The organism is Gilliamella apicola (genome assembly GCF_003202915.1).
Lineage (GTDB): Bacteria > Pseudomonadota > Gammaproteobacteria > Enterobacterales > Orbaceae > Gilliamella > Gilliamella apicola_Q.
In genome coordinates this window covers 57,672-107,354 of record NZ_QGLP01000009.1, presented here as the reverse complement: position 1 = coordinate 107,354, position 49,683 = coordinate 57,672, and the positions used below count along the sequence as shown (strand labels likewise).

45 protein-coding genes and 5 tRNA genes (1 of these 50 cut by a window edge) are annotated in these 49,683 nt (G+C 35.6%); 22 read left to right on the top strand and 28 right to left on the bottom strand.

Annotated features, from left to right (window positions below):
- The 7 genes from DKK79_RS13190 to tcdA form a co-directional block, all read right to left on the bottom strand.
- Positions 1 to 174: GTP-binding protein (locus tag DKK79_RS13190; protein WP_258363467.1), on the bottom strand; the 174-nt coding region annotated here is incomplete at its 3' end.
- A gap of 182 nt (positions 175 to 356) precedes the next feature.
- Positions 357 to 432 (bottom strand) — tRNA-Thr (locus tag DKK79_RS13185).
- A 3-nt stretch (positions 433 to 435) separates the two neighbouring features.
- A tRNA-Gly gene (locus tag DKK79_RS13180) sits at positions 436 to 510 on the bottom strand.
- Between the two features lie 55 nt (positions 511 to 565).
- A tRNA-Tyr gene (locus DKK79_RS13175) sits at positions 566 to 650 on the bottom strand.
- Positions 651 to 682: 32 nt separating this feature from the next.
- Positions 683 to 758, bottom strand: a tRNA-Thr gene (locus tag DKK79_RS13170).
- A 783-nt stretch (positions 759 to 1,541) separates the two neighbouring features.
- The gene (gene adhE, locus DKK79_RS13165; RefSeq protein WP_110424471.1) at positions 1,542 to 4,235 is read right to left on the bottom strand and encodes a bifunctional acetaldehyde-CoA/alcohol dehydrogenase; all 2,694 of its coding nucleotides are present in this window, start codon (positions 4,233 to 4,235) and stop codon (positions 1,542 to 1,544) included.
- A 245-nt stretch (positions 4,236 to 4,480) separates the two neighbouring features.
- Positions 4,481 to 5,275 carry a tRNA cyclic N6-threonylcarbamoyladenosine(37) synthase TcdA gene (tcdA, locus tag DKK79_RS13160; protein WP_220019286.1) on the bottom strand — a complete coding sequence of 265 codons (795 nt, stop codon included), beginning with the start codon at positions 5,273 to 5,275 and terminating at the stop codon, positions 4,481 to 4,483.
- Between the two features lie 284 nt (positions 5,276 to 5,559).
- Here tcdA and DKK79_RS13155 point away from each other — a divergent pair, with 284 nt between their 5' ends.
- Complete coding sequence (locus tag DKK79_RS13155; protein ID WP_110424469.1) at positions 5,560 to 6,564, top strand: dihydroxyacetone kinase subunit DhaK; 1,005 nt, start codon at positions 5,560 to 5,562, stop codon at positions 6,562 to 6,564.
- Position 6,565: 1 nt separating this feature from the next.
- Entirely contained in the window at positions 6,566 to 7,189 is a 624-nt protein-coding gene (dhaL, locus tag DKK79_RS13150) for a dihydroxyacetone kinase subunit DhaL (protein ID WP_110424468.1), read from the top strand.
- Between the two features lie 62 nt (positions 7,190 to 7,251).
- On the opposite strand, the gene DKK79_RS13145 is transcribed toward dhaL, so the two are convergent.
- The 7 genes from DKK79_RS13145 to DKK79_RS13115 all read right to left on the bottom strand — a co-directional run bounded on the left by DKK79_RS13145 (position 7,252) and on the right by DKK79_RS13115 (position 14,194).
- Positions 7,252 to 7,914, bottom strand: a complete 663-nt coding sequence (locus DKK79_RS13145) for a class II aldolase/adducin family protein (protein WP_034884447.1) — start codon at positions 7,912 to 7,914, stop codon at positions 7,252 to 7,254.
- Positions 7,915 to 7,942: 28 nt separating this feature from the next.
- Positions 7,943 to 10,006 (bottom strand): BglG family transcription antiterminator, encoded by a 2,064-nt coding sequence (locus DKK79_RS13140; protein ID WP_110424467.1) that lies wholly within the window; start codon positions 10,004 to 10,006, stop codon positions 7,943 to 7,945.
- A gap of 87 nt (positions 10,007 to 10,093) precedes the next feature.
- Positions 10,094 to 11,470, bottom strand: a complete 1,377-nt coding sequence (locus DKK79_RS13135) for a PTS galactitol transporter subunit IIC (protein ID WP_110424466.1) — start codon at positions 11,468 to 11,470, stop codon at positions 10,094 to 10,096.
- Positions 11,471 to 11,480: 10 nt separating this feature from the next.
- Entirely contained in the window at positions 11,481 to 11,759 is a 279-nt protein-coding gene (locus tag DKK79_RS13130; protein ID WP_110424465.1) for a PTS sugar transporter subunit IIB, read from the bottom strand.
- Positions 11,760 to 11,768: 9 nt separating this feature from the next.
- The gene (locus tag DKK79_RS13125; RefSeq protein ID WP_181415324.1) at positions 11,769 to 12,245 is read right to left on the bottom strand and encodes a PTS sugar transporter subunit IIA; all 477 of its coding nucleotides are present in this window, start codon (positions 12,243 to 12,245) and stop codon (positions 11,769 to 11,771) included.
- Positions 12,246 to 12,533: 288 nt separating this feature from the next.
- Positions 12,534 to 13,889 (bottom strand): PFL family protein, encoded by a 1,356-nt coding sequence (locus DKK79_RS13120; RefSeq protein WP_110424463.1) that lies wholly within the window; start codon positions 13,887 to 13,889, stop codon positions 12,534 to 12,536.
- Between the two features lie 35 nt (positions 13,890 to 13,924).
- A complete protein-coding gene (locus DKK79_RS13115) occupies positions 13,925 to 14,194 on the bottom strand; it encodes an ACT domain-containing protein (protein WP_110424462.1) in 270 nt (89 codons plus the stop codon).
- Positions 14,195 to 14,337: 143 nt separating this feature from the next.
- Here DKK79_RS13115 and DKK79_RS13110 point away from each other — a divergent pair, with 143 nt between their 5' ends.
- Positions 14,338 to 15,552: a pyridoxal phosphate-dependent aminotransferase gene (locus DKK79_RS13110; RefSeq protein WP_110424461.1), complete on the top strand. Its 1,215-nt coding sequence runs from the start codon at positions 14,338 to 14,340 to the stop codon at positions 15,550 to 15,552.
- 68 nt (positions 15,553 to 15,620) lie between these two features.
- Here DKK79_RS13110 and loiP read toward each other — a convergent pair whose 3' ends face one another.
- A complete protein-coding gene (loiP, locus tag DKK79_RS13105) occupies positions 15,621 to 16,379 on the bottom strand; it encodes a metalloprotease LoiP (protein WP_110424460.1) in 759 nt (252 codons plus the stop codon).
- Positions 16,380 to 16,534: 155 nt separating this feature from the next.
- Between loiP and queA the strand changes: the two genes are divergently transcribed.
- The gene (queA, locus tag DKK79_RS13100; protein WP_110424459.1) at positions 16,535 to 17,563 is read left to right on the top strand and encodes a tRNA preQ1(34) S-adenosylmethionine ribosyltransferase-isomerase QueA; all 1,029 of its coding nucleotides are present in this window, start codon (positions 16,535 to 16,537) and stop codon (positions 17,561 to 17,563) included.
- A 52-nt stretch (positions 17,564 to 17,615) separates the two neighbouring features.
- On the opposite strand, the gene DKK79_RS13095 is transcribed toward queA, so the two are convergent.
- The gene (locus DKK79_RS13095; protein ID WP_110424458.1) at positions 17,616 to 18,296 is read right to left on the bottom strand and encodes a M48 family metalloprotease; all 681 of its coding nucleotides are present in this window, start codon (positions 18,294 to 18,296) and stop codon (positions 17,616 to 17,618) included.
- Positions 18,297 to 18,436: 140 nt separating this feature from the next.
- Here DKK79_RS13095 and tgt point away from each other — a divergent pair, with 140 nt between their 5' ends.
- Both tgt and DKK79_RS13085 read left to right on the top strand, forming a co-directional pair.
- Positions 18,437 to 19,573 (top strand): tRNA guanosine(34) transglycosylase Tgt, encoded by a 1,137-nt coding sequence (gene tgt, locus DKK79_RS13090; protein ID WP_110424457.1) that lies wholly within the window; start codon positions 18,437 to 18,439, stop codon positions 19,571 to 19,573.
- A 71-nt stretch (positions 19,574 to 19,644) separates the two neighbouring features.
- Positions 19,645 to 19,721: transfer RNA gene (locus DKK79_RS13085), tRNA-Pro, on the top strand.
- A gap of 132 nt (positions 19,722 to 19,853) precedes the next feature.
- Here the strand turns inward: DKK79_RS13085 and DKK79_RS13080 are convergent.
- From DKK79_RS13080 to DKK79_RS13055, 5 genes are all read right to left on the bottom strand, one after another.
- On the bottom strand, positions 19,854 to 20,441 hold the full coding sequence (locus DKK79_RS13080; protein WP_110424456.1) for a hypothetical protein: 588 nt from the start codon (positions 20,439 to 20,441) through the stop codon (positions 19,854 to 19,856).
- Between the two features lie 189 nt (positions 20,442 to 20,630).
- Positions 20,631 to 21,221: a hypothetical protein gene (locus tag DKK79_RS13075; RefSeq protein ID WP_110424455.1), complete on the bottom strand. Its 591-nt coding sequence runs from the start codon at positions 21,219 to 21,221 to the stop codon at positions 20,631 to 20,633.
- 188 nt (positions 21,222 to 21,409) lie between these two features.
- A complete protein-coding gene (locus DKK79_RS13070; RefSeq protein ID WP_110424454.1) occupies positions 21,410 to 21,997 on the bottom strand; it encodes a hypothetical protein in 588 nt (195 codons plus the stop codon).
- Between the two features lie 365 nt (positions 21,998 to 22,362).
- Complete coding sequence (locus tag DKK79_RS13060; RefSeq protein ID WP_110424452.1) at positions 22,363 to 22,761, bottom strand: hypothetical protein; 399 nt, start codon at positions 22,759 to 22,761, stop codon at positions 22,363 to 22,365.
- Between the two features lie 145 nt (positions 22,762 to 22,906).
- Complete coding sequence (locus DKK79_RS13055; protein ID WP_110424451.1) at positions 22,907 to 23,938, bottom strand: LacI family DNA-binding transcriptional regulator; 1,032 nt, start codon at positions 23,936 to 23,938, stop codon at positions 22,907 to 22,909.
- Between the two features lie 314 nt (positions 23,939 to 24,252).
- On the opposite strand from DKK79_RS13055, the gene DKK79_RS13050 reads away from it, so the two are divergent.
- From DKK79_RS13050 to rimL, 4 genes are all read left to right on the top strand, one after another.
- Positions 24,253 to 24,696 (top strand): PTS sugar transporter subunit IIA, encoded by a 444-nt coding sequence (locus DKK79_RS13050; protein ID WP_110424450.1) that lies wholly within the window; start codon positions 24,253 to 24,255, stop codon positions 24,694 to 24,696.
- Positions 24,697 to 24,727: 31 nt separating this feature from the next.
- Positions 24,728 to 25,000, top strand: a complete 273-nt coding sequence (locus DKK79_RS13045) for a PTS sugar transporter subunit IIB (RefSeq protein ID WP_110424449.1) — start codon at positions 24,728 to 24,730, stop codon at positions 24,998 to 25,000.
- Positions 25,001 to 25,015: 15 nt separating this feature from the next.
- On the top strand, positions 25,016 to 26,377 hold the full coding sequence (locus DKK79_RS13040; protein WP_110424448.1) for a PTS ascorbate transporter subunit IIC: 1,362 nt from the start codon (positions 25,016 to 25,018) through the stop codon (positions 26,375 to 26,377).
- Positions 26,378 to 26,550: 173 nt separating this feature from the next.
- A complete protein-coding gene (gene rimL, locus DKK79_RS13035) occupies positions 26,551 to 27,096 on the top strand; it encodes a 50S ribosomal protein L7/L12-serine acetyltransferase (protein ID WP_110424447.1) in 546 nt (181 codons plus the stop codon).
- A 76-nt stretch (positions 27,097 to 27,172) separates the two neighbouring features.
- Here rimL and DKK79_RS13030 read toward each other — a convergent pair whose 3' ends face one another.
- Together DKK79_RS13030 and adhP are read right to left on the bottom strand one after the other, a co-directional pair.
- Positions 27,173 to 28,621 carry an APC family permease gene (locus tag DKK79_RS13030; RefSeq protein ID WP_110424446.1) on the bottom strand — a complete coding sequence of 483 codons (1,449 nt, stop codon included), beginning with the start codon at positions 28,619 to 28,621 and terminating at the stop codon, positions 27,173 to 27,175.
- A 172-nt stretch (positions 28,622 to 28,793) separates the two neighbouring features.
- A complete protein-coding gene (adhP, locus tag DKK79_RS13025) occupies positions 28,794 to 29,825 on the bottom strand; it encodes an alcohol dehydrogenase AdhP (protein ID WP_034884452.1) in 1,032 nt (343 codons plus the stop codon).
- A gap of 344 nt (positions 29,826 to 30,169) precedes the next feature.
- On the opposite strand from adhP, the gene DKK79_RS13020 reads away from it, so the two are divergent.
- From DKK79_RS13020 to DKK79_RS12995, 6 genes are read left to right on the top strand one after another with little or no spacing between them, the layout of a single operon-like run.
- Positions 30,170 to 31,765, top strand: coding sequence for an ABC transporter substrate-binding protein (locus DKK79_RS13020; RefSeq protein ID WP_110424445.1), 1,596 nt, complete (start codon positions 30,170 to 30,172; stop codon positions 31,763 to 31,765).
- Positions 31,766 to 31,782: 17 nt separating this feature from the next.
- Positions 31,783 to 32,757, top strand: coding sequence for an ABC transporter permease (locus tag DKK79_RS13015; protein ID WP_110424475.1), 975 nt, complete (start codon positions 31,783 to 31,785; stop codon positions 32,755 to 32,757).
- A 2-nt stretch (positions 32,758 to 32,759) separates the two neighbouring features.
- A complete protein-coding gene (locus DKK79_RS13010; protein WP_110424444.1) occupies positions 32,760 to 33,590 on the top strand; it encodes an ABC transporter permease in 831 nt (276 codons plus the stop codon).
- Positions 33,587 to 35,227, top strand: coding sequence for an ABC transporter ATP-binding protein (locus DKK79_RS13005; RefSeq protein WP_110424443.1), 1,641 nt, complete (start codon positions 33,587 to 33,589; stop codon positions 35,225 to 35,227). The genes DKK79_RS13010 and DKK79_RS13005 overlap by 4 nt, the downstream gene beginning before the upstream one ends.
- A 12-nt stretch (positions 35,228 to 35,239) precedes the next feature.
- Positions 35,240 to 36,091 carry a VOC family protein gene (locus tag DKK79_RS13000; RefSeq protein WP_110424442.1) on the top strand — a complete coding sequence of 284 codons (852 nt, stop codon included), beginning with the start codon at positions 35,240 to 35,242 and terminating at the stop codon, positions 36,089 to 36,091.
- 15 nt (positions 36,092 to 36,106) lie between these two features.
- A complete protein-coding gene (locus tag DKK79_RS12995; RefSeq protein WP_110424441.1) occupies positions 36,107 to 36,901 on the top strand; it encodes a pyrroline-5-carboxylate reductase family protein in 795 nt (264 codons plus the stop codon).
- 71 nt (positions 36,902 to 36,972) lie between these two features.
- Here DKK79_RS12995 and DKK79_RS12990 read toward each other — a convergent pair whose 3' ends face one another.
- A complete protein-coding gene (locus DKK79_RS12990; RefSeq protein WP_220019284.1) occupies positions 36,973 to 38,292 on the bottom strand; it encodes an MFS transporter in 1,320 nt (439 codons plus the stop codon).
- A 182-nt stretch (positions 38,293 to 38,474) separates the two neighbouring features.
- On the opposite strand from DKK79_RS12990, the gene DKK79_RS12985 reads away from it, so the two are divergent.
- Complete coding sequence (locus DKK79_RS12985) at positions 38,475 to 39,515, top strand: tagatose 1,6-diphosphate aldolase (RefSeq protein ID WP_110424439.1); 1,041 nt, start codon at positions 38,475 to 38,477, stop codon at positions 39,513 to 39,515.
- Positions 39,516 to 39,668: 153 nt separating this feature from the next.
- Here DKK79_RS12985 and grxB read toward each other — a convergent pair whose 3' ends face one another.
- Together grxB and DKK79_RS12975 are read right to left on the bottom strand one after the other, a co-directional pair.
- Positions 39,669 to 40,319: a glutaredoxin 2 gene (grxB, locus tag DKK79_RS12980; RefSeq protein ID WP_110424438.1), complete on the bottom strand. Its 651-nt coding sequence runs from the start codon at positions 40,317 to 40,319 to the stop codon at positions 39,669 to 39,671.
- Entirely contained in the window at positions 40,316 to 40,942 is a 627-nt protein-coding gene (locus DKK79_RS12975; protein WP_110424437.1) for a Pr6Pr family membrane protein, read from the bottom strand. Before DKK79_RS12975 ends, grxB begins: the two co-directional genes overlap by 4 nt.
- 221 nt (positions 40,943 to 41,163) lie before the next feature.
- On the opposite strand from DKK79_RS12975, the gene xerD reads away from it, so the two are divergent.
- The 5 genes from xerD (at position 41,164) to DKK79_RS12950 (ending at position 47,683) form a co-directional block, all read left to right on the top strand.
- Entirely contained in the window at positions 41,164 to 42,078 is a 915-nt protein-coding gene (xerD, locus tag DKK79_RS12970; RefSeq protein WP_220019283.1) for a site-specific tyrosine recombinase XerD, read from the top strand.
- A gap of 26 nt (positions 42,079 to 42,104) precedes the next feature.
- The gene (gene dsbC / locus DKK79_RS12965; protein ID WP_110424436.1) at positions 42,105 to 42,809 is read left to right on the top strand and encodes a bifunctional protein-disulfide isomerase/oxidoreductase DsbC; all 705 of its coding nucleotides are present in this window, start codon (positions 42,105 to 42,107) and stop codon (positions 42,807 to 42,809) included.
- Positions 42,810 to 42,875: 66 nt separating this feature from the next.
- The gene (recJ, locus tag DKK79_RS12960; RefSeq protein ID WP_110424435.1) at positions 42,876 to 44,612 is read left to right on the top strand and encodes a single-stranded-DNA-specific exonuclease RecJ; all 1,737 of its coding nucleotides are present in this window, start codon (positions 42,876 to 42,878) and stop codon (positions 44,610 to 44,612) included.
- Positions 44,613 to 44,733: 121 nt separating this feature from the next.
- On the top strand, positions 44,734 to 46,128 hold the full coding sequence (gene mpl / locus DKK79_RS12955) for a UDP-N-acetylmuramate:L-alanyl-gamma-D-glutamyl-meso-diaminopimelate ligase (RefSeq protein ID WP_110424434.1): 1,395 nt from the start codon (positions 44,734 to 44,736) through the stop codon (positions 46,126 to 46,128).
- Positions 46,129 to 46,198: 70 nt separating this feature from the next.
- The gene (locus tag DKK79_RS12950) at positions 46,199 to 47,683 is read left to right on the top strand and encodes an NAD(P)H-hydrate dehydratase (protein ID WP_110424433.1); all 1,485 of its coding nucleotides are present in this window, start codon (positions 46,199 to 46,201) and stop codon (positions 47,681 to 47,683) included.
- Positions 47,684 to 47,799: 116 nt separating this feature from the next.
- On the opposite strand, the gene DKK79_RS12945 is transcribed toward DKK79_RS12950, so the two are convergent.
- Both DKK79_RS12945 and DKK79_RS12940 read right to left on the bottom strand, forming a co-directional pair.
- The gene (locus DKK79_RS12945) at positions 47,800 to 49,158 is read right to left on the bottom strand and encodes an L-serine ammonia-lyase (protein WP_110424432.1); all 1,359 of its coding nucleotides are present in this window, start codon (positions 49,156 to 49,158) and stop codon (positions 47,800 to 47,802) included.
- Positions 49,159 to 49,421: 263 nt separating this feature from the next.
- On the bottom strand, positions 49,422 to 49,683 hold the 3' portion of the coding sequence (locus DKK79_RS12940; protein WP_110424431.1) for a hypothetical protein. Its footprint extends 164 nt past the window's final position; the window shows 262 of its 426 coding nt (coding positions 165-426); the start codon falls outside the window, past its right edge — the gene reads right to left on this strand; the stop codon is at positions 49,422 to 49,424.

The window sequence follows — 49,683 nt, the reverse complement described above, 5'->3', positions numbered from 1 at the left end:
AGCTTTTTCTTCTGGTGCATTATCGATTTGATCGAATGCACGAGCTTGACCACCGTATTTTTTAGATAGTACAGAAGTAATAGCTGCAGTTAAAGTTGTTTTACCATGGTCAACGTGGCCGATTGTACCAACGTTAACGTGGGGTTTTGTACGTTCAAATTTTTCTTTAGACATTTATCGTCCCTCAATGTAATACAAATCGGTGGTGAATCACCACATTAACCAAGTATCATATTTAGTTTTAAAATAATACTAACTTAAAATTAGCTATGCATGATAACAGATAAAGCCATCTAGTGACAAGCTTTAAAGCAGTCAAATCTGATTTTTTTAGAAGTTTAGGAAAGTAACAAGAATGGTGCTGATAGGCAGATTTGAACTGCCGACCTCACCCTTACCAAGGGTGCGCTCTACCAACTGAGCTATATCAGCAATTGGAGCGGGCAGCGGGAATCGAACCCGCATCATCAGCTTGGAAGGCTGAGGTAATAGCCATTATACGATGCCCGCATGTTCAAACTCGGCTACCTAAATGCTTCAATTAGCAATTGCTAATGTTAGATAATGGTGGTGGGGGAAGGATTCGAACCTTCGAAGTGTGACACGGCAGATTTACAGTCTGCTCCCTTTGGCCGCTCGGGAACCCCACCCCGAATCATTATAAACTGTTTACTTAGGAAAATGGTGCCGGCTGCCGGAATCGAACTGGCGACCTACTGATTACAAGTCAGTTGCTCTACCTACTGAGCTAAGCCGGCCTAAGTGCTGCGCATTATGGACTAGAACATTTAACGTTGCAAGCGAAAAAAACATTTTTTTTATTGTTTGCTTAAAAAAAAATCAAAAACCCCCAAAAAAACTAAAATATAGACTGTTTTAGGCTTTTTTTTAATCAATAATAATATTTAAATTATTTCTTTTTAGTTGCCTTTTCCTTAGTTGAAGTAACGCCTTTAGCCACTACATATTCAGCAATATCTTCATTGATATTGATATTGATATTGATATTGATATTGTCATTATTTTGATAAACATGATTATGATAAGGATCAAGCCAAATTTACGCGTTTAATAAAATTAAAAAAGACTGATAGATAAACTTTTCTAGGATTTTGTAAATCAAGAATACTGTTTTAACTTATCTCTTTTGTTTTTTCTTAGTTGTGATTGCGGTACCCTCTTTAGCAGCCTAGTAATCAACTATATCTTAACTAATTAATCCTTTATCTGAACGGGTTCGACCATAGCAAATATCAAGCAGGTTGCATTAACTTAAAAAATTAAAAAAACTAGAAAATAAAATATCCCTGTTTTTTGCTAATCAAGAATACTGTTTTAGCTTATTTCTTTGGGTGGTTTCTATAATTACTTTAGCAACCTAGTGATCAGCTATTTCTTGGCTAATTAACTTATTATCTGGTTAGATACAACCATAGTAGGGATCAAACAAAACTTATTCATTCAATATAATTAAAAAATAAAAAAACCTGAGATATAGACTATCTCAGGCTTTTGCTAATCAAAAATAATATTTTGACTTATTACTTTTTAGTTGCTTTTTTGTCAGTTGAACTAGCACCTTTTGCCGCTGTATGTACAGCCACATCTTCACTGATGTCGCCTGTATCTTGATACGCACGACCATAATAAGTATCAAGTAGAATTTGTTTTAATTCTGCAATTAAAGGATAACGTGGGTTAGCACCTGTACATTGGTCATCAAAGGCATCCACAGCAAGTTGGTCAACTTGAGCTAAGAAAGCTTGTTCATCTACACCAAACTCTTTGATAGAGAATGGAATATCAAGATCTTTTCTTAATTGATCTAACCAACCAATTAGTTTCTCAACTTTCTTCTCATCTTTGTCGGCTGCAGCTGTTAAACCTAAATGGTCAGCGATTTCAGCATAACGTCTAACTGCTTGCGGATAACCATATTGGCTAAATGTACCTTGTTTAGTTGGTTTATCAGTTGCATTGAAGCGAACAACATTACTAATCAGCATCGCATTTGCCACACCATGAGGGATATGGAATGCCGCACCAATTTTATGCGCCATAGAGTGACAAACACCTAAAAATGCTTGCGCAAAAGCAACACCAGCTAATGTTGCCGCACTGTGCACTTTTTCGCGTGCTATCGGGTTTTTAGACCCTTCTTTATAGCTTGCTGGTAGATATGCTTTCAATATGCTTAATGCTTGTAATGCTTGCCCATCAGAGAAGTCATTTGCCATAATTGACACATAAGCTTCTAAAGCGTGCGTTACCGCATCATAACCACCTGCAGCACAAAGTGATTTAGGCATATTCATAACCAAATTAGCATCAACAATTGCCATATTTGGAGTAATTGCATAATCCGCTAATGGATATTTTTGACCAGTTGCATCATCAGTCACCACCGCAAATGGTGTAACTTCAGAACCAGTACCAGATGTAGTTGTCACACAAATTAATTTAGCTTTTTTGCCCATGTTAGGGAAGTGACAAGTACGTTTACGAATATCCATAAAACGCAATGCTAATTCATCAAATTTTGTTTCTGGATGTTCATAAAGAACCCACATAATTTTCGCGGCATCCATTGGTGAACCACCACCTAAAGCAATAACAGTATCTGGTTGGAAAGCTATCATTGCATCAGTACCTTTACGCACAACACTTAATGTTGGGTCTGCTTCAACATCAAAGAAGGTTTCACAAATTACGCCTTGTGATTCAAGTTGATCAGTAATTTGTTTAGAATAACCGTTATTGAATAAAAATTTATCGGTTACTAAGAAGACTCGTTTGGCACCTTGCTCAATCACTTCATTTAAAGCAACTGGAAGTGAGCCACGTTTAAAATAGATAGAACTTGGTAATTTGTGCCATAACATGTTTTCTGCTCTCTTAGCGATTGTTTTCTTGTTGATTAAGTGTTTCGGACCGACATTTTCTGAGACCGAGTTACCCCCCCAAGAACCACATCCTAATGTTAAAGATGGCGCTAAATCAAAGTTATACAAATCACCAATACCACCGTGAGCAGCTGGTTGGTTGATTAAAATACGACAGGTTTTCATTTTACTGCCAAAATAAGCAACACGATCACGATTGCTATCTTGGTCAGTATAAAGCACAGAGGTATGACCCATACCACCCATTTCAACTAGTTTTTCAGCTTTATCTACCGCTTCATTAAAGTCTTTAGCTTTAAACATCGCTAAAGTTGGAGAAAGTTTTTCATGAGCAAATGGTTCAGATAAATCAACTTTACTTACTTCACCAACAAGTACTTTTGCTCCGGCTGGCGCTTTAAATCCAGCTAATTCAGCAATTTTAGTCGCTGGCTGACCAACAATATTAGCATTTAAGGCACCTTTATCATTTAAGATAATACCTTGAACAGCTTTAGTTTCTTTATCATTTAAAACATATGCGCCATATTGCGTTAATAAACGACGTACTTCATCATAAACAGAATCAACCACAACAATGGCTTGCTCTGACGCACAAATCATACCGTTATCAAATGTTTTAGACATCAATACTGATGCAACGGCACGTTTTAAGTCAGCAGTTTCATCAATAATTACAGGTGTATTACCTGCACCAACACCTAATGCTGGTTTACCAGAACTGTAAGCTGCTTTAACCATACCTGGACCACCAGTAGCCAAGATAGCTGATACATCATCATGATGCATTAATGCATTAGATAATTCGATAGACGGCTCATCAATCCAGCCAATAATATCTTTTGGAGCACCGGCTTTAATTGCTGCATCAAGCACAATTCGAGCGGCTTCAATAGTTGATTTTTTAGCTCGTGGATGTGGTGAAAAGACGATCGCGTTACGAGTTTTTAAACTGATAAGTGATTTAAAAATCGCCGTTGATGTAGGGTTTGTTGTTGGCACAATACCACAAATAATCCCTAATGGTTCTGCTAGAGTAATAGTGCCGTATGGCTCATTCTCAGCAACAACACCACAAGTCTTATCATTGCGATATTTATTAAGAATATACTCAGCAGCGAATAGATTTTTGATAACTTTATCTTCTACAATTCCCATTCCTGATTCAGCAACAGCTTGCTGTGCAAGAGGGATTCGCGCTGCGGCTGCAGCAGTAGCTGCGGCTACGAAGATTTTATCAACTTGCTCTTGAGTATAAGTAGAATAAGTTTCTTGAGCTTTTTTTACTCGTTTCATTAACTCATTTAACTCATTCATATTGGTTACTGCCATAGATTTCTCCTTGAAAATTAAAAAATAAACTGGGATCGTTTGGCGTCTTCCTTGAACATATTTAAAGCATATTTATCATAGCAAAACGAAATTGTCGGATATCGTAAATCAGTTTTTTACTTTATACAATAAGATATTTCATAAAACGAAAGTTTATTCGAAAGAACAAATATTTTTATTGGTTTTAGCTATTAAAATTTAAGATTTTGCTATTCAAATTGCCAATAATTTAAAAAAGTAATAACTCATAAATTAGATAACTTATTTAACACATAACTTACTGCCACAAAACCAAATGTTGCCGTGACAGTGGTAATTGCGCCAAATCCTGACTCACAATCCATTTTTTTAGGGCCATCGGCCTGACTTTTCATCATGCAAATTTGTCCGTTAGATGTTGGATAAGTCAATTGTTCAGTTGAAAAAACACAAGGAATAGCAAATTTGCCTTTGCTATCTTTATTTAGTTTATAATCATTTTTTAATCGTTCACGCAATTTGGCTGCTAAAGGATCTTGTATGGTTTTTGCCAAATCTGCGATCTTGATTTGTGTTGGGTCTTTTTGACCGCCCGCTCCGCCTATAGTAATGACTTTTAATTTTTGCCGTTTGCAATAAGCTAATACCGCAGCTTTATCTCTGACACTGTCGATCGCATCAATGATATAGTCATAACGGGGATTTTGCTTAGTTCCTAAATAATCACTAACATTATCGACATTAATAAAATCATCGATTTGATTGACAATGCACTCAGGGTTAATCGCTAAAATACGCTCCGCCATCACCGCCGTTTTGGCTTTACCAATATTGGACTTTAATGCATGAATTTGGCGATTAGTATTGGTAATACAGACATCATCCATATCAATTAAGGTAATTTGCCCAATACCACTACGCGCAAGTGATTCAGCTACCCAAGAACCCACTCCACCAATACCAATGACACAGATATGGGCTTGGGAAAACCGCCGTAATGCTTGCTCACCATATAGTCTAGCAATACCGCTAAAACGTTGAAAATAAAATTCAGTTTTCATCATTATTTATTAATAGTGTTTAAACTAAAACAGTATACACTCCTAGATCTTTTTTACAGATTATATTTTAGTTATCTTTTATCGATCACTTATCCATTAATAATGTCCTTATTATCACTTTTCAAGTATCGCAAAGTAAATTTGTTTAACAATATTGATATTGCACCTCATCCCTTTGATGCACCATAAGTTGGTCACTATTTGTCATTAATTCTGTTCGTTTGCATTTTGGCTTTTTTCTACAATAAAGGTTGTTAACCATATTGAATAAAGAGGACAAACGAATGCGCAAACCCAAAAAATTACTTAACGATCCTAATAATGTTCGGCAAGAAGTCATGCAAGGATTGATATATGCCTATAATGGCAAATTAACCGCCATTGAAGATTATTGTGCGGTCTATGGAAATCATATTATCACCGATCAAGTAGTCGTTGTTTCTGGCGGTGGCAGTGGTCATGAACCCACCTTTGCAGGTTTTATCGGTCATGGAGGTATTGATGGTTGCGCGCTAGGCGAAGTATTTACTTCCCCTTCTCCTGATCAGATTATTGCCGTAACTAAAGCGATAGAAAAAGGTAAAGGGGTACTATTTTTATATGGAAATTACTCGGGTGACGGCATGAATTTCGATATTTCAGCAGAGATCTTAGCTGAAGACAATATCATCAGCAAAACCATTCGAGCGACTGATGATATCGCATCAGCACCTCTTGCAAAACTTTCAGATCGTCGTGGTGTCGCTGGCATTATGTTGTTATATAAAATCGCCGGAGCCGCGGCGCAGATCGAAAAATATGATCTTGATAAGCTTTATCAGGTAGTCAGCAAAGCCAATGCTAATGTTCGCACTATTGGTGTTGCGCTTGATGGTTGCGCCTTACCACAATCAACCAATTTTAACTTTGAATTAGCAGATGATGAGATAGAAATTGGAATCGGTATTCATGGTGAAGCGGGATTACGTCGACAGACAATGACATCAAGTGATGATGTCGTTAAACAGATGATAGACCATTTATGTGATGATTTACCCTTTGTTGCAGGTGATCGTGTCTGTGTTTTAATAAACAATTTAGGGGCGTTGAGTAATACGGAGCTGATGATTATTACCCGAAAAGTGGGCATTGAGCTTAAAGCTCGAAAAATAGATAGCCATGATATTGTTGTTGGTCATTTCTGTACATCTCTTGAGATGTCGGGTTTTTCCATCACGCTAATGAAATTGGATGACGAATTACAGCATCTTTATGATTTACCATGTCAAACACTAGGATGGAGAAAATAGAATGAACTTATTACAAGTACGTAAAATGATGTTATTTACCGCCGAACAAATGGTCGCAAGCGAACCAACATTAACCGCCTTAGATCAAGTAGTCGGTGATGGCGATCACGGTATTGGTATGAAGCGTGGATTTTCAGCTATTAATCAACTTTTACAAGATGAAAAGTTTCAACCTAATGATATTGGTGACTTATTTAAGCAAATTGGTACCAAATTAATGACTAGCATGGGCGGAGCATCAGGCGCGATTTTTGGGACATTATTTAGGGCTGGTGGCAAAAGTCTTAGTGGAGTAACAGATTTTAATTCGCCAGTTTTAGCTAAATGGCTTAATGAGGGGTGGCAAGCAGTTTATCAACGTGGCAATGCAAAACCTGGCGATAAAACCATGGTAGATGCTTTAGCTGCTGCCGTGACAACCGCAAATCAATTAACTACTCTACCTTTGGCCGATGCATTACCTAAAATAGCGGATTCTGCGATGCAAGGGGCTGAAAAAACCAAACAGATGATAGCGGTGTTTGGAAGAGCAAAAAATTTAGGTGATCGCACTATAGGTCATATGGATCCGGGCGCCGTTTCAATGGCCTATATTTTAAAATATATGAATGAATATCTTCAGTAATCAAAAAATTTATCGCCGACGATGTCGGCGAAAATAATCATGCAAATTAGCCCCAATAACCCCTATTTTTTAAATTTAATCTGTGCCGGATAAGCCCAGCTCTGAAGCTCTTCTGCCGGAAAACCACCAGGATCTTTACCACCATTAATCAACAGTGCGTGGTAGTAGATTTCCGCCATTTCTTCAATATATGCAGCCTTTAATACGGCTTCATAAGGATCTTTATCAACCGCCACCGCCCCATGTTTTTCCATTAAAATTGCATCTGCTCTCTTAATAGGCTCTATCACGCTATTGGATAGTTCCGGTGTTCCCGGTCGACCATATGGTGCGACAGGTATTACCCCATCTTTTAAATTTAGAATAGCACACTCATAAACTACCGCAGGAATTGGTTTAGCTAAGACAGCAAAAGAAGTGGCAAAAATGGAATGCGTATGTGAAATAGCCAAAACATCCGGGCGAGCTTTATAAATCTCAAGATGCATCAAACATTCGCTAGTTGGCCTCAACCCTGACTCGGCTTCAATAACATTCGCATCTAGATCCATCACTACAATATCACGAGCTGTTAATAATTGTTTATCAATGGTGGTAGGTGTAACTAACACATAGCCCGTCTGCTTATCACGTACACTTGAATTTCCAGCTTTGTGTTTACAAAGTCCCCATTCACTTGATTTTTTAGCCATATCGACAACATATTGTTTTTGAATCTCTAACATTTTATTACTCCTATTCTAGGCAAACTACTCATTGATAATTAGCAAATAATTGCCAAAGTTCTTGGTTATTTTTAGCATGACGGATGCGCATCGCTCCCTCGTGAAATTCCAATAATTCATTTAATTGGGCGAGGGCTTTAAGATGTTTTTGCGGATTATTAGTGGCTAAAATCACAATTAAATCGACTTGCATATAACCGCAAATATCAATTTTTTCCGGTAATCTTAGCAGTGACATGGCCACTTGGTTCACGCCATCATCAATCCCAGCGTGAGCAATAATTAAGCCTTCAACTAACATAATGTAAGGTTGTTCAAATTGAATTTTATTAATCATTTTTTCAAGATAACAATATTCGATAAACTGATTGTTTAGTAATGGTTGAGCAGCTAATTGAATGGCCTCTTGCCAAGAGATATCAGATGTGTCTGCAATATTGATATGATCTTGTTGCATAAGATCAGCAAGAGCTGGTATCTCTTTTTGGGTTATACGCAATGGATTTTCAGTCAACTCATCATTATAAAGATAAGCAGTTAGCTCTTTTTGTAATGCCTTTCGATCATTAATCTTGCTAAATTTTTCAACAATTAACATCAGTTCTTCAATTTGAATAATACTTGGATCGATGCCTTGTAATGTACCCATTACCTGATTACGAAACGCATTTTTATGTAGATTATTCAACGAAGGATTGACAATAAATAACAGTTTATCAGTTGCTAAATGGGAAGTTGAAAAAACAATATCATAGTAATGATTATATTTTTCGAACTCTCGTTTCGACATTGCATCGGAAAAATGGAGTTCCGGAAATAAAACTTGTAAGGTCAAATAAAGATAAGTTGACACCGTTGCACTATTTTCACAAACGACGATCGCTATTTTTTTCGTTTTAATCAGGTTGATTAAACCTTCACGAGTTAACCATCCACCAAATAACACCGTGATAAAAGCAATTTCTTCATCCGGCATACTACAATGTAGAATTTTTTCAAAAGGAATAATGGCTTTTCGTACCATTTCGTGTAAATGACCAAATTCTTGCAATACGATGTCATAAACACTATTAATATTGGTGATGTGATAACGAATACGATAATAAGCCGGTTTCCAATGTTGATAAATACGTTCAATTAATTCATTTTTATCTTTAAATGTAATACAACTAATCTGCTGAAAATTATCAATGACTTCAATGGCACTTTCCAGTAATACCGCATCTAAATGAAAATATTTATCTGATAAAGTTTGGATATTTGAGCTTTGTACCAAAACCGTTAAAAAAACCTGTTCATTAATATCGATAATTCCAAATCGTTCAATCAATTTTTTCATCAATTGAAAATCTCGGCTATTAGCCACATCGAGATAATTTTCAGGTAAAATTTCAATTTTTTTATTGGTTTCAATGCGTTGTAATATAAAACAGATAAAATAAGTTAACTCTTGTAATTGTTCATCGGTAAAAATGATTTTTAATTTTTTTTCAATTTCGCTAAACACGATGCCAATATGTTCTAAACGACCTTGAGTGATAATATCGTTATATCTAAAGATTTTGTCTGCTATCGGTATATGAATAATTCGACGAATTAAATTCAATAATAAATAACGTTTGTTAATTTCATTACCAACAATACGATAACCATTTTCCCGATCATAAGTAATTTGTAAACAGTGTTGATCTATTACCGTTTGTGCTTTTTTTAAATCATTAACTACAGTATTTTGGCTAACGGTTAGTGATGAAGAGAGATGAATTAAAGATAATCGTTCAATACGAGTTAACAAAAAAAATAGCAATAAATGAATTCTTTCATCTTCTGAATAAATATATCGTCCTATGGCTTGCGAAACTGGCTCAGTGCGAAACGTTTCAATGACTATCTTGGGTACACTAAATTTTCCTGTTTTGAAACGTTTAATCAATTCAAGATTTGAAGATTCCAGAAAATCATTAATCTTTTTAATGGTATAACTTAGTTGTTTACGAGTTAATCCGAATTTAGATTGCAGCTCAACGCCACTCATACTTGGATTTTGAATTAATGCATTTAATACAGCATAAATTCTTTTATCAACTACCATAAAATTATATGCCTCTTGCTCGCTATCGGCTGATAACGAGCATTTCCATTAGTCTTTGTAAAAATTCATTCAGTTTTTATGTTAGATTTATTGTTCAACGATATTCTGGAGCGATTCTTTTCGCAGTTCCCGTGCGTAAAAGAAGTAACCTACACACCAGTAAATAGCTAAAAATAATGGTAAGAAGTAGCCTTGTAAGCATTGCCAAATAAATGAAAATGCATAAGTGAAAATTGGTGCATCAATACAACTATTGGAAATTAATTGGTTTGTTGGAATATTAATTGCTTTAGTCGCCAATCCTAAATCAGTAATAATTGGTGCAAATTGTGTTCCTACAAATAGAAAAAATGGGACACCGATTATTGCCAAAATCACCATTCTTAATGTGTTGCCTTTAGTCAGAATATAAGCTGGCACTACGAGGGCGATATTGATAATACCGGCAAAAGGTAAAATTTTATTACCAGGAAGAATAACCGACCAAATTAAAGTAAACGGAATAGCCACAATTACCGTAAACCAAATTTCGCTTGCCCCACCCATAAATGGCCAATCCAAACCGACAAACAGTTTTCGACCAGCAAACCTTTTGTTCATATAATCGCTGATCGCTTCCGAAATAGGCGATAATGCCTGCATAAATAATTTTGAAATCATTGGGAACAACATTAATGCTGTCGCCGCTTGTACACCAAGCGTTAGGATAGCAGGGACATCATAACCGGCAATGAGGCCAAAAGTAACGCCAAGTAAAAAACCTATCACATGATTTTCTGCAAAAATACCTAATTTAGATCTCAGTGTTGCGGCATCCATTGGTTTATTTAATGCTGGGATTTTGCGGAGTAATAAATCAAATGGATAATAAATTGCACTAAAAAATAACATTCTATGAGTACAAGTCACACCGGGTATACCAGTTAATTTTTCAATTCTTTGTTGATTAATATCACCTGAATTAAGTTCTAATATGATTTGCAAAGTGGCAATAAGAAACGCAAGAATAAGCGCAATTAGTCCGCCTACAATAGGTGTGGCGACAGCTACCACAATAAAAGCCGTGAAAATTTTGCCCCATACATTCCATAAATCGGCATTGAAGGTATTAGTTTTTTTAAACACCAGCATTAAAATATTGACGCCAACTTGCAAAGGGAACATCAAAAATGCATAAGGCCATGCCCAAGATACATTAGCCATGGTTGTCCAACCACCGTCGACAATACTTAATTCAATTCCTGTTCGTTCCATCATCGTTTGTGCCGCAGAGCCTATTGCGCCAACCATAAAGGCAATCAACATACTCATACCAACAAATGCGACACCTAAGGTAATGGCTGCTGATATACCATCACGCAATTTCATTCGTACTATCAAGCCAGCAAGTAACATGATGATGGGTACAAAAACTGGAGCGCCTAAATTCAAAATATAATTGATAACTGTTCCAAGAAAATCCATAATTACGCTCCTATTTGCAGGCATCTATAATTTTTTGTAGTTCTAAATCCATATTTATTCCGGTTAAAAATGCAATGCCATTAATGACCGGAACGGGATACTCCTTCTCAATTTTGGTTATCGCGATATACGCCGCACTACTTTTAATATGAGTATCAACCGATTTGAGATCGACAACTTCGATTTTGATGTTATTAAGATTTTTTTCTTTTAGTAGACGTGTAACCTTACTTGCAACCGTTTGTGATGTAGCCACTCCACTACCACACGCAACAATGATTTTTTTCATAATGCCTCCTTATAGATGGATGTTTGACGTTAACAAAGTAAAAATTTCATGTTGAGTTTTTGCCTGATTAAGGGCGTCCAAAAAACATGAATTAACAAAACTGGACATTAATTTTTGCAACAAGTCGATATGCCCATCCTTTTGATTAAATCCGAGCAAAAAGATAAAATTAACGTCTAAAACATGATCATTATTTGCCATTTCACGCCATGGAATCGTTCCTTTTACCCGCGTAAAAAAGATAAAGGGACGAATAACATGTTCAATATCAGTGTGAGGAATGGCCACCACATATGGTTCTGTAGGTAAGGCAGTAGGAAATGTTGATTCTCTTTGCTTTATGGCTTCTAAAAATGAATGATTAACGTAACCACCATTTTTCAAAATAGGAAAAGTAAATTCAAAAAATTGGTCGCTATCGGCGAAGTCTTTATCTAATAGAATTAACTCATTAAAAAACATTTGATCTTTAGAATCACTCCCCATTTTATCCTCCATCATGTCATTAGCAAATTTCAAAAATTTGTTAATTCACTGTTGTTAATTCACTATTGCTAATTAAATCGTTTCTTAATTAATGTTGGTGATTTTAGGAAATTAAGATGCAGGAGACGAATGAATTTGATACCAAATAATATCCATGATATTGCACATCATATGGACAATTTTGGATAGTTATACCAAACAATGAAACGCTCTTTTGAGGATATAAAGTGATAAGAAATGATTGGTGGTTCTGCCTTAAATAAATATTCAAGGCAGAATCATAATAAGTTAATTTTTAAAGGAGTGAATTGGAGCAGGAATACGCCCACCACGTTGGATGAAATCACATGAGCTAAATTTATTAACTGGCATAACTGGCGCATGTCCAAGTAAACCACCAAATTCAATATTATCGCCGACGGCTAATCCAACGGCAGGAATAATCCTAACTGCGGTAGTTTTATGGTTGATTACCCCTATTGCGGCTTCATCAGCAATAATCGCTGATATGGTTTCAGCTGTTGTATCGCCAGGAATGGCAATCATATCTAGACCGACCGAGCAAACACATGTCATCGCTTCTAGTTTTTCCAAATTAAGGGCACCGTTATTTACTGCATCAATCATGCCTGCGTCCTCTGATACCGGAATAAACGCACCACTTAATCCACCAACATGACCACATGCCATTACACCACCCTTTTTCACCGCATCATTAAGCATCGCTAGTGCAGCGGTAGTTCCATGTGTTCCAACAACTTCTAGTCCCATTTCCTCTAAAATATGCGCCACCGAATCACCAATGGCCGGTGTTGGTGCTAAAGATAAATCAACAATCCCAAATTTAACGCCTAAACGTTCTGATGCCTCTTTACCCACTAATTGTCCCATACGGGTTATTTTAAAAGCTGTCTTTTTGATCGTTTCAGCAACCACATCAAATGGTTGGCCTTTCACTTTTTCAAGAGCACGTTTAACCACTCCTGGTCCACTAACCCCAACATTAATGACACAGTCTGCTTCGCCGACACCATGAAAAGCCCCGGCCATAAATGGGTTATCTTCGACAGCATTGGCAAATACCACCAATTTAGCGCAAGCCATACTACTATTATCGGCAGTTAACGCTGCGGCTTCTTTAATGATTTGTCCCATCTGCTTTACTGCATCCATATTAATGCCGGTTTGTGTAGAACCAACATTGACTGATGCACATACTCGTTCTGTTTGCGCGAGGGCTTGCGGTATTGATTTGATTAATATTTCGTCACCCTTATGATAACCTTTTTGCACCAAAGCAGAAAAGCCACCAATAAAGTTCACACCAACCGCTTTTGCCGCATCATCTAACGTTTTGGCGAACGCAACATAATCTTTATCATTACTTGCCCCAGCAATGAGTGACATAGGGGTAACTGAAATACGTTTATTTATAATAGGTATACCAAATTCAGAAGTGATTTGCTCACCAACTTTGACTAAATTTTTTGCTAGTCGAGTAATTTTATCGTAAATTTTTTGACGGGCCTTCTCACCATCACTATCAATACAATCAAGAAGAGATATACCCATGGTTATTGTGCGGATATCGAGCTTTTCTTCCTCTATCATTTTAATTGTTTCGAGGATCTGTTTTGTTTCCATTAGTTCTATCCTTTCATAAAAATATAAATTTGAGTTTACAAACGGTGCATTGCATCAAAAATTTCTTCTCGTTGTAGATTCACTTTAACTTTTAGTTGCTCACCGGTATTAACTAAAGCATTTTTAACTTCATCAAACGATACACTAATTTTAGATAAATCAAGTAACATGATCATAGTAAAATACTCATCCATGATAGTTTGACTAACATCTAAAATATTAATATTTAATTCATATAGCTTTTGACTTACACCTGCAATAATACCAGTTTGATCCTTTCCTATTACCGTTAAAATTGTTTTCATTACACACTCCGCACGAATTTTATACAATTAAAAAAATTTTATTGAGTTGTTTATAATAACACCTTCAAAAATTATCGAAATAGGAGTAGATTGTTTTTTTAATCAAAATAAAAAACAAATAGATAAAATGAAAGGGCGTTATTATGGTGAATTTTCAAAAATCCAATAAATTGGATCATGTTTGTTATGACATTCGTGGACCAATTCTTGATCATGCAAAAAAGCTTGAAGAAGAAGGTCAAACCATTCTTAAACTTAATATTGGAAATCCCGCCCCTTTCGGTTTTACTGCTCCAGATGAACTATTAGTGGATGTTATTCGTAACCTACCGACATCACAAGGATATTGTGATTCAAAAGGTCTTTATTCTGCTCGTAAAGCGATTATGCAGCATTATCAATCCAGAGGAATTACCAATTTGGATGTAGAAGATATCTATATTGGTAATGGTGTTTCTGAGTTAATTGTTCAATCAATGCAAGCATTACTTAATAGTGGTGATGAAATATTAGTACCAATGCCTGATTATCCACTTTGGACTGCTGCCGTTAGTTTATCTGGTGGTAACGCAGTTCACTATCTTTGTGATGAAGAAGCTAATTGGTCACCTGATTTACAAGATATCAAACAAAAAATTACCCCTAAAACCAAAGGGATTGTGATTATTAACCCAAACAATCCTACTGGCGCGGTGTATAGTAAAGAAATTTTACTCGAAATTGCCGAAATCGCCCGACAAAATAATTTAATCATTTTTGCTGACGAAATTTACGATAAAATTTTATATGATGATGCTGTACATCATTCAATAGCAGCTTTAGCTCCGGATCTGTTTGTCATTACCATGAGTGGTTTATCAAAAACGTACCGAGTTGCTGGTTTTAGACAAGGGTGGATGGCGCTTTGTGGGCCAAAGCAGCATGTTAAAGGCTATATTGAAGGGCTAAACATGTTAGCCTCAATGCGTCTATGTGCTAATGTACCATTGCAACATGCAATTCAAGGGGCATTAGGTGGCTATCAAAGTATTAACGAATTTATTGTACCTGGTGGACGACTCTATGACCAATGTATGTTGGCTTGGCAACTATTAAATGATATTCCGGGTGTCTCTTGTACTAAACCACAAGGTGCTTTATATCTTTTCCCTAAACTTGATCAGAAAAAATTTAATATTCATAGTGATCAAAAATTAGTTTTAGACTTTTTGTTACAAGAAAAAGTATTGTTAGTTCAAGGAAGTGGATTTAACTGGCATAAGCCAGATCATGTCAGAATTGTCGCATTACCTCACACCGGTGAATTGCAAGATGCCATTGGACGTTTTGCTAATTTCTTATCTAGCTACAAACAATAATTATATAATTAGTTACCAATAAAAAAGCGCCTTAAATGGCGCTTTATAAACAAATTATTTAAACTACTTTATTTTTTTAGTTCAGCTAATCTGTTACGAATATTTTGAGCACGTTTTTCTGATGATGGGTGACTACTTAAAATTGATGAATCACCACCACCTAGTTTATCAAATGCACTTGCAAGACCTGCTGGATTGATTTTTTTCTTAACTAAATAATCGAAAGAGAAATTATCAGCTTCTTGTTCTTGTGCTTGAGAGAATTGAGCATTGATAACTTTTTCAGCTAATGCGCCGATAGTAGAACTAGATAATGAAGCAACTGTTGCATTACCTGATGCTGCTGCTGCATCACGAGCAATTTCTGCTGTATAAGCTACTTGCATTGCTTTTTTACTGTGGCCTAATGCTACGTGACCTAATTCATGACCTAAAACGCCTTTGATTTCATCGTCAGTCATCATATCCATTAAACCACTATAAACACGTACGCAACCGTTAGCCATCGCCCATGCATTAACATCTTTAGTAATATATACTTTATAGTTAACTGGAGTACCATTTATATTATTACCAAGAGATTTAGCAATTTTATTTAAACGTTTAGTATAAGCGCTTTTAGCTGGGGCAACTTTCGATTCCGCATCCATTTGTGCACATGATTGTTGACTTAATGCTTTTACATCATTATCACTTAACGTTGCTGCTTGCAAACCTTTCAAGCCTAGACTAGTTAAATCGTCAGCACTCATATTTTTACAGCCAACTAATGACATAGCTGCAACTAAAGGTAGTGCAACAAGTAATGTTTTTTGATGTTTTTTCATAATCCTTTCCTTTTTTTAACATAATTTACTTTTTTCTAACTTAACGTTAGATGTAAGGAATTTTAACGCAACTTTTATAATAATCAACAAATAATTTCTTGATTAGTCACAAGTAGCAATTTAGACTAATGCCTCATTTTTTGAGGAACATAAATATGCAACTATCAGATTTTGATTTTACCCTCCCCAAAGAACTGATTGCAAAATATCCGTCAGAAACAAGAAGTTCGTGCCGATTATTATTACTCAACCGCCAAACTGGTCAGATCGAAGATAAAGTCTTTACTGATATTATTGATTACATCAATCAAGGTGATTTACTTATTTTTAATAATACCAAAGTTATTCCTGCGCGGTTATATGGCAAAAAAGCATCAGGTGGAAAAATCGAAATATTGATTGAACGCTTGTTAGAAGATAATCGCGCTCTTGCTCATATAAAGGCGTCTAAATCACCTAAAATTGGTACTGAACTCATTTTAGGTGAAGAGGGCAATGTTAGTGTTACCATGTTGGCTCGCCATGATACTTTATTTGAATTGCAGTTTCCCGATGATGTACTTAACATCCTAAATGAAATTGGCCATATTCCTTTACCTCCTTATATAGATCGACCCGATGAGGCGCAAGATCGTGAGGTATACCAAACTGTCTATAGTAAAGTACCCGGTGCAGTTGCTGCGCCAACAGCTGGTCTTCATTTTGATCAACCTTTATTAGAAAAGCTTAAAAACAAAGGGGTCGAAATGGAATTTGTCACGTTACATGTCGGTGCTGGAACATTCCAACCGGTAAGAGTGGAAAATATTGAAACACACATTATGCATGCTGAATATGCGCAAGTGCCAGACTCTGTTGTCAAAGCGGTTTTAGAATGTAAAGCCAGAGGCAATAAGGTGATTGCTGTTGGAACCACATCTGTCAGAGCGCTGGAAAGTGCAGCCAAAGCGACGGGTAAAATTGCGCCATTTTTTGATGATACTCAAATATTTATTTATCCAGGTTTTGATTTTAAAGTAATTGATGCGCTTATTACTAATTTTCATTTACCTGAATCAACTTTAATTATGCTAGTTTCTGCATTTGCTGGTTATGAAAATACCATGCAAGCTTATCAACATGCAGTAACCCAAAAATATCAATTTTTTAGTTATGGCGATGCCATGCTAATTACTAATACTTGATAATCTATAGCCAATAAATTTCATCTAAATTTACTGGCTATAGATTAAAAAACTAATGATGACTTAACCTGTCAGTAATATTAGCAATACGTTTCATGGTTGTTGGATGAGAAGTTGGTTGATTTTTGGCGTGAATTGGCATTTTAATTAGCATATTGACCAATCCGATTGCATCTAAATTTTTGCTAACTAACAAATCATAAGCATAATTATCCGCTTCAATCTCAAATTGATGTGAAGTTTCTTCTTTTACGACAATCACCAGTTCGCTCGCTTTATCCGTAATTTCAATATAAGGAGCTTGGCGAATCATACTTATTCCATGTTTTAGTGCAATGTGAGCCTGTTCATGTGCAATGACTGCCTGTAACTCATTATCTTCAAGTAAAGTCATCAATCCACTATTTATCCGGATACAACCATTAACTGTAGACCATGCATTAGGTTCACTATCAAAATAAACTTGATAATTTAATTCAATATTATTAATTTTTCGCGGTAAGCTTTTAGTTAGGTTAGACAATCGTTTACTAAGAAAATTATAATCAGGGGCAATAATCGCGCGCTTGTCATTTTCGACGCAAGCTTGTTGGCTGATGGCAATAATGTCATTATCAGATAATTGTTTAATTTGTTCAGATGAAACTCTGGTTAGCGGTATTTTATTTTGATTTTGACATCCGCATACCATTAACATTAGTAAACATGAAAACAATAAAATAATCTTTTTCAAATGTTCCGAAATCCTTACAAATATTGTCTATTAAGACTAAGCACGATAAACTAATCATCGTAATTATATGATACGATAACGTAATATATCAATAAAATGCGCCAAACTGTTTATTTGGTCGCGCGAGGTTAATATAAAAAATGAAATTTGAGTTAGATAACACTGACGGCTTAGCTCGTCGCGGACGTATGAAATTTGATCGTCGTGGAGTTGAGTATATAGTTGAAACACCTGCTTTTATGCCGGTTGGCACTTACGGCACAGTAAAAGGGATGACGCCTGAAGAAGTTAAAGCAACTGGCGCACAAATCTTATTAGGTAATACTTTCCATCTGTGGTTAAGACCTGGACAGGAGATTATGCGCAAACATGGCGACCTACATGACTTTATGCAATGGCCTGGACCAATCTTAACTGATTCAGGTGGATTTCAAGTTTTTAGTCTTGGTGATATTCGAAAAATTAAAGAAGAAGGGGTCTATTTCCGTAATCCTATTAATGGCGATTCGATTTTTTTATCACCTGAAATCTCAATGGAAATCCAATATGATCTTGGTTCCGACATTGTGATGATTTTTGATGAATGTGCCCCTTTCCCTGCAAAATGGGATTATGTCAAAAAATCAATGGAAATGTCATTACGTTGGGCTAAACGCAGTCGTCAACGCTTTGACGAACTTGGTAATAGAAATGCCTTATTTGGCATTGTACAAGGTGGTATACACCAAGAATTACGTGATATCTCAATTAAAGGATTAACTGAAATTGGCTTTGATGGTTACGCTGTCGGTGGTCTTGCAGTTGGTGAACCTAAAGCGGATATGCATCGAATATTAGAAGGTACCTGTCCACAACTACCCGCTGATAAACCTCGTTATTTAATGGGCGTAGGTAAACCGGAAGATTTGGTTGAAGGCGTACGTCGTGGTATCGATATGTTCGACTGTGTAATGCCAACTCGAAATGCTCGTAATGGTCATTTATTTGTTACTAATGGCGTGATCAAAATTCGTAATGCCAAATATAAAGACGATACGACACCACTTGATCTTGATTGTGATTGTTATACTTGTAAAAACTACACTAAGTCTTATCTTCATCATCTAGATAAATGTGGTGAAATTTTAGGTGCTCGTTTAAACACAATACATAACTTACGCTATTACCAGCGCTTGATGGCTGAAATACGTGAAGCTGTAGCCAATAAACGATATGAAGAGTTTGTCAAAGAATTCTACCTACGAATAGGTAAAACGCCTGCTCCATTAGCAAAATAAATAAGACCTAATAAATTTTGCAAGTTAACTATTGACACATTAACGTTAGCGCAGTATTATGCGCTTCCTAACGGCGAGTAGCGCAGCTTGGTAGCGCAACTGGTTTGGGACCAGTGGGTCGGAGGTTCGAATCCTCTCTCGCCGACCAATCATTTGTTTCATAAATATGTAACATCATTTCTTGTTAGCCAACCAGTGATTTTTATTCATAAATAATTACAAACACTAACTCCGTAATTTTCCTAATGTTTGATTATATTGTTTTTAATACCAATTATAATTAATTACCATCTTCAACTTTATCAAAAAATCTTAAAACAAAAAGACCTATCAATTCATTACAATTTGGACATCTAATCGTTTTTATCATATCTATTTTTTTATAATAGTTATCGCTCAATGGTATATGTTTAGGAATATACATGGACATATAGATTTCTTTATCACAAACAAGCGCTATATATTTATTGCGACAATGACGACAAAAAGCATATTGCACTTTAGCGATAACTGCGTTACGAAAATCCTCATCGGTGTAACTATCATCTTTTATTTTCTGGTCTAATTCTTTTAAATTAATATCTTTGTTGGTCCAAAATAGGCAGTGTGTTTGATAAGCATCATATTCCTTTTTTAAAGGAATAGTTGCTAATCGCGCGTTTACTTTAAAAATTGCTAGTCGTGTATCCGTGCCATTTTGCAACGTTTCAATAAGTTGTTCTGAGGCATATCCCCCCATTCGTCGATTAAAACAATTTTGGCTCTCTGGCATAATAAGGTTGTTGATTAATGTTGTTTCTTCTTTTACTAAATCGTCTTCTGGTAATATATAGAAGAATTCAATCTCTTCTGCTTTTATTAATTTCATGGTTTCATCCCATTAATAAGTTCGAGTCATCTCTTGCTAATTACTTTATTTGTTTCATAACGATGTGATGACGTGATACCCTTTTCATTGACTAATTAGTAATTTTGGTTTTTATCCATAAATAATTACAAACACTAACTTTCTAATTTTCCTAATGTTTGATTATATTGTTTTTAATACCAATTATAATTAATTACCATCTTCAACTTTATCAAAAAATCTCGCAACATAAATGCCTATCAATTCATTACAATTTGGGCATCTACCAATTTCTATCATATCTAATTTTTTATCACTGTATTCTCTAAATGATACATGTTTAGCAACTGCAATAGGAATATATAGGAACGTATAGATATCATCATCACAAACAAGAGCTATATATTTATTGCGGCAATGACGACAATATGCATATTGCACATGAGCGATAACTGCACTATGAAAATCCTCATCGGTGTAACTATCATCTTTTATTTTCTGGTCTAATTCTTTTAAATTAATATTTTTGTTGGTCCAAAATAGGCAGTGTGTTTGATAAGCATCATAATTATCTTTTAGAGGGGGTCGTATATTTATCCCCAAAATGGCTAATCGTGTATCTGTACCATTTTGGATAATTTCAATAAGTTGCTTAGACGCAAATCCTTTCAATCGTCGATTATACCAATTTTGGCTCTCTGGTATAACAAGGCTATTGATTAATGTTGTTTCCTCTTTAATTAAATCGTCTTCAGGTAATATATAGAAGAATTCAATCTCTTCTGCTTTTATTAATTTCATGGTTTCATCCCATTAATAAGCTCGAGTCCTCTCTTGCTAATTACTTTATTTGTTTCATAACGACGTGATGACGTGATACCTTTTTCATTGACTAATTAGTAATTTTGGTTTTTATCCATAAATAATTACAAACACTAACTCCTTATTTTCCTAAGGTTTGATTATATTGTTTTTAATACCAATTATAATTAATTACCATCTTCAACTTTATCAAAAAATCTTAAAACAAAAAGACCTATCAATTCATTACAATTTGGACATCTAATCGTTTTTATCATATCTATTTTTTTATAATAGTTATCGCTTAATGGTACACGTCTAGGAATATACATGGACATATAGATCTCATCATCACAAACAAGCGCTATATATTTATTGTGGCAATGACGACAATATGCATATTGCAAATGAGTGATAACTGCGCTACAAAAATCCTCATCGGTGTAACTATCATCTTTTATTTTCTGGTCTAATTCTTTTAAATTAATATCTTTGTTGGTCCAAAATAGGCAGTGTGTTTGATAAGCATCATATTCCTTTTTTATAGGAATAGTTGCTAATCGCGCGTTTACTTTAAAAATTGCTAGTCGTGTATCCGTGCCATTTTGCAACGTTTCAATAAGTTGTTCTGAGGCATATCCCCCCATTCGTCGATTAAAACAATTTTGGCTCTCTGGCATAATAAGGTTGTTGATTAATGTTGTTTCTTCTTTTACTAAATCGTCTTCAGGGAATATATAGAAAAATTCAATCTCTTCTGCTTTTATTAGTTTCATGATCTCTTTCCATTAATAAGTTCGCATAGTCTCTTGTTAATTACTTTTTTGTCTCATAACGAAGTGACACCCTTTTTCATTGACTAATTAGTAATTTTGGTTTTTCTCTATTTATAATTACAAACTTTAATTTCGCCACTTTCATAATGTTTTATTACATTTTTTTAATAGCAGATTTTCTTCTTTATTAAAAAATCTTACTACAATGATACCTAAGGATTCATTACAATTTGGACATCTAAGCGTTTTTGTCATATGAATTTTTTTTACAAAGTAATCACTATAGGATTTATGTTTAGCAAAAGCTATAGGAAAATACATTAACTCATATATCTCAGGATCATAAACAAGAGCTAAATATTTATTTAGACAATTACGATGGCAAAATACATATTGCAAACGAGTGATAATTGCGCTACGAAAATCTTCATCGTGTAACTATCTTCCCTTATTTTCTGATCTAATTCCTTTAAATTAATATCTTTGTTAGTCCAAAATAGGCAACGAGTTTCATAAGCATAAAAAAAATCTTTTATAGAATGAACCTTTCGTATGCTTTTTGTATAAATTGCTAATCGTGTATCTGTGCCATTTTGCAGCGTTTTAATAAGTTTCTCAGGTACATACTTACCCATTGGGAGATTTGGAAAATCTGAGCTCTTGGGTAAAGTAAGGTTATTGATTAATGTTGTTTCCTCTTTTATTAAATCATCCTCGGGGAATATATAGAAGAATTCAATCTCTTCTGCTTTTACTAGTTTCATCGTCTCTTTCCATTAATAAGTTCGAATTCTCTTTTGCCGACCAATTTTATGGGGTCACTTCAATTTGAGTAGGCTTTTTATTATCACACTATTGTGTAAATTTAAACTTAGAGAATCCTTTAACACAATGACTTTTATAGTTAAATTACAAGCTATCTCGTGAATAAATGGTAGGTTTTAGTGTTGATAATTCGAAATTTGAATTGTCCTTTCTATCGGTTAATTTATTCAATAATAAGTTACCAATATACTCCCCTTTTCTCTTTGACGGTAACGAAATCGTCGTGAGGGTCGGAATGCTTACTTGACTAAATTCACTATCACCAAAGCCACAAACAGCTAATTGGTAAGGAACTCGAATATGTCGTCTTTGACATTCATAGAGCACACCACACGCCAACTCATCGGTAGTACAAACTAATGCATCTATTTCAGGCCAGTTCAACAAGATATCAGGTAACAATGCACTACCAGTACTAAAATTAGCCGGTTTTGCCGGATTAATTATTCTATGGGTTGGCAAATGATTGTTTAACATAGCTTTATGCCAACCATGTAACCTTTGTTGAAAAACATGACATTGGTGCTCAGCACAAAGTAAACCAATATGGCGATAGCCTTTTTTTATTACATGTTCAGTCAACATACACATTGCTAAACTATCATCCACTTCGATATGTATATTTGCCACTTCATCATACAATTTACCAATATTGAAAGTAGGAATCGTTTTATTGTTTAATATATCTTCAATAAAATCATCATCTTCAATATAAAAAAGTAATATCGCTTCAAGATTATTACTATAGATAGTTTCCAGCAGTTGTGATTCACGCTTATAGAAAGAGTAAGATTCAAAGATAATTGTGGTGTAACCTTCTTTAAGTAAATAGGCTTGCAATGAATTGAGTGCGATTCGTGTGGAATCTTCATAAATTTTCGTAGTAATGACCGCAATAACTTTATTGGCAGAAGCTGAGGCTAGCAAACTAGCGGCAATGTTAGGTTTATAACCTAATGTCTCAACCGCTAGTTGGATTTTTTGACGCAGTTTATCCGATACTTTATCTGGCGTTCGCAATGCCCGCGAAACCGTCATGGTACCAACACCAGCATATTTAGCGACGTCAAATAAAGTGATTTGACCTGTACTCCTGCGTTTTTTTGTATCCGACATATTCGATCTCAAGTAAAACTAACCAGTAGTTAAATTTATACTCCTAAATTCCATAAAACCAATAATTACAATATGTTAAATCATTAACTAAAAGAGTTAAGCATAAAACAAGAACATTATAATATTATGCTATGCAAATTTTTTTCAACTATATATCAAAAATGCTAACTAAATCACAAAATTGAAAAATTGTTAATGAAAAAATGATAGCGCTATCACACTTTTGTTTTTTTTAAATTATTATTGTTAGCCAATGTGTTAATTTTCTATTATCGTAATATTGACAATATACCAAATCGGTTTTCGGAGGAAAAATGTTAAATCAATGGTTAACTAATCAAACTGTAAAAACTATTGATTCAGTCCAAGATTGGAAAGAAGCAATAAAAATTTGTGCAGCCCCTTTACTTAATAACAATTCAATCTCTTCTAACTATATTGATGCTATTTTTCAATTACATGAATCAATTGGTCCTTACTATGTATTAGCTCCTGGCATTGCTATGCCGCATGCTCGACCAGAACAAGGAGTAAACAAATTGGGGTTATCAATGTTACTTGTCAAAAATGGCGTCAATTTCAATTCAGAAGAAAATGACCCTGTTTATTTAATTACTTTACTGGCCGCTAGTGATAGTACTAGTCATATTGAATTGTTAACCCAATTAGCAACATTGTTCGCCGAAACAGAAGATATTCAGACAATTATCAATGCAAAAAATAGTGACGAAATTTTAACAGTGATCAATCGTTATTAAATCAAATTAAACTAATAAAAGGATAAATAATATGAAAATTATGGCAGTTTGTGGTTCAGGCCTTGGTAGCAGTTTCATGGTAGAAATGAATATCAAAAAAGTTCTCAAAAAATTAAATATTGAGGCAGAGGTAACACATGCAGATCTTGCTTCAGCAACACCAGAACAAGCAGATCTTTTTGTGATGACTAAAGATTTGGCGGCAAGTTCTGGCATTCCGCAAGATAAATTGGTAGTTTTAAATAATATTATTGATATCAACGATTTAGAAGAAAAACTCGTTGAGCACTTCAACAAAGCCTAATTATGAGGTATTGCTATGATTCAAGAAGTAATTAAATTCGTTGTTGATATCTTAAAAGTGCCAGCAATACTTGTTGGTCTAATTGCCATGGTTGGGTTATTAGCACAACGAAAATCATTCACTGATACAGTAAAAGGAACGGTTAAAACAATTTTAGGATTTTTAGTATTGGGTGGTGGTGCAACGGTTTTAGTCAGCGCAATTACGCCTTTAGGATTAATGTTTGAACAGGCATTTAAACTTCAAGGTATCATACCTAATAATGAAGCTATCGTTTCAATGGCAATGGATAAATATGGTACCGCAACAGCATTAATTATGGCTTTCGGTATGGTTGCCAATATTGTAGTTGCCAGATTCACCTGCTTAAAATATATTTTTCTAACCGGCCATCATACTTTTTATATGGCATGCATGATTAGTATTATTTTAACCGTTGCTGGATTTGAAGGTTGGCAATTAGTATTTACTGGTTCATTAGTTCTTGGCTTGATCATGGCATTCTTCCCTGCTTTAGCTCAACCACAAATGCGCAAAATAACTGGAAACAATGATGTTGCATTTGGTCATTTTGGTACATTAGGTTATGTATTAGCTGGTTGGCTAGGCTGTGCTTTTGGTAAAGGTTCTCGTTCTACTGAAGAGATGAATTTACCGAAAAATTTAAGTTTTTTACGTGATAGTTCAATCTCTATCTCATTAACTATGATGATTATCTACTTAATTCTAGCAATATTTGCCGGTCCTGAGTATATTCAAGCAAACCTAAGTAAAGGCGATAATTATTTAGTTTATGCCATTATAGAAGCCATTACATTTGCGGCAGGTGTATTTATTATTCTTCAAGGGGTTAGACTTATTTTAGCCGAAATTGTCCCAGCATTTACCGGTTTTTCAGAAAAATTAGTACCCAATGCAAAACCTGCCTTAGACTGTCCAGTTGTTTTCCCTTATGCACCCAATGCAGTATTAATTGGTTTTTTATTTAGTTTTCTTGGTGGATTAGTCGGATTATTTGTACTAGGACAGCTAAACGCCGTGCTTATTTTACCTGGTGTTGTCCCTCATTTCTTCTGTGGTGCAACTGCTGGGGTATTTGGTAACGCTATGGGTGGTCGTCGTGGCGCAATGCTTGGTGCATTTGCCAATGGCTTATTAGTTACCTTCTTACCAGTACTTTTATTACCTATTTTAGGATCACTTGGCTTTTCTAGTAACACAACTTTCTCAGATGTAGATTTTTGTGGTGTTGGGATTATCCTTGGCTATATGGCTGAATGGTTCAATAAAGATATTATTATGGGGATCTTCATTGCTATTTTTGCTCTATTAGTTGTACATAATGCGTTAACAAAACCTAAACAAGATAAAGAATAATAATAAGTTATTATTTTTTTATAAAGGCCAGGCTTGCTAGTCTGGCAATTTTATCCCTTCATCACCTCACATTTTAGTCAATCAATTATCGGTAATAAAGTTTATTTAATATACATGACTTACTAATAGGTTTAAAATCATTAAACAAATGTGGTTTTTTAAAGGAATAAATAATGACCAATAGTCTAAATACTACGATTGATGTCAATCAACATCTTTGTTTAGTGCCTGCAAATAATCAATATGCATCAGATATTTATGAAGTTATTGTGGCCAATAGAGAGAACTTTAGCCAATTTATGGCTTGGCCTAAATTTGTAAAAAACCAAGCTGATACCGCTCTATTTTTAGATTCTTGTTGGCTAAAACATCAACAGAATGAGAGCAAAACCTATGTCATTTTATTAAAAGGCCAAGCTATTGGTTTACTCTCTTTTAATCAGATTGATAATAATAATAAAACAGCTTATATCGGTTATTGGTTAGATGGTTCAATGCAAGACAATGGAGTAATGACCGAGGCGCTCAATGCATTAATAAAGCATTATGCTATGCAAAAAATAATTAGACGATTTGTAATTAAGTGTACTGTTTATAACGAGAAAAGTAATGCTTTAGCCAAGCGCTGTGGTTTTAGTTATGAAGGTACATTAAAACAAGCTGAATATATTAATGAAACTTTTCATGATCAAAATATTTATGGTTTGATTGTCGATTAAGTTTAATTATTTGCTGATAAAAAAACCGACCTAAGTCGGTTTTCATTAATAATTTTCTAACAATCAAAATTAACTATTATTTGATCGCAAAATAACCATAGGTGATTAAACCTGAAACAATAATAATTGAAGATATCGCAATCATATATTTGGTTTTAAATTGATATTTCTTCACTTCACCAAGTGAAAGTTCAATATGTTTATTCTTGTTATCAAAATAGTAATAAAGAGGCAGGCCAATCAAGGTTAATACAATTGAGGCAATCCCATTTACAGTCTGATGAACTAACATACCATATATAACATAACCTGCACCTAAAATAGCGACCATAGGAATAACTGGATAACCAATTACTTTATAAGGTCTTGGTGTATCAGCAAATTTTTTCCTAGCGATAATTACCCCAATAAAGGTTAACAAATAGAATACCCAAATGGAAAACATTGAAATTTCAGATAAACGATCAGCATCAAGTAGCGTTGAATAAAGGAATGAAAAAACAACTAAGATTATAATTGCATTCACTGGTGAACGGCTATCGTCATCAATGGTACTTAAGAATTTTGCTCCAATAATGGTTCCTCGCTCTCCCATACTAAAGATGGTTCGAGATAATGTCATTATATAACCATTAATACCACCAAGAATTGAAACCATAATACCAACAGCAACTAAATTACCGCCTAAATGGCCAAACATTCGCTGTGAAGCAACTGCTGATGCATCATGCCCAAGCTTAACCATTTCTTGTACCGGAAATATCTTGAATAGTGCAATATTAATACATGCATAAACAATAACTAAAAATATTATGCCTAAAATAATTGCTTTAGGTAATACTTTTGATGGATTACGAATTTCACCCGCAACGGATGCAACTTGTGCCCAGCCATCATATGCAAATAGCGTTGCCAATATTGCGACTGCAAATGGCGCATAAGTTTCAATACCTTGACCACTAGCACTAAATAGTGCAACTTGCCCATTCCCTTTCCATAATCCAAAAATGGCTAACAACAAGATTGGGACAAGCTTACAAAAAGTAGCAATCGTTTGCAGATATCCTGCTTGCTTTACGCCAATTGAATTAATACAGGCAATAAACCCCAAAACACCAGCACTTACCGCCATACGATAGGCATCATTGATAGCAAATAATAAACAAAATACCGAGCTAAAATAACCGACCAAAGCTCCAACTAAGGATGGCGCAAAAAGTACGGTGATCATCCAACCATAAAGATGAGAAACTTTAGCACCATAAATTTTCTCTAAATAAACTAGCATGCCCCCTGTTTTTGGGAACATAACACCAAGTTCACATAGCGTTAAACCACCACAAATTGAAAAGACACCACCAATAATCCAAGCTAACAAAGCAAAGTTATAATCACCAGCGACTTCTAATACTGCCGGTGGTTTCATAAATGCACCAGCACCTAAGACCATTCCAACAACTAGTGATAATGCAGAAATTAAACCAAGATCTTTCCGCAAATTATTCTCTAAATTGTGTTCAGACATAAATAACCTCTTAAACTGATCAATAAAGCAAAATTTGCCTATGATAGGGCTTTATTTACAAAACACAAGCGAGATTAATTTTAAACTGAAAAAAGCATTCCAATCATTAATGACTGTCAATAAAAAAGTCAGCACAAAGCTGACTTTCAATAAGTTAATTAATCAATAATTACTATTTTTTCTTCATTTTCATATCAATAACCATTCGACCACGAATTTTACCAGCTTTCATTTCGTCAATCATGTCATTGATATCTTCAAGTGGACGTTTTTCAACTAATGGTACCACTTTACCTTCGGCACTAAAACGAAATGCTTCCGCTAAATCTTCTCGAGTACCAACTAATGAACCGAGAACTTGGATGCCATCTAGAACTGTCTTAGGAATACTTAAATCCATTGTTTCAGAAGGTAGACCCAAGGCAACAACGCGACCTAATGGACGTACAGAACCAATAGCCTGATTAAATGCGGTTTTAGTAACCGAAGTTACGACTGCACCATGAACGCCACCACCTGTATGCTCTTTAATATAGGCTCCAACATCAGCTACTTTTTTAGGATTAACCACTAAATCAGCACCCAGTTTTTTACATAACTCTAATTGGCTATCGCTGTTACTAATTGCTACCACTTTATTGTTAAAAACATTTTTACCATATTCGATAGCCAAAGTACCCAGTCCACCAATACCAAATACTGCCAACCATTGACCCGGTTTAGTGTCTGCGACTTTTATGCCTTTATAAGTGGTTACCCCAGCACAAGTCACACTGGTGGCTTGTGCTGGATCTAATCCATCAGGCACTTTTACCGCATAATCAGCTTTAACAATACATTGCTCTGCCATACCACCATCTACGCTATAACCCGAATTTAATGCACTACGACAAAATGTTTCGTTACCAGAAATACAATATTCACAAGTACCACAACCAGCATGGAACCACGCGATACTGACACGATCACCTATTTTTAAGCTTTTTACATCAGGGGCAATTTTAGTCACAATTCCCACACCTTCATGACCAATTACTCGGCCAGGTTTTTTACCGAAATCTCCCGCTGCAACATGAAGATCGGTATGACACAACCCACAATATTCAACCTCAACTAAAGCTTCTCCTGCCTCTAATGGACGAACTGGAATATCTTTAATTTCGACTTGACCATCGCATTCTTGTCTAATAACTGCAGCTTTCATCTGTTTCTCCTAAAATAATTACAATTTGAAAATATAACTGATGTTATTTTAGCCTATTTATTTAGAAAAAATATGCGTTATTTCACATTTATCAATAAAAATGAGAATTATTTTTCATTTTGTACCTATTCGCAGTTTTTAAATTTCAACAACACATAAAAACAGATAATTAATAGTTATAAGGAGCGGTCAATTAACCTCATAACTAAATATATAACTAAAAGTAATATAAATATGCGATATCGGCATTTATCATCTTTACTAAAAATTTTTATAGTTAACTCCTATTTTTTTCAAATTTATTAATATCTAAAATGTGGTGGCAATAATTGTAAGGAGCATGCATGAAATTATTTAATATTAAACAGACATTTATTATAGGACTATTCTCAATTTTGTTGCCCTTTTATTCAATGGCTGATGAAAAAACACCCCAACACGGTGGGACATTAGTCGTTCATTATTCCGGAGAACAAAGAGTGCTCAACCCAGCGTTACGAGCCTCAACTGGTGTTTACGAAGTATCGGGAAAAGTAGTTGAATCATTAGTCGATCTTGATGCAGATAGTCAAGTTGTTCCAGTACTGGCTACCTCATGGACATCATCAGCAGATGGAAAAACAATAACTTTTAAATTACGTGAAGGGGTTAAATGGCATGACGGTAAACCATTCACATCACAAGATGTTAAATATAATGCACTTGAATTTTGGAAAAAAAGATTAAATTTTTCAACAGCATTACAACTTAATCTAACTTCTGTCGATACCCCTGATGACTATACTGTAGTCTTCAATTATTCTCGACCAATGCCATTAGATTTACTATTAAGAGCCTTAGTGGATCTTGGTTATGTGGTTCCCAAACATTTATATGAAGGAACCGATGTATTAAATAATCCTTATAACACAGCGCCTGTTGGCACTGGACCATTCAAGTTCATTGAATATCAACGCGGACAACATATTATCGTTGAACGTAATCCAGATTATTGGCGAAAAGGCTACCCTTATTTGGATAAAATAATCTGGCGCATTATTGACGATAATTCTTCAGCGTCAGCGGCGCTTGAAAGTGGACAAATTGATTTAAGTAGTTACTCAAAACTCAGCCTTGCCGATATTAATCGATTCAAGCAGAACGCAAAATTCGAAGTATTAACAAAAGGTTCTCAAGCAAATATTTTCAATAATACCTTAGAATTTAACTTCCGCAACCCAATCATTGCTAACTTGAATGTCCGCAAAGCAATTGTTCAATCACTCGATATTCCATTCTTTACTGATGATTTTTTATATGGATTTGGCAAACCAGCAACCGGTATTATTCCATCCTCAAACGCTTTTTATCCTAAGGACAGTAAAATTATTTATCCTTTTGATAGAGAAAAAGCTGAACAATTATTAGATGAAGCGGGTTATCAACGAAAAACTGATGGTATACGTTTCAACTTAAAATTAGTCCACATCAATAATGGTGAAGATGTACCACTTTTTGCAACTTTCATCCAACAATCTTTAGCTGAAGTCGGAATTAATGTAGTTATCGTTAATCTTGACACTGCTGGTGCGTTGAATGCCGTTTATAAAGCTCACGATTTTGATATTGCAACGGGTTGGCACCAATATAGAGGCGATCCAGCTGTATCGACAACTGTTTGGTTACGTTCTGGTAGCCCTGATGGTGCTCCTTGGACAAATCAATATGGTTGGAAATCAGAAACCGTTGACCAATTAATCGATAATGCCGCTACTGAAATAGATCCAGTCAAACGTAAAGCGCTTTATGTTCAATTAGTGGATATTGTTAATCGCGAACTACCTCTCTGGTTTGCTACAGAACGTGAATTTATCTCTGTGGTTAGTACCAAAGTTCACAATCATCATAATACTGCACGTTGGCCATCAAGTAGCTGGTTTGATGTATGGATAGAACACTAAGTTAAGGTGAAATGATGTTGCATATTCTCACTCTAGCATTTAGACGACTATTAACCACCATTCCAGCACTGGTGATCATTCTAATAGCGCTATTTTTATTATTACAATTGGCACCTGGCGATACAGTCGATGCTTTGCTTGCCCAAATCGGTGGCGCTGAGTCAAGTGTTATTGATGAAATGCGCCATCATTATGAACTTGATCAATCAACAAGTTCGAGATTAATTAACTATTTATGGCGATTAGTTCATCTGGATTTAGGGCAGTCAGCCATATATAACAAGCCAGTAAGTCATATGATTTTAGAACGTTTACCGGCTACATTATTATTAATGGGTTGCGCTATGCTATTAGCATTTACCTTTGGAACAATTCTTGGCATTTTATCCGCCCAAAAAGTGAACCGTTGGCCAGATACATTAATTTCAATATTAGGACTTATATTCTACTCCACACCATCATTTTGGTTAGCTTTAATGGGAATTGTCGTCTTTTCCATTTATTTGAATTGGCTTCCACCCAGTGGATTTGGCAGTATTGGCGAATCGCTAACCGGTATGGCTGCAATTGTTGATATTGCTTGGTATTTAATTTTACCGACTACAACCTTAGCCTTAGTCTACCTAGCTATCTATTTACGCATTATGCGCGCTTCATTGCTTGAAGTGTCAACCTTAGACTTTGTTAAAACGGCTAAAGCAAAAGGATTGAGTCGTCGCAAAATATTAGTTAATCACATTCTACGTAACGCTATGTTACCAATGATCACTTTAATCGGTTTGCAAGCTGGCACCATGTTAGGTGGTTCAGTTGTTATTGAGACAATCTTTGCTATTCCGGGATTGGGGCGCCTTGCCTATGATTCCGTTGTCCAAAGAGATCTAAATACTTTACTCGGCGTCGTATTTGTTTCAGCAATACTCGTTATCATTATTAATTTTATTGTCGACATGCTTTACGCAAAACTCGATCCACGCATTACAGGACATTAAAGATGGCGATATTAAAAGATTATTTCCGTAGTCCAATCGCAAGAGTTGGCACAATTTTACTACTATTAATTATTTTCATTGCTTTAACTGCCGATTGGTTTTTTCCCGGGAATCCCCTTCGCTTAGCTGGCCGACCATTGCAATGGCCTTTCGTCAATCCTAAATTTATTCTTGGTACCGATCAGGCGGGACGAAATATTGCGGCACAACTTTTTCATGGTGCAAAAGTATCACTTATTATTGGTCTCGTCTCTACTCTAATCGCAATTATTATAGGTGTGGTGATTGGTGCTATCTCGGGATTTTATAGTGGATGGATTGATGACATACTGATGCGCCTGACAGAGGCATTCCAAATTCTACCTAACTTTTTACTATTATTAGTAGGTGTAGCAGTATTTGGTTCAACGATCAATATTGTAATAATTGCAATTGGTGTGGTCTCTTGGCCACCAGTTGCCAGATTAACACGAGCCGAATTTTTATCATTACGCAATCGTGAATTTGTACAGGCAGGAAAAACCATAGGAATGAGCTCAACAAGATTGATGTTTAAAGAGATCTTACCTAATGCACTACCACCAGTAATTATGTATGCCAGTGTTATTTTATCAACCGCGATATTAATGGAAAGCGCGTTGGCCTTTTTGAATCTTTCCGACCCCAATATCTCATCATGGGGGAATCTTGTTGGCAATGGACGGCTAGTATTACGCCAACAATGGTATGTTTCAGCTATTCCCGGCATCGCAATATTATTAACCGTTTTATCGGCTTCATTAGTGGGTCAAGGGATAAACGATGCACTCAATCCGAGGTTAAAAAAACGATGAATCGAAAAAGACTATCTATTAAAAATTTAACTATAACTTTACCTCAGGGTGCCGATCGAAAATATGCGGTTAATGATGTATCACTCGATCTCTATGCTAATGAAATCTTATGTATTGTTGGTGAAAGTGGTTCCGGTAAATCTTTATTGTCTAATGCAATAATGGGATTACTACCTGATGGTGTTACAGCATCTCAAGGTGAGATCGATTTCAATGGTGACAACTTACTCACTTACAATGAGGAACAAATGCGTAAAATTCGTGGTGCGCATATTGGTATGGTTTTTCAAGATCCTATGACGGCACTCAATCCATTAAAAACCATTGGCAAGCAAATTAGTGAAATGTTCACAATACACACTAAATTGAGTAAACAAGAGATTAACCAAAAAGTTATTTCATTATTAACGGATGTGCAAATGCCGAATCCTTTATCGGTGGCTAAAGCTTATCCGCATCAACTTTCTGGCGGTCAACGTCAACGCGCCATGATTGCCATGGCGTTGGCATTAGAACCCGCTATTTTAATTGCTGATGAACCAACAACAGCTTTAGATGTGACAACCCAAGCTTGTATTTTAGCACTGATTCGCGAACTACAATCACGTAAAGGTACTGCGGTATTATTTATTACGCACGATTTTGGTGTGGTTGCCGATATCGCCACTCGCATTGCGGTAATGCAACAAGGAAAGCTAGTCGAACAGGGTTTTGCTAATGAAGTATTAAACGCGCCAACACATCCTTATACTCAAGCGTTAATAGCCGCAGTGCCTCCCCTTACTCCCGGTGATGTTCGTCGGATTAACAAAGAGATTATTCTTGAAGTAAACAACCTATCAAAAACCTATCATAACCATAGTTTTTTCAAGCAAAATCGACGAACGACCTATGCAGTTGATAATGTGAGTTTCAAACTACATAGAGGCAGCACTTTAGGTATTGTAGGAGAGAGCGGTTCAGGCAAATCAACATTAGCCAGATGCATTATTAAATTATTAGAAATAGACAACGGGCAAATCAACTTTGAAAATGTCGATATAGCCAATTTAAAAGGGAAAAAACTTAAACACTATTCACGCCATATTCAGATGGTCTTTCAGGATCCTTATGCGTCATTAAACCCACGTCGAAAAGTCGGCGATCAAGTGACTATCGGACCAATACTTCACGGAATAACGAAACAACAAGCTATAGAGAAAGCAAAAGCGTTATTCAACATGGTGGGATTAGACAGTGAGGCGTTAAACCGTTATCCTCATGAATTCTCAGGTGGACAAAGACAACGAATTGGCCTTGCTCGAGCATTAGCATTAGAGCCGAAAATATTGATTGCTGATGAGCCCGTATCAGCTCTGGATGTTTCAGTGCAAGCACAAGTTCTCGAACTACTAACCCAACTACGTAAACAGCTCGGTTTAACGGTTTTATTTATTACCCATGATCTGCGAGTGGCGGCACAAATTTGTGATCATATAATCGTAATGAAGTCTGGCAAAATCGTTGAGCAAGGTATTGCCTCTCAAGTCTTTCTAAATCCGACTGCGCCTTACACTAAAGATCTTCTTGATGCGGTTCCAGGCAAAGGATGGAACCCACATCGATTAATTGACATGTCTCCCGCTATTCATATTTAAGGAGTGAATATAATGACAACACTTATTCCACAAATTGATCATGTTGTAATAACCGTATCCGATCAGCTCGACGAAGCAAATGCTCAATATCAAAAATTGGGGTTCACAACAACGCCTCGTGGACACCATTCACTTGGAACCAGTAACAATTTAGCAATATTTACCACTACCTATCTTGAGCTTTTGGGTTTCGAGCCCAAAAATGCGGATAAAGTGGATAAAAGTTGGCGTTTTGCTGATGGGCTAACTGGACTGGTGTTCAAAACCAAAAATGCCAATGAACTCTATCAACATCTAGTTAACAATGGCATAAAAGTTGAGGGTGAAGGTCCTCGATCCTTTTTTAGACCTGTCGAATTAAATGATGGTACAAAACCTGAAGCGCGTTTTAGAACCGTTAGATTAGATCCTGCCTATACACCAAATGGACAGATCTTCTTTTGCGATCAACTCACTCCCGAACTCGTTTGGCGTAAAGAGTGGCAAGCGCATCCCAATGGTGTTATCAATATTAATCAGGTCATTATTGAGGCGCAAAATCCCCACGCCTCAATCAAATTATTGGAAAACACCTTCCCATCAGCAAAAATTATCGATATTGACGGAGGAGTACGCCTAAAAGCGGATGACAAATATATTGATTACCTTACACCAAGCGCAACAGAGCGTCTTTTTGGGGCATCATTAAGCAAAGCTAATAATGACCAAGATCGTAAAGTTGCTTTAGGGTTAACGACTAAATCATTAGCACAAACCCAACAAGCGTTAGAAAAAGGGAATATTAGATTTAATTTACAAAATGATAAGCTTATTGTACCTGCCAGCGAAACATATGGTGTTGTTTTGATCTTTAGTCAATTATAAATAGGGACTATTAGTATGAGTAATATTTTATTTATTGGTAGCGGCCATATGTCTGAAGCGATTATTAGAGCACTAATAAAAAACAAAGTCTATAAACCGCAAAATATATTAGTAAACGATATCGTTAAGTCTCGCTTAGACTATTTACAATTAACTTATGGGGTTACACCTTCTGAAAAAATCGTCAATGCAGATATTATTGTGTTAGGGGTTCGACCGCAAGATGCATGGAGTGACATTGTTCAACAATTTAAGACGAATAAAATCATTATCATTTCAATCATCGCTGGCGTGACAATTGCCCAAATAAAAGCATCATTAACCGTTGATATTCCTGTTATTAGAACGATTCCGAATACACTTACTGAAACAGGTTTTGGTTATTCAGGTGTTGCTACTGACGTTAATGATCAGGCGGTGGCAAAACAGAGATCGGTCACACAATTCTTCAACAGCTTTGGTAAGCTTGAATATATTGACGAATCACTGCTTGATATTTTTACCGGTTATGCGGTTGCCGGACCTAATTATATCTATTATTTTTATGAGTCTTTAGTTGATGCTGGGGTTTTAGTTGGCTTGTCGCGCGATATGGCAAAACGCATTGCAATTGAAAATTTACACGGTGCAGCCTGTATGCTTCAATCAAGTCAAAAACATCCAAGACAATTACTGGATATTAATAACTCACCAGCCGGTGTTGGCATTCATAGTTTGTATGAACTAAATAACAGTGACTTCGCAGCGGGATTACAACGAAGTGTTAGAGCGGGAGTAATTCGAACTGTTGAACTAGGGAAAAAACAGTAAATTGCTTAAATCTACTTGTTGAGGAACGTAAGAAACCACGTTCCTCAAACTTTTTTAGTATCTATTAGATTTTAAGAGATATCTTTTGCTACATATTTTTGGAGATTATTATTAATTAATAAAAATAGTCCTATTGATGCACCTAATAAAAATAATCCAACAACGTAAATAGCGGGAGCCATTTTACTAACAAAATCACTAAAAAAGGATATTAATAATGGTGTTAAGCCACCGGCGATGGCATAAGCCATATTAAATGAAAACGACACCCCACTATAACGCACCTCGGTTGGGAATACTTTAACCATAAAATAGGCAAAAGAACCGACGATTCCAACACTAAAACCCGCTAATGAATAAGTGATAAACAGAAGATTCGGGTTATCCAATGATAGATAAAATATAGCAATCATGATAGCGGCAATAGTACAACCAATAACCAGTACTTTGCCCATTGAAAACTTATCCATCATCATGCCGTAAAATGTACAACTAATGATAAGTCCGATGATAGCTAATATATTGCCTTGCAAGGCATCAAACGCTGAAAAACCAAATTGTTTTTGCAATAAAATTGGCGTCATTAACATTATCACCATAATGCCGGCTGATAACACCCAAGTTAGTAACATCGATAAAATAGTTTGCGGTAAATATTGGGTTAGTACAGTAATCACCGGCAATTTTTTAGCTAATTCTTGATTTTTACGTTGCTGAATTTCGAGAAAAATTGGTGTTTCTTTTAACCAACGACGAAGATACATAGCAATTAAACCAAAAATACCACCAATAATAAATGGAACTCGCCAGCCCCACTCATTCATTTGCTCTAACGAGACGCTTTTACTCATTATTGTCGATACTAGTGAACCGAGTAAAATACCTAAACTTAAGCCACTAGTTAAAATGCCACAAGCTAAACCAATTTTATTTTTAGGCACATGTTCAGCAACAAATGTCCATGCCCCCGGAACTTCACCGCCAACGGCAAGCCCTTGGCATAAACGCATCATTAACAATAGTAATGGAGCAAAAATACCGATACTGGCATAAGTAGGTAAACATCCAATAAATAATGTTGGTAACGCCATTAACAAAATACTCAGTGTAAACATTCGTTTGCGGCCAAATATATCACCAAAATGAGCCATCACAATACCACCAAAAGGGCGAATCAAATAGCCTGCCGCAAAAATACCAAAAGTCTGTACTTGACTTAACCATGCAGGCATATCATCAGGAAAAAACAGATGACTAATTGTTATTGAAAAAAAGACAAATATAATAAAATCATAAAACTCCAATGCACCGCCTAATGCAGAAAGCGCTAACGTTTTATAATCCTGATGAGTTAATGTTCGCACATTTGAGGAAATTGCTGAATTTGACATAATCATCCTTGTAAATAATTGTTTACAAACAGTCTAATGATCCGCACTACTATACAGGAACTAACTGTTATTTAAAAGAAAATATCTAAAAATAAATAAAAATCAAATTAGCACTAAATGATTAATATTTGGCCAGATAAAAACCTAAAATGAAAAAATCTTATTAAATGGAGAGTTTTAAAATGGCAACAAAACGCATTTCTCGTGGAAAATTCAACCGTATGCAACAATTATCTAACCAAGATGGTGTAATTGCAGCATTAGCAATCGATCAACGTGGTTCAATGGTAAAAATGATGCAAAATGCCGTTGGGCAAGAGCGTTATCATATTGATATGGTATATGAATTTAAAGAGCTTGTTTCTCAGGAATTAACCAAATATGTTAGTGCCATTTTGCTCGATGAAGAGCTTGGTTTTAAAGGTATGGCAGCCAAAAATAAAAATGCTGGGTTAATTATGTCATATGAAAAAACCGGCTACGATGCCAATACCCCTGGCCGTTTACCCGATATTTTACCTGAAGACTCACTTCAACGTTTATTAAAAAAAGGAGCTGATGCCGCAAAAGTCCTTGTTTATTATAATCCTGATGATCCACAAGATATCTTAGATAAAAAACATGCCTTTTTAGAGCGTTTAGGTAACGAAGCAAGAGCAGCTGATATTCCGGTATTTGTGGAACCGATTGTCTATGATAATGCGATTACTGACGATAAAAGTCCGGAATTTGCCAAAATTAAACCACAAAAAGTGATCAAAACCATTGAAGAATTCACTAAAGATCACTATTACATCGATATCTTAAAAGTAGAAGTGCCAGTGCTATTTAAAAATGTTGAAGGATTTAACGATAATAATCCTGCGGTATATTCACAAAAACAAGCGGCTGATTATTTCAAACAAGCTAGCGATGCGGCCACTCGTCCATTTATCTATCTAAGTGCTGGCGTACCAACCAAAACTTTCCATCAAGAACTTATCTTTGCTGGTGAACATGGTGCTAAATACAGTGGTATTTTAGGTGGTCGGGCAACATGGTTTGAAGGTGTAGCAGCCTATGCTAAAGGTGGTAAAGATAGCTTAAAACGTTGGCTTGATTCGACTGGCCGTGAAAATGTTGAACAACTAAATAAAATTCTAAAACAATATGCAACACCGTGGTATGATGTGTACGGTGGTAAAGATAAGATTGAAATTATTGATCCGGTATTAAGTAATTAGTTATTTTAATTAATAACGAAAGTTTATTAAGAAAAAAGAGTACAGCGTTTTTTTTCCTATTTTAGTTGTACTCTTTTATTTAATCACCTATAGATTATCAGCGATTCACCAGTCCATACTTCTACAGCTATCTGCAACTACACCTATCTGCAATTAGACGGCTTTATCGAAAAATAAATCAACCTTACTTTTTTCAGACATTGATTGTAAATAGTCTTTGATTTTAGCTGGGAATTTAAGTCCTTTAACACAAGTTAAATTGCGCAGTATAGGAAACAAGCAAATATCATCCCAAGATAACGTTCCATTACATGCATTAGAAGACACCACTAATGGCTCTAGCTGATTTAATAAATCCGATACCTTAGCTATTAATGAATCAGTTTGAGCGAGGCAATCGTCAAACGCTCCCAACTTTTTACTCTTGTTAGTGACAAAATTATCAATAGCAGCTTGAGTAGCAAATTCAGCTAAACCAAGTTTTATATAACGAGGACACTCTAACTTATAATCATATTGTTGAAGTTGTTTTATTAATTCGGCAATTTTTGGATTTTTAGGCCCGATTAAAATAGCACTGCCACCATAATTACTATCCACATAAGCAACAATATCCAAACTTTCTGGCATATAACTACCATCTTCTTTTTGTAAGATAGGTACCATTTTTTCATCAATCATGCTTTCTGGTGATTTAGCATCGTCACTTAAAAAAACATGTTGCTCAACAGAAATATTTTTTAACCCAAAAATCATTCTTGCGCGTACACAAAAAGGACAGTGTTCATAGATATACAATTTCATATTCGTCTCCTAAAGCAATCAATGACCCATAACAAAAAGGCCAAGCCTAAAAACAGCACAAAAACCGAACCAACAGCATATAGCGCTTTAACATATCCGATCCTTACTACATTAATAAAAGGATATGGATATTGTTGTGTAATATAACCTCGTATAAAAATATAAATACCATAAACTAACATCGACAAAAACGATCCAACAATGACATTAAAATGAATACGTCGAAATGGTCCCCAAACTAACCAACTTAATATGCCAAGAACCGGGAGAATCACATGTAAACTTTCATTGGCAAACAGTAGTAAGGTATTAGGTGGTTTATGAATTCCCCTTAGGATTAAGTTATAGACTATCGCTGTTATAATTACGCCAACTAAACCATTCAATCGTATTACCTTGAAACAATATCGATTACAGTTCGGATTAAAAGTTAGCCATAAGCAACTAAATGCTAACATTAGATTAGAAAGTACCGTAAAAAAACTGTAGTAAAATATTATTCGCCCAATTGGGGTGATAGGTTGCCACGGTCTAAGCTGGGTATGCCAATAAATATTGGTTTCAAGGCCAATAACCAAAAAAGCGTATAACGCAATGAAAAGATTAATATTTCGTTTTAACATAACTTATCAAAAAAATAACCGATAATTCAGTATATAGTAGGCGATAGGAAAGATACAAAATATTATTCCAACATAAACTAAAATTAATTGTTATTTAATTTGTTCAATAACTCAACATTGCAACATGTATGCGTTTCTATTGCGATAGTCATGTAACAACGACAAGTTATTGTCAGTTAGTATATAATATTAAAAAGTGTTGAAAAAAGAGTTGACCATTGATGTCTGATAAAGATATATCACCGAAAAATAAAATACTAATTGAACAATTTTTAGATTCAATCTGGTTAGAACGAAATCTTGCTGAAAATACTATCGAATCTTATAAACTTGATCTATTTTCATTAAGCCAATCACTACAAGCACAACAAGTTAATTTCCTCACTGCACAATCAACAAATTTACAAGAATTTTTATTGCAACGTGTAAAAGATGGTTATAAAGCAAGTAGCTCTGCTCGTTTACTGAGTGCGACTAAACGTTTTTTCCAGTACTTATATCAAGAAAATTATCGTACTGATGACCCATCAGCTATGTTATCATCACCAAAGTTACCCAAAAAATTACCCAAAGATCTAACCGAGTTGCAGGTTGATGCGCTACTTGAATCGCCAAATATAGATGATCCAATCGAACTACGCGACAAAGCCATGTTAGAAGTACTTTATGCGACAGGATTACGAGTTTCGGAGTTAGTTAATTTAGAAATTAGTGATGTGAGCCTTAGGCAAGGTGTAGTAAGAGTTGTAGGTAAAGGAAACAAGGAGCGTTTAGTTCCTCTGGGGGAAGAGGCTATATATTGGCTTGAATACTATTTCAAATATGCGCGTAGTGACCTTCTAAAGAGTGGGCCAGTCGATGTACTTTTCCCAAGTCGATTGGGTAAAAAAATGACACGACAGACGTTCTGGCATAGAATAAAATATTATGCCATACTAACGGGCATTAATATTGAAGCCCTTTCGCCTCATGTACTTAGACACGCTTTTGCCACCCATTTGCTTAATCATGGTGCCGATTTGCGAGTAGTACAAATGTTACTTGGGCATAGTAGTTTATCAACTACACAAATTTATACGCATGTTGCAACAGAAAGATTGAAACAGCTACACAGCAAGCATCATCCTCGCGCATAGCGGTTTAATAAACTAAGGATAATTGAATGAAAAAATTAGTAATCAGTTTAAGTTTAGCGTTGATCTCAACTTCAGTATTAGCGACTAACGCTGATATTACCAATACAATGGAAAAATTAGGTTTTTCCAGTAAAGAAATTACCATCGAAAATAATCCAGTACAAGGACTAAAAAGTGTTACCACACCAGATGGTATTTTTTACGTCACTGATGATGGTAAATTTTTAACCCAAGGACCAATATATAATCTCGAAGGCAGTGAACCGGTAAATATTGCCAATAGCAATAACTTAAAATTAATGAAATCAATTGAAAAAGATGCCATTGTTTACCAAGCGCCAAATGAAAAATACGTCATCTCTGTTTTTACCGATTACACATGTCATTACTGTAAATTACTACACGAAAATATTAACCAATATTTAGATGCAGGTATTTCAGTTCACTATTTTGCCTTCCCTCGTGCCGGTGCGAATAGTGAAGTAGGCAAAAATATGCAATCTATTTGGAGTGTGGTTGACCGCAAAGCCGCTTTTGAAGATGCTTATAAAGGTAATAAAATTTCGCCAGCTAACAGCATGATCCCTTATGTGACACAACAATTTAATGTTGGTAAAAAATTAGGTATTAGCGGGACACCAGCATTAGTATTAGCAGATGGGCAACTTGTTTCAGGTTATGTTCCCGCTGATAAATTAATTGAAATTTTAAAAAAGAAAGCTAAAAACTAGTATTACATAATTTATAATCATTAAAATACAACAATATGTTAGCGCATTAGCGCTAACATTCATAATATGAAAGCAGATAAAGTAATCCACCGAAAATTACCCGAAAAGTTGCCCGAATTATCAAATGATATTCCGTTATTATTGCAACGCATTTATGCATTACGCGGAATAACGTCTATGCAAGAGTTGGACTATAGCACTCGTAACTTATGTAATTACGACAATCTCGATGGTACCAATACCGCTGTCGACCTTCTCTATTGTGCAATGAAGAACAATCAGCGAATCGTCATTGTCGGAGACTTTGATACTGATGGCGCAACAAGTACCGCATTAACAGTTACAGCGTTAAAAAAAATGGGTTGTCAATTTGTCGATTATATTATTCCAAATCGGTTTGATGATGGATATGGCCTAAGTATCAACGTTGTAAAAAAAGCAATTTTACAAAAAGCGGATCTCATTATTACCGTTGATAACGGGGTTTCGGCTGTTGAGGCGGTCGAATATGCCAAACAAGCAAATTTAACGGTCATTATTACCGACCACCACTTATGCCCAGAACAACTACCCGCGGCGGATGCGATTATCAATCCTAATTTGCCAAACTGCACTTTTCCTTCAAAAAACTTAGCAGGTGTTGGTGTGGCTTTTTATTTTATGTTGGCGTTACGAGCAAAACTGCGTAAAGAAAACTGGTTTGCTAACCATAATTTAGCAGAATATAACATTGCCTGCTTGCTGGACTTAGTTGCACTTGGCACTATTGCCGATGTGGTAAAGCTTGACCTCAATAATCGCATATTGGTACATCAAGGTATTAGCCGTATTCGAGCCGGTTATTGTTGTGAAGGAATCAAAGCATTATTAGATATATCTAGACGAGATCCACTTACGTTGACTTCCACAGATCTTGCCTATTACATAGCTCCAAGACTAAATGCAGCTGGACGAATGGATAGTATGTCGCTTAGTGTGGAATTACTGCTATGTGAAGATTATGATAGTGCCATTAAACAAGCAACCGATCTTGATACTCTTAATCATGATCGGAAATTGATTGAACAAACAATGTATCAAGAAGCGTTATCCTATATTGAACAAATAGAACAGAAAAATTCTACTTTTCCGAACGCATTAGTTGTACATCATTCGCAGTGGCATCAAGGTATTATCGGTATTGTATCGGCACGTTTGAAAGATAAACATTATCGTCCAGTTATATGTTTTGCCTCTACTGAAGATGGATTATTAAAAGGTTCCGGACGATCAATTGAAGGGATTCACTTACGAGACATACTCGATGAACTTAATCAGAGATATCCCGATATTTTAGTTAGCTTTGGTGGGCATGCCATGGCTGCTGGATTAAGTATTCAAGAAAAAGATTTAGATCAATTTAGCGCACTTTTTGAAGCATTGATAACTGAACAACTCGATTTAGATGTACTCGAACAAATCATTGAAACCGATGGTGAAATCGATAATCAAGATTTCAATTACTCAATCGCTAAGCAATTAAAAGAATCCGGCCCTTGGGGCGAAGGGTTTATCGAACCGACATTTGATGGTGAATTTATTATTCATCAACAACGCTTATTTGGCGAGAAGCACCTTAAATTGGTACTCGAACCTAAAAACGGCGGCCCTATAATTGAAGGGATATGTTTTAATGTCAATTTAAACCACTGGCCAGACCATACAATAAAAAATGCAAAAATTGTTTATCAATTAGATGTGAATGAATTTCGTGGTAATCAAACGCTAAACTTAATGATAAGGCATATTTGGCCTATCGCATAAACTATTAAAATCGACTATAATTGAGAGATATCAAAAAACAACATCTATTAACCATAAAAATCTAGCGCGCAAAACAATAGTTTTATCATCAGTAAAATTTATATAATAGTAAGGACAAAAAATGCATATTCATATTCTTGGGATTTGCGGGACATTTATGGGCGGCATTGCATTAATAGCTCGTTCATTAGGCCATAAAGTAACCGGATCAGATAAAAATGTTTACCCACCAATGAGTACGCTGTTACAAAAAGAGCATATTGATATTATCGAAGGGGATGATCCTTCACAATTAACGCCAACGCCAGATCTAGTCATTATTGGCAATGCGCTATCCAGAGGTAATCCTTGTGTTGAATACATTTTAGACAATAATATTCCTTACGTTTCTGCGCCACAATGGCTACACGATAATGTATTAAAAAACCGTTGGGTTATTGCTGTTGCCGGCACTCATGGCAAAACAACAACAGCAGGCATGGTTAACTGGATTTTAGAAAAACAGGGCTACAAACAAGGTTTTGTCATTGGTGGTGTACCGGGTAATTTTGAGTTATCAGCAAGGTTAGGTGAAGGCAATTTTTTCGTTATTGAAGCAGATGAATATGATAGTTCATTCTTTGATAAACGTTCTAAATTTATGCACTATTGCCCCAAAACACTAATTATGAATAATTTGGAATTTGATCATGCTGATATTTTTGATGATCTTAGTTCAATCCAAAAACAGTTCCATCACCTAGTTCGTTTAGTACCAAGTAAAGGATTGATTATTTCACCTCAAGAAGATACCAATATAAAACAAGTATTAGCAAAAGGTTGTTGGAGTGAACAGAGCTTTACAGAATCTGAAGAAGGTTGGTTAGCCAAAAAAATCGCTAATGATGCTAGCAACTTTGCCGTTTATTATAACAATAAAAAAGTGGGTGAAGTTAACTACTCTTTAGTTGGTGAACATAATATGCATAATGCTTTAATGGCTATTGCTGCTGCACACAATGTTGGTATTGAGCCCGTAGATGCGTGTTTAGCTTTAGGATCATTTTTAAATGCTAAAAGACGTTTAGAGCTATACGGAGAAGTTAATAATATTGAAATTTACGATGATTTTGCTCATCATCCAACCGCAATATTAGCAACATTAGAAGCATTGCGCAGTAAAATTGGCGCTAACAGGCGAATTTTAGCGGTATTAGAGCCGCGATCTAATACTATGAAATTAGGGATATCCAAAGACGAACTTGCCCCATCATTAGGTCGAGCGGATGAGATATTTATTTTTCAACCTGAACAACTACCATGGTTAGTTGCTGATGTCGTAGATGCTTGTATCCAACCAGCATATTGGAGCGGCGATATAGACTTATTAGTTGAAATGATAACCAAAGCAGCAAAACCTACCGATGCCATTTTAATTATGAGTAATGGTGGTTTTAATGGAATTCATAATAAAATTTTAGAAAGTTTACAAAAACAGCAATTAAAAGAGCTACTAGATGAAGAACCATTAATCTAATCCATGATTAATTTACCTTTATGATTTTGCCACTTAACGTGGCATCTCATTTACAGTTAGAGGCAGTCTTATGCAATACTTAGTCACCTCATCTGAAATGAAGCATTATGATGCTTATACTTCAAATACAATAGGCTTACCTTCACTAGTATTAATGGAACGGGCTGCGTTAGCTGTAGTAAATCAACTCAATATCAATGGCTATAATTTAAACAAAGTCGCGGTAGTATGTGGCTATGGTAATAATGGTGGTGATGGTATTGCTGTCGCTCGCTTACTTAAATTGCAGCATATTGATGTTGATGTATACTTGATTGGTGAAGCAGAAAATGTATCTGACGAAACTTCACAACAAATTAAAATAGCTCAAAATTATAATATTAAATTTATTACGTCTTTGGCCGAATCGTTTAGCCAATATACGACTATTGTTGATGCTATTTTTGGTATAGGGCTTAATCGCTTTGTTACCGGTGATTTTCTTCACACGATCGAACGAATAAATCACAGCAATGTCGATGTGCTTGCTATTGATATTCCTTCGGGACTTTGCTGCGATACAGGTAAAATTCTTGGTACGGCGATTAAAGCAAAACAAACAGTAACTTTTGCCTATTCAAAAATAGGTTTATCACTTTATCCGGGCGTTGAATTGGCTGGCGAAGTCATTATTGCCGACATAGGTATCTATGCAACTAGTCCAGCAAGTCATTACACTTACCAATCCAGTGAATTACCTCAATTATTGCCGCGCAGATTAAATAACAGTCATAAAGGTAATCATGGCAAAGTGTTAGTTATTGCCGGTTCAGAAAATATGTCAGGAGCTGCCTACTTTGCAGCGAAAGCTGCTTATAAAACCGGAGCTGGATTAGTACGTATTTACACACCAATATCCAATCGGGATATCTTATTAACCCAACTACCTGAACTATTACTCACGCCATTTATTGTCAATAATATTGATACCAAAATACTTAAAGAACTTATCGATTGGGCGTCTGTCATTGTTATTGGACCAGGAATGGGACTATCCGATGATACTCACAAAATCTTATCGCATGTATTAAAACATGCAACGGTTCCTATAATCATTGATGCAGATGGAATTAATGTTTTAGCACAAAATATAAAATTATTGCAACTAGTACAATCAACGATTATTGTCACTCCGCATTTGGGTGAAATGGCAAGATTAATTAATCAACCAATTGAAAAAATAAAAGATAATCTAATTCCTACTGCTAAAAAATTTGCACAAGACTATCGACTAATCTGCGTATTAAAAGATGCCAAAACGATTGTCGCTATGCCTGAACAAGCTACTTATATTAATCAAACTGGTAATAGTGGTATGGCAACCGGCGGTAGCGGAGATGTGTTAACTGGGGTTATGGCAGGGCTTATCGCTCAACATTTACCACCAACTACGGCTGCTTCAGTAAGTGTTTACTTACATGGGCTAGCTGGTGATGCATCTCTAAAAAAACAAAATAAATATAGTTTATTAGCCAGTGATATCATTGATAGTCTCAACCAAGTATTATCTGTATAGCTATAAAAATAACCATAATTTTGTATATCGAGTAAGGGTTTATAATCAAGGAAGATGATAATAAGATTATGTCGCCGAATACAAAATCGGCGAATTTTGAGTTGTAAACTTAATGACTAACTACAATGAACGGTAATTGCTAACCCACCGCGTGATGTCTCTCGATACTTAGCATTCATATCCTTGCCAGTTTCGTACATTGTTTCAATCACCTTATCAAGCGATACAATCGCCGCCGTAGTACGTCTTAATGCCATACGCGTCGCATTAATTGCTTTGACTGCAGCAATCGCATTGCGCTCAATACACGGAACTTGCACTTGACCATCAACCGGATCACAAGTTAACCCTAAATTATGCTCCATACCAATTTCGGCAGCCATACAAACCTGCTGAGGATTACCGCCCAACAATTCAGCTAAACCAGCCGCCGCCATTGAACAAGCTACGCCAACTTCACCTTGGCAACCAACTTCTGCACCAGAAATAGAAGCATTTTTTTGATAAAGTAATCCGATGGCTCCGCAAGTTAAAAAATAGCGAATAAAAATATCTGTGGATACCGGATCAATAAATTTATCATAATATGCAAGTACTGCAGGAATGATGCCACAAGCGCCATTGGTTGGTGCTGTTACTACTCTGCCACCGGCAGCATTTTCTTCACTAACCGCTAGCGCAAACATATTTATCCAATCAATAACAATCATTGGATCATTATTACTTTTGCTAGTTAATAATTGCCGATAAAGCGCATTTGCTCGACGCGGAACCTTTAGCGCACCCGGTAATAATCCTTCGGTATTCATACCTCGTTTAATACAATCAAGCATTGTTTGGCCAGCTAAAGAAAAATAATTTACTATTTCATCATAACTGTGCAGTTGTAACTCATTTTTTAGCACAATACTGGATACCGACAGCGAATTATCATCACAATGGCTCAATAACTGTGCTGCGCTAGAAAAAGGGTAAGGTAGCTTAACCGCATTCTGATCTTGTTGGGCAAATAACGCCTCTTCAACAATTTTGCCCCCACCCACGGAATAATAAGTTTTTTGGGCGATAAGCTGATCATCATGATAAGCGCTTAACGTCATACCATTTTCATGTAGTGGTAAAAAGGTAGAATGAAAGATAATACTCTCGCAGGAAAAATCAACTTGGTATTTACCGTTATATATTGGTAGTTTACGACAGTGATTGATAGTTTGAATAAAATGCGGGATCTGGTCAATATTGACGGTATCAGGTTTTTCGCCAGCTAATCCAAGTATAATTGCAATATCAGTATGGTGGCCTTTCCCCGTCAGTGACAAAGAACCATATATATCGGCCACAATTTTAGTCACTAACGACATTTGTCCATTATCAATAAGCTCATCAACAAATGCTTTACCTGCTCGCATTGGACCAACGGTGTGTGAACTTGAAGGACCTAAACCAATTTTGAATATATCAAAAACCGAACCCATGTTATCCCTTTTTGTAATCTTCGACTTGCTCTAGTTTATAAATAAACAAACGACTTATATTTAGTGCTATATTATGGTGATAACAATTGCCGAATCAAGCCATTAATTGAGATTAAATCTTCATCCTAAAATAAATTTTAATAAAAAGTTGCGGAACAGTTTTTTTGAAAGAAAATTTTAGATTGAAAACCGCTAGTTATATAATTTTGTGAAACCAACTCTTACTTAGCGCACTTATTTGATTATTATCATTTCTTAGCAAATTATTCATATGAATAATAAGTACAGGTAATACCTGTATCATAATCTAAAATATGTAACTCTCCACCAGTAAACCTATCTATGTGGAAAAAATCTGGTTTTTTCTTTAAATAAACTTTTCGTAATCTATCAATACCAATAAGATATTTATTTCCCTCTTTAATATAAAAATCCTGTTTATCTGCATCTGCTGGGACTATTTGTTGGCAAGTTTTACAGTTTTTGCCATAGTCATATTTATCATTTTCCGACTCGCCCGGATAA

Excerpts from the sequence above, each read along its gene's own strand:
- adhE (WP_110424471.1), bottom strand. The coding sequence starts at position 4,235 with ATGGCAGTAACCAATATGAATGAGTTAAATGAGTTAATGAAACGAGTA.
- tcdA (WP_220019286.1), bottom strand. The coding sequence starts at position 5,275 with ATGAAAACTGAATTTTATTTTCAACGTTTTAGCGGTATTGCTAGACTA.
- DKK79_RS13155 (WP_110424469.1), top strand. The coding sequence starts at position 5,560 with ATGCGCAAACCCAAAAAATTACTTAACGATCCTAATAATGTTCGGCAA.
- dhaL (WP_110424468.1), top strand. The coding sequence starts at position 6,566 with ATGAACTTATTACAAGTACGTAAAATGATGTTATTTACCGCCGAACAA.
- DKK79_RS13145 (WP_034884447.1), bottom strand. The coding sequence starts at position 7,914 with ATGTTAGAGATTCAAAAACAATATGTTGTCGATATGGCTAAAAAATCA.
- DKK79_RS13140 (WP_110424467.1), bottom strand. The coding sequence starts at position 10,006 with ATGGTAGTTGATAAAAGAATTTATGCTGTATTAAATGCATTAATTCAA.
- DKK79_RS13135 (WP_110424466.1), bottom strand. The coding sequence starts at position 11,470 with ATGGATTTTCTTGGAACAGTTATCAATTATATTTTGAATTTAGGCGCT.
- DKK79_RS13130 (WP_110424465.1), bottom strand. The coding sequence starts at position 11,759 with ATGAAAAAAATCATTGTTGCGTGTGGTAGTGGAGTGGCTACATCACAA.
- DKK79_RS13125 (WP_181415324.1), bottom strand. The coding sequence starts at position 12,245 with ATGGGGAGTGATTCTAAAGATCAAATGTTTTTTAATGAGTTAATTCTA.
- DKK79_RS13120 (WP_110424463.1), bottom strand. The coding sequence starts at position 13,889 with ATGGAAACAAAACAGATCCTCGAAACAATTAAAATGATAGAGGAAGAA.
- DKK79_RS13115 (WP_110424462.1), bottom strand. The coding sequence starts at position 14,194 with ATGAAAACAATTTTAACGGTAATAGGAAAGGATCAAACTGGTATTATT.
- DKK79_RS13110 (WP_110424461.1), top strand. The coding sequence starts at position 14,338 with ATGGTGAATTTTCAAAAATCCAATAAATTGGATCATGTTTGTTATGAC.
- loiP (WP_110424460.1), bottom strand. The coding sequence starts at position 16,379 with ATGAAAAAACATCAAAAAACATTACTTGTTGCACTACCTTTAGTTGCA.
- queA (WP_110424459.1), top strand. The coding sequence starts at position 16,535 with ATGCAACTATCAGATTTTGATTTTACCCTCCCCAAAGAACTGATTGCA.
- tgt (WP_110424457.1), top strand. The coding sequence starts at position 18,437 with ATGAAATTTGAGTTAGATAACACTGACGGCTTAGCTCGTCGCGGACGT.
- DKK79_RS13080 (WP_110424456.1), bottom strand. The coding sequence starts at position 20,441 with ATGAAATTAATAAAAGCAGAAGAGATTGAATTCTTCTATATATTACCA.
- DKK79_RS13075 (WP_110424455.1), bottom strand. The coding sequence starts at position 21,221 with ATGAAATTAATAAAAGCAGAAGAGATTGAATTCTTCTATATATTACCT.
- DKK79_RS13070 (WP_110424454.1), bottom strand. The coding sequence starts at position 21,997 with ATGAAACTAATAAAAGCAGAAGAGATTGAATTTTTCTATATATTCCCT.
- DKK79_RS13060 (WP_110424452.1), bottom strand. The coding sequence starts at position 22,761 with ATGAAACTAGTAAAAGCAGAAGAGATTGAATTCTTCTATATATTCCCC.
- DKK79_RS13055 (WP_110424451.1), bottom strand. The coding sequence starts at position 23,938 with ATGTCGGATACAAAAAAACGCAGGAGTACAGGTCAAATCACTTTATTT.
- DKK79_RS13050 (WP_110424450.1), top strand. The coding sequence starts at position 24,253 with ATGTTAAATCAATGGTTAACTAATCAAACTGTAAAAACTATTGATTCA.
- DKK79_RS13045 (WP_110424449.1), top strand. The coding sequence starts at position 24,728 with ATGAAAATTATGGCAGTTTGTGGTTCAGGCCTTGGTAGCAGTTTCATG.
- DKK79_RS13040 (WP_110424448.1), top strand. The coding sequence starts at position 25,016 with ATGATTCAAGAAGTAATTAAATTCGTTGTTGATATCTTAAAAGTGCCA.
- rimL (WP_110424447.1), top strand. The coding sequence starts at position 26,551 with ATGACCAATAGTCTAAATACTACGATTGATGTCAATCAACATCTTTGT.
- DKK79_RS13030 (WP_110424446.1), bottom strand. The coding sequence starts at position 28,621 with ATGTCTGAACACAATTTAGAGAATAATTTGCGGAAAGATCTTGGTTTA.
- adhP (WP_034884452.1), bottom strand. The coding sequence starts at position 29,825 with ATGAAAGCTGCAGTTATTAGACAAGAATGCGATGGTCAAGTCGAAATT.
- DKK79_RS13020 (WP_110424445.1), top strand. The coding sequence starts at position 30,170 with ATGAAATTATTTAATATTAAACAGACATTTATTATAGGACTATTCTCA.
- DKK79_RS13010 (WP_110424444.1), top strand. The coding sequence starts at position 32,760 with ATGGCGATATTAAAAGATTATTTCCGTAGTCCAATCGCAAGAGTTGGC.
- DKK79_RS13005 (WP_110424443.1), top strand. The coding sequence starts at position 33,587 with ATGAATCGAAAAAGACTATCTATTAAAAATTTAACTATAACTTTACCT.
- DKK79_RS13000 (WP_110424442.1), top strand. The coding sequence starts at position 35,240 with ATGACAACACTTATTCCACAAATTGATCATGTTGTAATAACCGTATCC.
- DKK79_RS12995 (WP_110424441.1), top strand. The coding sequence starts at position 36,107 with ATGAGTAATATTTTATTTATTGGTAGCGGCCATATGTCTGAAGCGATT.
- DKK79_RS12990 (WP_220019284.1), bottom strand. The coding sequence starts at position 38,292 with ATGTCAAATTCAGCAATTTCCTCAAATGTGCGAACATTAACTCATCAG.
- DKK79_RS12985 (WP_110424439.1), top strand. The coding sequence starts at position 38,475 with ATGGCAACAAAACGCATTTCTCGTGGAAAATTCAACCGTATGCAACAA.
- grxB (WP_110424438.1), bottom strand. The coding sequence starts at position 40,319 with ATGAAATTGTATATCTATGAACACTGTCCTTTTTGTGTACGCGCAAGA.
- DKK79_RS12975 (WP_110424437.1), bottom strand. The coding sequence starts at position 40,942 with ATGTTAAAACGAAATATTAATCTTTTCATTGCGTTATACGCTTTTTTG.
- xerD (WP_220019283.1), top strand. The coding sequence starts at position 41,164 with ATGTCTGATAAAGATATATCACCGAAAAATAAAATACTAATTGAACAA.
- dsbC (WP_110424436.1), top strand. The coding sequence starts at position 42,105 with ATGAAAAAATTAGTAATCAGTTTAAGTTTAGCGTTGATCTCAACTTCA.
- recJ (WP_110424435.1), top strand. The coding sequence starts at position 42,876 with ATGAAAGCAGATAAAGTAATCCACCGAAAATTACCCGAAAAGTTGCCC.
- mpl (WP_110424434.1), top strand. The coding sequence starts at position 44,734 with ATGCATATTCATATTCTTGGGATTTGCGGGACATTTATGGGCGGCATT.
- DKK79_RS12950 (WP_110424433.1), top strand. The coding sequence starts at position 46,199 with ATGCAATACTTAGTCACCTCATCTGAAATGAAGCATTATGATGCTTAT.
- DKK79_RS12945 (WP_110424432.1), bottom strand. The coding sequence starts at position 49,158 with ATGGGTTCGGTTTTTGATATATTCAAAATTGGTTTAGGTCCTTCAAGT.